At 35.4% G+C, this 57,671-nt stretch carries 41 protein-coding genes and 1 tRNA gene (1 of these 42 only partly in view); 27 read left to right on the top strand and 15 right to left on the bottom strand.

Annotation, left to right across the window (positions count from 1 at the left end; genetic code table 11):
* A protein-coding gene (locus JM81_RS13115; protein WP_144804072.1) for an Ig-like domain-containing protein crosses the window boundary here: on the bottom strand, nucleotides 1-1,124 show its 5' portion. It extends 9,499 nt beyond the left edge of the window; the window shows 1,124 of its 10,623 coding nt (coding positions 1-1,124); it begins with the start codon at nucleotides 1,122-1,124; the stop codon falls past the left edge of the window.
* Nucleotides 1,125-1,185: 61 nt separating this feature from the next.
* The gene (locus JM81_RS13110; protein WP_144804070.1) at nucleotides 1,186-1,902 is read right to left on the bottom strand and encodes a hypothetical protein; all 717 of its coding nucleotides are present in this window, start codon (nucleotides 1,900-1,902) and stop codon (nucleotides 1,186-1,188) included.
* Nucleotides 1,903-2,701: 799 nt separating this feature from the next.
* Between JM81_RS13110 and JM81_RS13105 the strand changes: the two genes are divergently transcribed.
* The 9 genes from JM81_RS13105 to JM81_RS18450 all read left to right on the top strand — a co-directional run bounded on the left by JM81_RS13105 (nucleotide 2,702) and on the right by JM81_RS18450 (nucleotide 15,197).
* Complete coding sequence (locus JM81_RS13105; RefSeq protein WP_144804068.1) at nucleotides 2,702-5,548, top strand: carboxypeptidase-like regulatory domain-containing protein; 2,847 nt, start codon at nucleotides 2,702-2,704, stop codon at nucleotides 5,546-5,548.
* A 40-nt stretch (nucleotides 5,549-5,588) separates the two neighbouring features.
* Complete coding sequence (locus JM81_RS13100) at nucleotides 5,589-6,890, top strand: DUF4249 family protein (RefSeq protein WP_144804066.1); 1,302 nt, start codon at nucleotides 5,589-5,591, stop codon at nucleotides 6,888-6,890.
* 9 nt (nucleotides 6,891-6,899) lie between these two features.
* The gene (locus tag JM81_RS13095; protein WP_144804064.1) at nucleotides 6,900-8,681 is read left to right on the top strand and encodes a hypothetical protein; all 1,782 of its coding nucleotides are present in this window, start codon (nucleotides 6,900-6,902) and stop codon (nucleotides 8,679-8,681) included.
* 290 nt (nucleotides 8,682-8,971) lie between these two features.
* A complete protein-coding gene (locus JM81_RS13090) occupies nucleotides 8,972-10,198 on the top strand; it encodes a site-specific integrase (protein ID WP_144804062.1) in 1,227 nt (408 codons plus the stop codon).
* 24 nt (nucleotides 10,199-10,222) lie between these two features.
* Nucleotides 10,223-11,140, top strand: a complete 918-nt coding sequence (locus JM81_RS13085) for a hypothetical protein (RefSeq protein ID WP_144804060.1) — start codon at nucleotides 10,223-10,225, stop codon at nucleotides 11,138-11,140.
* 82 nt (nucleotides 11,141-11,222) lie between these two features.
* Nucleotides 11,223-11,573, top strand: a complete 351-nt coding sequence (locus JM81_RS13080) for a helix-turn-helix domain-containing protein (protein ID WP_144804058.1) — start codon at nucleotides 11,223-11,225, stop codon at nucleotides 11,571-11,573.
* Nucleotides 11,563-13,089 carry a phage/plasmid primase, P4 family gene (locus JM81_RS13075; protein WP_144804056.1) on the top strand — a complete coding sequence of 509 codons (1,527 nt, stop codon included), beginning with the start codon at nucleotides 11,563-11,565 and terminating at the stop codon, nucleotides 13,087-13,089. The genes JM81_RS13080 and JM81_RS13075 overlap by 11 nt, the downstream gene beginning before the upstream one ends.
* Nucleotides 13,090-13,201: 112 nt before the next feature.
* Nucleotides 13,202-14,530 carry a DUF6371 domain-containing protein gene (locus JM81_RS13070; protein WP_186435574.1) on the top strand — a complete coding sequence of 443 codons (1,329 nt, stop codon included), beginning with the start codon at nucleotides 13,202-13,204 and terminating at the stop codon, nucleotides 14,528-14,530.
* Between the two features lie 490 nt (nucleotides 14,531-15,020).
* A complete protein-coding gene (locus JM81_RS18450; protein ID WP_186435573.1) occupies nucleotides 15,021-15,197 on the top strand; it encodes a hypothetical protein in 177 nt (58 codons plus the stop codon).
* Between the two features lie 62 nt (nucleotides 15,198-15,259).
* Here JM81_RS18450 and JM81_RS13065 read toward each other — a convergent pair whose 3' ends face one another.
* The 6 genes from JM81_RS13065 to rseP form a co-directional block, all read right to left on the bottom strand.
* Nucleotides 15,260-16,948 (bottom strand): hypothetical protein, encoded by a 1,689-nt coding sequence (locus tag JM81_RS13065; RefSeq protein WP_144804054.1) that lies wholly within the window; start codon nucleotides 16,946-16,948, stop codon nucleotides 15,260-15,262.
* Nucleotides 16,949-18,649 (bottom strand): McrB family protein, encoded by a 1,701-nt coding sequence (locus tag JM81_RS13060; RefSeq protein ID WP_144804052.1) that lies wholly within the window; start codon nucleotides 18,647-18,649, stop codon nucleotides 16,949-16,951.
* On the bottom strand, nucleotides 18,637-19,914 hold the full coding sequence (locus tag JM81_RS13055) for a DNA adenine methylase (protein WP_144804050.1): 1,278 nt from the start codon (nucleotides 19,912-19,914) through the stop codon (nucleotides 18,637-18,639). The genes JM81_RS13060 and JM81_RS13055 overlap by 13 nt, the downstream gene beginning before the upstream one ends.
* Nucleotides 19,911-21,269 carry a DNA adenine methylase gene (locus JM81_RS13050; RefSeq protein WP_144804048.1) on the bottom strand — a complete coding sequence of 453 codons (1,359 nt, stop codon included), beginning with the start codon at nucleotides 21,267-21,269 and terminating at the stop codon, nucleotides 19,911-19,913. Before JM81_RS13050 ends, JM81_RS13055 begins: the two co-directional genes overlap by 4 nt.
* A gap of 626 nt (nucleotides 21,270-21,895) precedes the next feature.
* Nucleotides 21,896-21,969, bottom strand: a tRNA-Asn gene (locus tag JM81_RS13045).
* Nucleotides 21,970-22,050: 81 nt separating this feature from the next.
* Nucleotides 22,051-23,403: an RIP metalloprotease RseP gene (rseP, locus tag JM81_RS13040; protein ID WP_144805644.1), complete on the bottom strand. Its 1,353-nt coding sequence runs from the start codon at nucleotides 23,401-23,403 to the stop codon at nucleotides 22,051-22,053.
* Between the two features lie 163 nt (nucleotides 23,404-23,566).
* Here rseP and JM81_RS13035 point away from each other — a divergent pair, with 163 nt between their 5' ends.
* The 4 genes from JM81_RS13035 (at nucleotide 23,567) to JM81_RS13020 (ending at nucleotide 28,598) form a co-directional block, all read left to right on the top strand.
* Entirely contained in the window at nucleotides 23,567-24,241 is a 675-nt protein-coding gene (locus JM81_RS13035; RefSeq protein ID WP_144804046.1) for an SCO family protein, read from the top strand.
* A 108-nt stretch (nucleotides 24,242-24,349) separates the two neighbouring features.
* On the top strand, nucleotides 24,350-24,595 hold the full coding sequence (locus tag JM81_RS13030; protein WP_089258746.1) for a ferrous iron transport protein A: 246 nt from the start codon (nucleotides 24,350-24,352) through the stop codon (nucleotides 24,593-24,595).
* Nucleotides 24,592-26,790, top strand: coding sequence for a ferrous iron transport protein B (gene feoB, locus JM81_RS13025; protein WP_144804044.1), 2,199 nt, complete (start codon nucleotides 24,592-24,594; stop codon nucleotides 26,788-26,790). Before JM81_RS13030 ends, feoB begins: the two co-directional genes overlap by 4 nt.
* Nucleotides 26,791-27,068: 278 nt before the next feature.
* Nucleotides 27,069-28,598, top strand: a complete 1,530-nt coding sequence (locus JM81_RS13020; protein WP_144804042.1) for a carboxypeptidase-like regulatory domain-containing protein — start codon at nucleotides 27,069-27,071, stop codon at nucleotides 28,596-28,598.
* Here the strand turns inward: JM81_RS13020 and JM81_RS13015 are convergent, their stop codons facing one another.
* Nucleotides 28,599-28,985, bottom strand: a complete 387-nt coding sequence (locus JM81_RS13015; protein WP_144804040.1) for a DUF423 domain-containing protein — start codon at nucleotides 28,983-28,985, stop codon at nucleotides 28,599-28,601.
* A 79-nt stretch (nucleotides 28,986-29,064) separates the two neighbouring features.
* Here JM81_RS13015 and JM81_RS13010 point away from each other — a divergent pair, with 79 nt between their 5' ends.
* Nucleotides 29,065-29,487, top strand: a complete 423-nt coding sequence (locus JM81_RS13010; RefSeq protein WP_144804038.1) for a TonB-dependent receptor — start codon at nucleotides 29,065-29,067, stop codon at nucleotides 29,485-29,487.
* Between the two features lie 20 nt (nucleotides 29,488-29,507).
* Here JM81_RS13010 and JM81_RS13005 read toward each other — a convergent pair whose 3' ends face one another.
* From JM81_RS13005 to JM81_RS12990, 4 genes are all read right to left on the bottom strand, one after another.
* Entirely contained in the window at nucleotides 29,508-29,930 is a 423-nt protein-coding gene (locus tag JM81_RS13005) for a DUF2141 domain-containing protein (protein WP_089259732.1), read from the bottom strand.
* 65 nt (nucleotides 29,931-29,995) lie between these two features.
* On the bottom strand, nucleotides 29,996-30,427 hold the full coding sequence (locus tag JM81_RS13000) for a hypothetical protein (RefSeq protein ID WP_144804036.1): 432 nt from the start codon (nucleotides 30,425-30,427) through the stop codon (nucleotides 29,996-29,998).
* Between the two features lie 123 nt (nucleotides 30,428-30,550).
* Nucleotides 30,551-31,372, bottom strand: a complete 822-nt coding sequence (locus tag JM81_RS12995) for a ZIP family metal transporter (protein ID WP_144804034.1) — start codon at nucleotides 31,370-31,372, stop codon at nucleotides 30,551-30,553.
* A 13-nt stretch (nucleotides 31,373-31,385) separates the two neighbouring features.
* The gene (locus JM81_RS12990) at nucleotides 31,386-32,048 is read right to left on the bottom strand and encodes a metal-dependent transcriptional regulator (protein WP_144804032.1); all 663 of its coding nucleotides are present in this window, start codon (nucleotides 32,046-32,048) and stop codon (nucleotides 31,386-31,388) included.
* A 76-nt stretch (nucleotides 32,049-32,124) separates the two neighbouring features.
* Here JM81_RS12990 and JM81_RS12985 point away from each other — a divergent pair, with 76 nt between their 5' ends.
* Both JM81_RS12985 and JM81_RS12980 read left to right on the top strand, forming a co-directional pair.
* Complete coding sequence (locus tag JM81_RS12985; protein ID WP_144804030.1) at nucleotides 32,125-34,401, top strand: TonB-dependent receptor; 2,277 nt, start codon at nucleotides 32,125-32,127, stop codon at nucleotides 34,399-34,401.
* Nucleotides 34,402-34,471: 70 nt separating this feature from the next.
* Nucleotides 34,472-35,614 carry a lycopene cyclase family protein gene (locus JM81_RS12980; RefSeq protein WP_144804028.1) on the top strand — a complete coding sequence of 381 codons (1,143 nt, stop codon included), beginning with the start codon at nucleotides 34,472-34,474 and terminating at the stop codon, nucleotides 35,612-35,614.
* On the opposite strand, the gene JM81_RS12975 is transcribed toward JM81_RS12980, so the two are convergent.
* Complete coding sequence (locus JM81_RS12975) at nucleotides 35,611-36,585, bottom strand: polyprenyl synthetase family protein (RefSeq protein ID WP_144804026.1); 975 nt, start codon at nucleotides 36,583-36,585, stop codon at nucleotides 35,611-35,613. The two genes, JM81_RS12980 and JM81_RS12975, sit on opposite strands and share 4 nt — an antisense overlap.
* A 132-nt stretch (nucleotides 36,586-36,717) precedes the next feature.
* Nucleotides 36,718-37,734, bottom strand: coding sequence for a GntR family transcriptional regulator (locus tag JM81_RS12970; protein ID WP_144804024.1), 1,017 nt, complete (start codon nucleotides 37,732-37,734; stop codon nucleotides 36,718-36,720).
* Nucleotides 37,735-38,260: 526 nt separating this feature from the next.
* Here JM81_RS12970 and JM81_RS12965 point away from each other — a divergent pair.
* From JM81_RS12965 to JM81_RS12915, 11 genes are all read left to right on the top strand, one after another.
* Nucleotides 38,261-41,428 (top strand): SusC/RagA family TonB-linked outer membrane protein, encoded by a 3,168-nt coding sequence (locus JM81_RS12965; protein ID WP_261375046.1) that lies wholly within the window; start codon nucleotides 38,261-38,263, stop codon nucleotides 41,426-41,428.
* Between the two features lie 9 nt (nucleotides 41,429-41,437).
* Nucleotides 41,438-43,318 carry a RagB/SusD family nutrient uptake outer membrane protein gene (locus JM81_RS12960; protein ID WP_144804019.1) on the top strand — a complete coding sequence of 627 codons (1,881 nt, stop codon included), beginning with the start codon at nucleotides 41,438-41,440 and terminating at the stop codon, nucleotides 43,316-43,318.
* A 68-nt stretch (nucleotides 43,319-43,386) separates the two neighbouring features.
* Nucleotides 43,387-46,728 carry a VCBS repeat-containing protein gene (locus tag JM81_RS12955; RefSeq protein ID WP_144804017.1) on the top strand — a complete coding sequence of 1,114 codons (3,342 nt, stop codon included), beginning with the start codon at nucleotides 43,387-43,389 and terminating at the stop codon, nucleotides 46,726-46,728.
* Between the two features lie 108 nt (nucleotides 46,729-46,836).
* The gene (locus JM81_RS12950) at nucleotides 46,837-48,093 is read left to right on the top strand and encodes a phosphatase PAP2 family protein (protein ID WP_261375045.1); all 1,257 of its coding nucleotides are present in this window, start codon (nucleotides 46,837-46,839) and stop codon (nucleotides 48,091-48,093) included.
* A gap of 1 nt (nucleotide 48,094) precedes the next feature.
* Complete coding sequence (locus JM81_RS12945) at nucleotides 48,095-49,798, top strand: CRTAC1 family protein (RefSeq protein WP_261375044.1); 1,704 nt, start codon at nucleotides 48,095-48,097, stop codon at nucleotides 49,796-49,798.
* Nucleotides 49,799-49,899: 101 nt separating this feature from the next.
* The gene (locus JM81_RS12940; RefSeq protein WP_144804013.1) at nucleotides 49,900-50,454 is read left to right on the top strand and encodes an RNA polymerase sigma factor; all 555 of its coding nucleotides are present in this window, start codon (nucleotides 49,900-49,902) and stop codon (nucleotides 50,452-50,454) included.
* Nucleotides 50,444-50,872: a hypothetical protein gene (locus tag JM81_RS12935; protein WP_144804006.1), complete on the top strand. Its 429-nt coding sequence runs from the start codon at nucleotides 50,444-50,446 to the stop codon at nucleotides 50,870-50,872. Before JM81_RS12940 ends, JM81_RS12935 begins: the two co-directional genes overlap by 11 nt.
* Before the next feature lie 121 nt (nucleotides 50,873-50,993).
* On the top strand, nucleotides 50,994-51,599 hold the full coding sequence (locus JM81_RS12930; protein ID WP_144804004.1) for a TetR/AcrR family transcriptional regulator: 606 nt from the start codon (nucleotides 50,994-50,996) through the stop codon (nucleotides 51,597-51,599).
* Nucleotides 51,600-52,940: a TolC family protein gene (locus JM81_RS12925; protein WP_144804002.1), complete on the top strand. Its 1,341-nt coding sequence runs from the start codon at nucleotides 51,600-51,602 to the stop codon at nucleotides 52,938-52,940. It begins immediately after the preceding gene.
* Between the two features lie 23 nt (nucleotides 52,941-52,963).
* Nucleotides 52,964-54,130, top strand: a complete 1,167-nt coding sequence (locus tag JM81_RS12920; RefSeq protein ID WP_144804001.1) for an efflux RND transporter periplasmic adaptor subunit — start codon at nucleotides 52,964-52,966, stop codon at nucleotides 54,128-54,130.
* A gap of 5 nt (nucleotides 54,131-54,135) precedes the next feature.
* Nucleotides 54,136-57,633, top strand: coding sequence for an efflux RND transporter permease subunit (locus tag JM81_RS12915; protein ID WP_144803999.1), 3,498 nt, complete (start codon nucleotides 54,136-54,138; stop codon nucleotides 57,631-57,633).
* The last annotated feature ends 38 nt before the right edge of the window (nucleotides 57,634-57,671 follow it).

The following is a 57,671-nucleotide window of genomic DNA, read 5'->3' as shown; positions in this document are numbered from 1 at the left end:
ATAGTTGCACTAGATATCGTTCCATCATCAGAAGCTGCTGTAGGATTATTTGTAATAGAAACAATGGAACCCGTTCCAGGTTTAAAGGCCAACTCGTAATCTACACCTGCGGTATATTCATTTAAATCCAAGGTAGGTGATTCTCCTTCTGAAAGTGTCCATGGCGAAAATTCACTTACCCTTTCTACCTTTAAGGTATTAGCACTTGCATCTAGAACTGCAGCCCCTTTTTTCTGCCATCTATCAACGTTTGTATCATATCTGTAAGCAGATAAATTTGCTTCTCCATTTAATGGTACTTCGTCATCAGTATAAGTTAATGTAAGGTTAGCTTCTCCTGTTCCAGACTTATCTAATTGCCAAAATCTATTAACAGAAGTGCTATTTAAATCTCCTCCACCTTCATCTAACATCGTTACAACCGCCTCTGGTTGGGTAGGCAAGGGAAGCATATCTGAACCTACAGAATAGGTAGATACGGTAATAACTCCTAAATCTCCAGATGCTCTTTCTATACTTAAAGGGATTAACTCACCCGCAGTAGTCGCAAATGGAATGGTATATTTTTCTTGTGTAGAGGATAAAGGTGATGTTTGCCATACTACCTTACTATTATTTAAAACATCTTCAGCAACGATAAACCCTTGCTCTGTAATTAATGCGCCAATTAGATCATTGGTTATTTGTAATGTATTTGCATTTAAGTTAAGTCGAGTATTTTTAAGGTCTATAACACCTAAATTAGCACCAGAAACATTACCACCAACAATAGTGTTTACTTCTAATGTTGCTTCATTAACCTCTAAAATTAAGTTGTAAAACAACGTTGATGCTGACCCCCCTATTATTGCCGTTCCTGTTGCATTTATCTGTACAGTACCTTCTGAATTTGCTGTAAATACTTGGCCTGTTGTATTATTGTTATACCAGTTACCATCTACACTTATTAACGAACCATTCTCTACCTGACCTTCATTAGACATGCTAAAATCTCCATTCTCTACACGTACAGTGGCACCATCTGTAATGGATAAGGTTGCACCAGATATATTTAGACCACTCTGAGCCCAACTTGTAGTGGATAGAAGAAATAATAAAAAAGGTAGAAACTTGTATGTTTTCATAACCAAAGGAGTAATTAATAAGTATACTATGATAGATTAAAACTTAATTCTTCTAAGCGCTTTATTTAACCTCAACTTGTACAAGTCCAAGACCTACTTGAGTAACAATTCCTCCATTGGCTTGACCAACCAACCTTAGTTGTACATCATCTTGTGCACCTGCATCAATATCCACCCAAGGTGTGGTTAATAATCCATTAACAGTAATTGAAAGTCCTGGTCCAAAATTTGAAGCGTTTAATGGTGCCCATGTAGAACCATCTGTAGAATATTCTAAGCTTAACGTTAAGCCCGAACCAGCTCCTAAAGTTAGGCCTGTTACATTTGCTATAACTCTAATTTGTCTAGAATTGGTAAGGTCCATTCTAAATCGATGCACTGTAAGCCCTAACAGCTCTGATGCATTTAAAAAATCAACATTTAACCATAGGGCTGGTTCTAAACCAGACAAAATTGCCATTGTATTTGTAGCTGTACTATTATAAAGTTCAAAAGCACTACCCTGAACAAACATAACAGAGTTTTGCAAATCTGTATTATATATCATAAGTCCATCCGGTGGACTTGCTAATGCATCAATCTGTGCCGTGGTCATTCTTGGAATAAGTAAACCTCCAGTAGTAGATTGAATATCCAAAGCCGCAGCAGGGTCAGGAGTTAATGTATTAATTCCTACCGACTGCCCATAAATGGCATTATTCATTAATAAGATAAATAGAATAGATTTAGAAATTGTAAGAAAATAAGAATTGGTAAAAAGTAGTTTAAGCCTTTTCATAATGCAAGAGTTTGATTATAGTTTCACAAAGATGATTACGTATTACCTTTATTTATAAGTAAGAAAATTCAACTTTATGCTAAATTATATTTAAGTCCTTGCGCCATGACATTAATGTTGTCAAATGGTAAAATTAGGTAGTAAAAACCCTACACAATGTTGTTTGTTTTAGTGAAATTTTCTAATTACAATAAGAAAATTATTGTTTCAAGTTGAATCAATACTTTCATTACTTTATGACTACATCGTTTTCGTAAAATGTGATTATTACTTATTACAAAAAAATTTGTAATGATTTGAATTTTAGTTATATATACAACAAAGCAGAACAAATAAAAAAATTAGACAAACCTAATCTCATTTTATATTTTGATTAAATATTGAGGGTGAAAATTTTATGAAATAAATATTATTTACCAGTAAACAAATAATGATTTAATAAAAACAACACTAATATTTTTTATACCTAATTTTTTTTTCAAAACATCTCTAAAAAAAGTACCGAACTCAATTTTACAATCTTTTTCCTACTTTTATTTTATTTAAAATTCTTTTTTAAGAATATTAACTTATAAAAAGGAAGCACTTAAAAACTTCTCTTAAAACTTAAATTTGTGGTTTAGCACAAACCGAAAATATTAGTGTAGAAAAATTCAATAAGAAGATTTAATCTGGTAAAATAGGTAGGACAAAATTTATAATACTATAAAAATTAGCTATTTCTTTATGTATACCTGCAACACGTTTTTTTTATTGTAATCCATACGCTATCTTGTAGCTAGCCAACCAACTACATTTCATGACCACGAAACCACCAAACCGTTACAAATACTCATTGATATATATTCTAAAATTTCTTTGTAAAAGTCAGAATCATATAAAAGGTATATTGACCATTTTCCTCTTCTTATTTCTTTCACTTTCCACTAAAAGTCAAGAGACCAAATTGTCCAGAGCCTATGAACGTATTCCTTTAAATCAGATACTATTGGATATGGAAAGTGAAACCGATTATAGTTTCTATTTTTTGGAATCCTGGATTAATAACGATACAGTCACAGTTTCATTTACCGATCAAAAGTTGCCTGAAATATTAGATGTAGTTTTAAAGAATACTTCATTAAACTATTATATAATTGAAAAAGAAAAACGCATTATTCTTTTAGAAAACACCATTATTTATGATGAACTACCTGCAGGTTTTTTCGGAAACAAAACAAATACCGACCAAATTGGCACAAACGAACCAAAAGTTAAGGCTCCACCACCCCCTCCTTTCTATACCACTTCGCAAACCAAAAAAACCTATCCTGTTGCAAAAATTGGCAAAAGTGACCTAAACGACCTTCAAGAACGTTATGTATTAACCGGTAAGGCTATAAATGCCAAGAGCGGAGAACTTATACAGGATTTGACCATACGCGTTAAGGGCACCAATCTAGCTACGGTTACAGATGCTACCGGAACCTATACCTTATCATTACCTGTGGGATATCATATATTAAATATTAGGGCCATGGGTATAGCATCTACGGAAAGGGAGATCATCATGTACAATAATGGATCTTTAAATTTATTTCTTGAAGAGGGACTGCAACAATTGGATGAGGTTGTAGTAGAGGCCGATGCATTAAAAAATGTAGAAGAGGCCATTACAGGTAGCGAACAAATAGATTCCGAAACCTCCAAAAATATACCATTGGTACTTGGAGAACGTGATATTTTGCAAGTTGCGAAAGCTTTACCCGGAATTTCATCCGCAGGGGAAGGTGCCACTGGGCTAAACGTACGTGGCGGTAAAACGGACCAAAATCTTGTTCTGCTAGATGATGCCGTCATATACATCCCACAGCATTTCTTTGGCATATTCCAAGCTTTAAACCCATTTACGACCAAAGGTGTAGAAATTTACAAAGGAGCAATCCCGGTAGAATTTGGAGGAAGACTATCATCTGTATTTGATATACGCACTAAAAATGGAAATGTTGAAAAATTTTCAGGAGAAGGTTCCATTGGGCCCGTCACCGGAAATTTAGCATTGGAAATACCCTTAAAGAAAGACCGTTCATCTTTAATCGTAGGAGGTAGGGGCGCCTATGCAGATTGGATTTTAAAATCCTTGGACGAGGAATCTTTAAAGAATAGTAATGCATCTTTTTTTGACGGTATTGTAAAATACCATGATAAATTGGACGATAACAATGAAATAAAGGCCACCGCATATTATAGTCGTGATGCCTTCAGTATAACCTCAGACTCTCTTTATAATTATAGCAACCGACTATTTTCCGCCAGATGGGATCACAGAATTAATGACAAGACCACAAATGCCCTAATAATAGCCAATAGTAACTATGGATTTGGAATTGATTATGAAAGCTCCTCCAATACAGATTTTGATTTGGACTACAGTATAAATGAAACGGAAGTAAAATATAAAATACGCAAGACAGCAAATGATAAACATACATTAGATTACGGTATCTCCGCCAAATATTATGGTGTAAACCCGGGCAGTTTGGAACCTAAGGACAATTCCTCTGCAATATCCCCAATTTATATTGATGAGGAACAAGCTGTTGAGGGCGCCCTTTTTATTGGAGACGAACTTAAAGTTAACGATAAGTTGACCGTTAACATGGGAGTAAGACTTGCAGGCTTTGCCGCTCTAGGTTCTGCCACCCAACGTACATATGAAGAGAATTCGCCAAAAAACGAATCTACTGTTCAAGATACCCTTTCCTATGGAAGTGCAGAAGCCATTAAAACATATGGTGGACCAGAAGCTCGAATTTCTGCCCGATATCTATTGGCCCCGGATTTTTCGGTAAAGGCTAGTATCAATAATTCATATCAGTTTTTGCACACCCTATCCAACAATACCACTGTTTCGCCAATTGATACCTGGAAGTTATCAGATTTAAATATTTCACCACAAACTGGTTATCAAGCTTCATTAGGTTTTTATAAGAATTTAAAGGACAATATGTTTGAAATTAGTTTGGAAGGCTATTATAAGCGAATGCAGAACGTACTTGATTTTAAAACCGGCGCCAATCTTTTTTTGAACGAAAATGTAGAGACCCAAGTGTTACAAGGTGATGGAAAAGCATATGGTGTGGAACTTTTATTAAAAAAGAAATCCGGAAACTTAAACGGGTGGTTGGGCTATACGTATTCTAGATCGTTTTATAAATTTGATAGTGATTTTAGCGAAGAACGTATCAATAATGGCAACTACTTTCCATCAAATTTTGATAAGCCCCATGATGTAAGTTTAGTGACCAATTATAAGTTTTCAAGAAGGTATAGTGTATCTGCCAATTTCGTGTACCAAACCGGTAGGCCCATTACTTACCCTATAGGTACATTTAGATATAACAATTCTGATTATGTAGCCTTTAGCGATAGAAATGCTTTTAGAATTCCTGATTTCTACCGGTTGGACCTGGGGGTGAATATTGAGGGAAACCATAAAAAAAATAAGTTGGCGCATAGTTTTGTAACCATTTCGGTTTATAACGTTTTAGGGAGAAATAATCCCTACTCCGTATTTTTTGTTACAGATGATGGTGAAGTCAAAGCATTACAAAGTTCAATTTTTGCAATCCCCATACCATCTATCACCTATAATTTTAAATTTTAAAGATAGCGTTAATAAGTCCCTCTGATATAAACAATATTCAATGAAAAGAATAGCGATCATCATAACCCTTTTTACACTATTGGTTTCCTGCATTGACGAGGTAGACCTAGGAATTGGTTCCAATGACACTACCAATAAAATCCTAATCGTAGAGGCTACGTTGACAAACGAACTTAAAACACATCGTGTGGTCCTGAGCAGAATGGATACCTTAACGGACCTTGGCATAGATTCCATTTACAATCCATATGTTCCTATACGTGATATCAACAGGGATTTGGTCCCTTATGAACGCAATGCCACGGTATCCATAGTAGATGGATCTGGAACCCTATATAGCTTTAATGAAACTAGCCCGGGAATTTATGAAAGCAGTACTGAATTTGCTGCCGATCCTTCTAATACCTATGCTTTGAACATAGCAACGACAGATGGAGCAACCTATTCATCCAAAGCCATGAAAATTGAAGGAATTTCCACTATTGCAGATGTTTATGCCGCTAAAACCACCAATGCCTCGGGCATTGAAGGCATTGGCATTTTCCTGAACAATTCCAGGGTTGAGGGCAATGTAAAAAACTTACGCTACACCTATGAAGAAACCTATAAGATTATTGCTCCAAACTGGACCCAGAAAGATTTTAAATTAACCAATTACGATCCTTGTGCTTTACCTGTACCAACTTATGACCTAGAAATCGTGGACCGGGTAAACGAACAACAAACCTGTTACGGCTATGCATCGTCCAATACCATTATTCAGACTCAAAATACCAATACGAACAGTAGTGGTATAAATAATTTCATGGTTCACTTTGTAGCCAAGGACAATTACATATTAACCCATAGATATAGTATAGAGGTTACACAGTCCGTCGCAGGTTCAGAATCCTACGGTTTTTACGAACAACTAAATAATTTTAGTCAGTCCGGCAATATTTTTTCACAGGTACAACCGGGATTTTTAGAAGGAAATCTCTCCTCGGATGATGGCAGCCAAGGAACGGTTATTGGATTTTTTGATGTTGTTTCTGTTTCCAAAAAGAGATTGTTCCTTAATTATACGGATTTCTATGACGGACAACCTTTACCCCCTTATCCTTTTAACTGCGAAGTAAAAACTGCGCCGGAGTCTCACGAATCGTATTGTTATAGTGGTCCTTCTGGGCCCAATCCCTGCCCACAATCCATTATAGAACAGGTAAACCTTGATTTAATCAGTTATGTAGGCCCTAATTCTGATACGGAGCAATGTTTTGGACCTCATCTATTTGTACCAAAGATATGCGGAGATTGCACACTATTAGGGAGTAATATAGTACCCGATTTTTGGGAAGAATAAATTAATGATATGAAAACAAAAACTATAGCCATCTTATTTCTGTTGAGTGTTTTTTATGCTCAAGCCCAATATGTAATAAAGGATGGTGCCGATCTTTTAAAACTTAAAAAAGTACCCCAAGAAAAAGCCTATATTGATCACAATGGACCTATTCTTCTATCTGGTGAATATTTGTATTATAGTGTACACTTTTTCAATGCACAGACCAATAAACTTACAGATGTGAGTAAAATTGGTTACGTGGCATTGGTCAACGAATCCAAGCAATTCTTTTTTGAACACAAGATTAAACTGGCAAAAGGCCATGGTGCCGGAGACTTTTTTGTGACCACTGAAATTCCATCTGGTAAATACAAATTATTAGGGTATACACAATGGATGAAAAACGCTGGTCTATCCCAAGTCTTTAAAGATGATATTATTATTATAAACCCATATTTAGCAGACCAAACTGCCCTACTCCCCAAGTCCAATACGCATTTAGAAAATTATGTGGATGAAAAGGAAACAAAAAGGAGCATAGATTCTGCCACAATAGCCCTTTCTACCAATAAATCTACCTACCAAACAAGGGAAAAAGTAGGGTTGACCATTAAAAATTATAAAGGTCCATTAGGTTATGGAACCTATAGCATAAAAGTCAAGAAAATTGATGAACTTAACAGTACGCCCGCTTTAGAGGCTACCACGTATGCCACAAATTACTTTAATGCCAATAAACAGATTACACAAGCGGTAGGTGATAGTATTTTTTTACCGGAACAGCGTGGTGAACTTTTCTTTGGAAAAGTTGTGGATAAGGAGACCAAGGTACCTGTACCCAATATACCCGTGGTCATCTCAATACCTGGTAAGGAGTTTTTACTGAAGTTTTCGCAAACGGACGATAAGGGTAATTTCTATTCTTATTTCATTAAGGACCACAAGCATGCCATGGCTATAGTTCAAATAGAAAATCAAGATAAAAGTTATACCATTGAAAAATCCAGTACAAGAAAATTGGACCTTGCAGGTTTATCATTTTCAGATTTTGTACTCACCGAAAAAATGGCACAATCAATAAAGGACCGTAGCATTGCAAACCAAATAGAAAACCAGTTTTTTACCGCAAAACCAGACTCTATTCTGGCCAGCGATCCCATTGACCCATTTGACGGAGGAATACCAGAGGTAGTTCTTTTAGAAGAGTATACCCTTTTCCCTACTCTTGAGGAAACCCTAAAAGAAGTGGTCGAATACTCCGGTTATAGAAAGAACGACCAGGGTAAGGATTATATAAAGGTTTCCCAAGATTTTAAGGACTATAATGAGCAATACAACGATTTTCCCGCTATAGTTTTGGTAGATGGCGTATTTATTCCCCAACATAGTGAAATACGAAATATGGATGCCCGTACTATTGAAAAAATTAGTTTGATAAGAGATCAGTTTCGTTTGGGCCAAAAAGACTATCAAGGAATTGTATCTATTGAAACCTTTAAGGGAGATTACGTTGAAGGCTATAGCGCCCCCAATAGTACCGTAGTTCCTTTTGAAAGGCCAGTGTCCAAAAAAAATTATTTTGTACAAAAATACCTAGCGGAAGACACCTCTTATCAACGTATACCAGACTATAGAAACTTATTGTTTTGGCAACCTCAATTAAGGATTAACGAAAGTACGTATAATTTTGAATTCTACACTTCTGACCTTGATGGGGAATTTGAAATAACATTAAACGGTTTTACATCATACGGTAAGCCGCTAACCGTATCCAAAAAAATTACGGTAGTGGCACAACAACTAGATTAGTCCATAATGACCAGTTACCCTTATTACAGCACAGCCATAAAACAAAAAAGCCTTATCATTTCTGATAAGGCTTTTACTTTTTGCTCCCCCTCTTGGGCTCGAACCAAGGACCCTCTGATTAACAGTCATAATTTGTAACCAAACTAATCTTATAATAAATCAAAAAAAATTACACTAAAACCCCTTATAGACTATTGTTATCAGCAATTTGAAACAAACTTTCTTATGTTTTGGTTTGCTTTATTATATTATATTTGTGTTACAATTGTGTTACACCGAAAAATAATTCAATGAAACAAGCGGAAGCAAACATATACTTAGATCAGCTTAGACCCAGAAAAAATGGAGATTGTTCCATAAAGATTAAGGTAACCTTCAACAGGAAGCGAAAATATTATCCCACAGGTATTCATTTAACACCAGAAGAGTTTTTTAAGTTAATGAATGCCGAACGTAGAACTAAAGACCAGAAAAAACTGCTAATCAGGCTAAACCATCTACTAACAAAAGCTCAAAACGTAATTTCCGGTCTAACAGTATTTACATTTACAAGGTTTGAGGAAAAATATTTTGAACTACGCAATACTGAAAACAGTGTTTCATTTGCGTTTGAAAATTATATAAAAGAGTTGAAATCCGAAAATCGTATTGGAACGGCCGTTAGTTATAAAACTGCTATTAATAGCATTGAAGATTTTAAAAAAGGACTGACGTTTGCGGATATCACCCCTACCCTCCTAAAGCAATACGAAAGCTGGATGGTTAAAAACAATAAAAGTAGGACGACTGTAGGCATCTATCTTAGGAGCCTAAGAACAATATATAACCTTCAAAATATCGATAAAAGCCTATATCCATTTGGAGGTAAGCAAGGTAAATATTCCATACCAACAGGACAAAATGTTAAAAAGGCATTAACGGTTGAAGAAATAGCCAGTATTTATAATTACAGAACAACCCCAAACACAACCAAAGATATGGCAAAGGATTACTGGTTATTCCTTTACTTATCCAATGGTATGAATGTTAAAGATTTTTGCTTGTTAAAATGGAAAAATATTGACGGAGAGATGCTAACCTACCGCAGAGAAAAAACCATAAGAAACAAGAAAGAAAACAAAGTGATTTCAGTAGCATTAAAGCCAGAAACTTGGATTATAATTAAAAAATGGGGTGTGCCATCTGTTACTAAGGAGTCTTACATATTCCCACATATTAAAAATGGAATGACCATTGAAAAGCAGCGTGCAACATACCAGCAATTAACTAAAATTATAAATAAATACATGAAATTGATTTCGGCTGATTTAGGAATTAATAAAAATGTCACAACATATTTTGCCCGACATTCGTTTGCAACCGTTTTAAAGCGTTCAGGGGCTAATATTTCTATGATTAGCGATTTACTAGGGCATAGTTCTGTTGGTGTTACAGAAAGTTATTTGGACAGCTTTGAAAACGACCAAATACAAAAGCAAACAGATGTTCTAACGGATGGGTTTAAAAAGGCCAAATAAACTCAAAGAACAACTTGAAATTATATGGATACAAGAAATAAACTAAACCTTTTAGAACTAGAAAAAGAATTATGTAAACACCCTACAGTTACTCAAAAACTTGACTACCTAAAGAAGAAACAGGAGGGCAATCCAGATACTTTACACTCCCTTATATTAGAACTACCTTCAAAGCATTTTCCAGATAAAACAAACAACGTTGAGTTTACCTACTGGTTTCTAATATATAACGCTGAAGTATGTTTTAAGAATCACATTAGTAATCAGCAATTTAAAAACAAGCTTAAATCTGGATTAAAAGAGCAATATCTAAGGAAAGAACTAAAGGAAATTGAAGCAAGGGAAAAAGAAGCCATTAACAGCATAACAACAGAAACCTCAACAAACGCCAATCTTGATCATGAAACTATCTATAATTCAGACAAAGGATTTTTCGATTATATGGCATCGGGAAAAAATAAACTTTCAAAAGCCGAAGTAATTGAAACATTAAGAATACTTGACGGTAACTACTACAAAAAAAAACCTACTACACATTCATATAGAGTAATTAGAAGCACAGAGGTCCTTACATACTTTAGGCATATTTTACTTAAAAATCATCTACAATTTTTATTGTCGGAATTAAAAATAAAAGAAAGGTTAAGTCTAAAAGAAATTGCCATTATTCACGCTTACAAAGTAGGAAAATCATTAACACAAAAAGAAGCTAAGACTTTAGCAAAAGAATATGGCTGGGCGTCTGGACACAAATTATATCAATATGTAAATTATTTTATAAGTAGAACAAATAGAAAAGGTGACGAAGGGACCCTTGTCAAAAATAAAAACAAGCAAAAAATAATTGAGGGCATACTTCACTTCCTAAATAATGAAGAAAAAAATAGCGCCATGGATGACTTGGCAATCTTAGCAAACATTATAAAAACAAAATATAATTAAAATAAGTAACCGGTTATAACCGGTTATCACCCTCCACATACTACAATATTTGTACAAGAATAATAACTAAAATCTTGTACAAATGAAGAATCCTTTTGAATCTATTGAGAGTCGGTTAGCTCAAATTGAGAATCTAATTCTTGATATAAAACACCATCCTGAACAAAAAAAATCACTTCCTAATGAAGAACTACCAATTCTAATTAAGGAGGCCTCAACCCTACTGGGTTTAACAGTACCCACAATGTATGGTAAGGTAAACAAAAATGAAATCCCTTATTTAAAAAGGGGTAACCGTCTATACTTTTTCAAATCCCAATTAATAGAATACATAAAAGAAGGGCAAAACAAATCGGATTCTAGTATTAAGGAAGAAGCAGAAGCAGATAATTACCTGTATAACAACAAAAAAGGGCAGAACCATGGAAAGTAACCAAAGAACAGCCCCTATAAAATCGAAAACTGAAGATAGGGAAAAAACAGATAAAACAATACCGTTAAATCCCAAATTTGAGTCACTCAAAAACCCAAAAACTATAATAAAGCACTTTCAAACTTTAACCAGAACCACATCCATCCCACACGATAAGATTTTGATGCAGTTGATTGAAAAATTTGAGCCTTTAGATTTTGAAGGATTGGCAAACCCTGAAGGTATGGAAAACTTCAAGTTAAGTATCAAACATTATTTGATTTTAGCCGTACAGAACGTTATAAGTATGGCGGAAAACAATCGCTGGGGGCTCTGTAAGAACCATGATACTATTTACCTTTATAATGGCACCTTCTGGAATGAACTGGACAAAGAGGCATTTCAAAAATTTTTAGGCTTAGCAGCAGAAAAAATGAAAGTTCCCATATTTTCAGCCCGTTATTATCATTTTAGAGAACAGCTTTACAAACAATTCATGGGAACGGCCTATTTGGAACCAAAACCATCTTTATCTAATAGAGTTTTGATAAACTTAAAGAACGGCACTTTTGAGGTAAGCACGGATAATACCAGATTGAAACCATTTGACCCTTCAGACTTTCTTACTTACCAACTCCCTTTTGATTACGATCCTGAAGCTAAAGCACCATTATTTCAAGAATACTTAACACGTGTGCTACCTGATAAAGATCGTCAAATGGTATTGGCTGAATACTTGGGCTTTGTGTTTATTAAACATGGTAGCAACAGGCTTAAAGAGGAAAAAGCTTTGATACTTTATGGAACTGGTGCAAATGGTAAAAGTGTATTCTTTGAAATCGTTAGCGCATTATTTGGAGCGCAAAACACCAGCAACTTCTCATTACAGAGTCTGACAAATGACAACGGCTATTTTAGGGCAAAACTTGCAAACAAATTGGTGAACTATGCAAGTGAGATAAATGGCAAATTAGAAAGTGCCATATTCAAACAATTGGTATCAGGAGAACCTGTTGAAGCCCGTCTACCTTATGGCGAACCCTTTACATTAAAACAATATGCCAAATTAATCTTCAACTGTAATGAGCTACCAAGAGACGTTGAACATACAAATGCCTACTTCAGAAGATTTTTAATAATTCCATTTGATGTAACTATTCCGCCCCATGAGCAGGACAAACAATTACATTCGAAAATAATTGAAAATGAATTGTCGGGAGTTTTCAACTGGGTTTTAGAAGGTCTTGATAGGTTATTGAATCAAAAACGGTTTACTGATTGTGAAGCTGTTAAAATGGCCGTTAACCATTATAAAAGTCAATCGGACAGTGTGAAAATGTTCATTGATGAAAATAATTATCAAAACAGTCCAACAGAATATCGATTGATAAAGGAATTATACCAAGAGTACAGAGCCTTCTGCATAGAAGATGGTTTTAAACCTGTTAATAAATCAAACTTCATAAAAAGACTATCTGGGTTTGGTGTTTTTGTCAATAGGGTGACGGGAAACAAATTAGCCGCCTTCATTTATTGAAATAAAAAATTCCTCAAAAAATAAAGATGTTCTTAAAGAGTAACTAAAATAACTCCAGTAACTCGGCCAGTTATTTTAGTTACTAAAGTTAGTCTGAAATAAACCTTTTAATATGGAACAATATCGCTATACACTAGAAAAAGGAGCCAAAAAGAATCTTTGCCCACATTGTTACAAAAAAAAATTTGTTAGATACGTTGATACCTTAATAAGCGAATATTTACCAGAACAGTATGGGCGTTGCGATCGTGAGATTAAATGTGGTTATCACCTCAACCCTTACATTAACGACTATTCGAGTTCTGTTTGGAAAAAGGAACAAGATCATGGAAAAGTATGTAAATTTAATGAGCCAAAACAGATTAAAAAGGTTTCCAAAGAGGACAATTTGGCTCCTATACCATTTGAAGTTCTGGAAAGTTTACTAACGGGATACGAAAAAAACGTATTTATTCAAACCTTCCTAACCCGGCTAGAGTTCCCCTTTAAAATACAGGATATTGAAAAAGTGATTTCACAATATTATTTAGGGACCATTTTAGAAACAGGGGCATGTGCATTTCCCTTTATCGATTTAAACAACAATGTAAGAGCAATTCAAGAAAAGATTTTTGACCATGCTAACCACACAGACAAAAGTAAAAAATACCATACTGGTTGGGTCCATTCCAGACTAACTAATACCGAATTTAAAAATAAGCAGTTACCTGATTGGCTCAAAGCATACAACCAAAACGACTCAAAGGTTTCCTGTCTATTTGGGGAACACTTGCTCACCAAGTACCCATGTAATCCAATTGCGTTGGTAGAAGCCCCTAAAACGGCTATTTATGGCACATTGTATCTTGGCTTCCCAGAAGACCCCGCAAACTTAGTCTGGTTGGCAGTCTCAAACTTAAGCAGTCTAAACCTCAACAAGTGCAGAGCTTTAAAAGGCAGAAAAGTGTATTTGTTCCCTGACCTATCAAAAAATGGTAGGGCTATTAAACTCTGGAAAAATAGGGCAAAGGAGATACAAGAACAATTACAAGGTTCATATTTTGAGGTCTCAGATTTATTGGAACAATTTGCTTCTAAAAAGGATATAGTGGAAGGTAAAGATTTAGCCGATTTCCTAGAAAATCTCGACTGGGCAAACTTTCGAAAAATGAAAAATGAAAACCTAAATGTTCATCAAAAACCAAAATTTAAACAATTTGAGTTAGGTAATGAAGAGTTGAACATAGCTAAACCTGATTCAATCGAAATTGATTTTGTTTCAAAGCTGGACTATTTAAAATACGAATATTTAAACCGCATAGGAACCCATAGAGAAAATTACAGCCAAAAAGAATGGCTTGATTTAGATGACGGAATTTTCTGGTCCGACTTAATAAAACATTTAGATAAATGTAATTTAACTAGTCTCAAACTTGATATAGACAGAACATCTAATAATTAAAAATCTAGTGTATGTATATAGGTTCAAGACTATTAAATATGGCATTTAAAGTCTATCTAAACAACGGGGGGATTAGGTCATGAACTAACAAACTATTTTAACTATAACTATTAAAATGATCGTATTATAAATATCATAGTCAATTCTAACAACCCCCGATTTACTTGATATTTTTGGAAAATTTCTTTTAAACCCGCCGATTTAATATTTTTACGTTGATTGGGAAATCATAAAGAAAAAATATAAATTTTAAACCCACCGATTTATAGTTATGTACAATATCCCAAGATTTAATTCGAAGAACCAACCAATTTGTGAAATTTGTGAAGTTGCCTATGACAGGTTATTACTACACGTAAATAGGAGGCATAATCTTAATTCCAAGGAATATAAAGCTAAATTCAATTTTCATCCACGCAAAGGTATTCAAAGCAAAGCCCTATCCACAAAGATGAGGGCTAATGCTATAAAAAACTATAACAGCACTATTATGAAAAACCTAATTATTGGCGGCAAGCAGACTAGGTTTAAGGAAGGAAACAAATTTACAAATCGGGAATTGGTAAGTTTGACGGGTAAGGCTCGTATGGAGGCATATTGGGCTTCAAAAAGAGAAACAAAAGAAAATCTGACGTTAAACCTAATAAGGAAACTGAGATTACTATAACTGGCATTATCACAAATCAATTTACTATTTGAAAAGATAAGACCAATTATAAACTTAAATTTTTATATCAACTCAGTTAATTGTTCAAATTCCTTCATTATGGAAATATTTATTTCATCCTCTAAGTGCTTAGCTAGAATTAATTCATTTTCTATATTCAGATAACACTTTCCATTAAGTGCTTTAAAATTATCTGTTATAATGGATTTATAATGCTCTACTGTTTTTACTTTACATTTATAAAATTCAAATTCACAGTTTTTAGTATTATTAAAAAAGTCTATGAAATGCTTTCTAAAATCTTCCTTTACTTGTGTTCTAAATTTCTGAGTTTTTACTGTATTGAAATTCGTATATGCTTTTAATACAAATAAAAAGTTGATTTTATATTGATGAACAAACAAAGTATCCCTATCAAATAAACGCTCTTTATAATGATATGATTTTACTGGTAATTCTTTCTTTTTTTCTATTAAATGTTCATCAAAATTTTCCTTATTTTCGATGTAACCATATATAAAAAAGTTAGGTGTTATATTGTAACCTTCCGTAAGTTCATCTCTATATCTAATTCCTTTTCTATAAGGTTTGCCCTTGTCTTCATTTAATAAATCAATATTAAATTGAATTACATTTTTCGCATATGTAAATTGCTTGTATTTCGATAAATTACCAGCTTCTTTGTTAGATTTGTAATATTTTGAATCCCCAATATAAAAGATATTACTTGTGTCAATTAAAGATTGGTAGTTGTAAATATGGTCAATGATTTTACCATCATCATTTTTTTTCAAATCTTGAAGTGAAACATTATCTATTTCTGTATTATTTAATTCGTCTGAAAATAATTTATCAATCATATCTTCAAATACTAAGTTATAATTATTTACAGATATAAAATCTTCTCTTTTTCTTTTCAAACTGCTTTTATCTGTTTGCGTAAAGTATATTTCACATAAAGAATACATTCTTTTTAATGAGTCATTAAAGTAACGATACTTTATCTTTCTTAGTTTTGAAAGTCCATTTGCCTGAAGACTTTTAAAGGATTTACCTTTTATAACTGAAAAGGATTTATCAATTTTTAAATTAAGTTTATGTTCTTGGTTGAAGTAATTTAAAATTGAAAAGAAATATATAAACAATTCTTCTTCTGTGTTTTTAATTTTCTTTTTGTTTCTAATTGAAACATAAATTGGCGAATTATTTGCATTCAAAATAGGTAAAGATTTTCTTATTGTCTTATCCCACTTTGGTTTTTTCGCTTGATTTGAATTATATTCAATATGCTTATATAAAATATGGTTTTTGTTTTTTTTGTAATAGTTCACAAAAGACAATAGTAAATCTAAATAAGAATATTCTTGGTTTCCTAGGTTGGTATTTAATTCGAATTTCTCTGATTTGTTTACGATTTGAGAATCCATAATCCTCTTTCTATATTCTAAAAGGCTATTATAGAAATATAATGATGATTGCCGAATCCAATTAAATTGCAAATCATGTTTAATATTTTTTAGAGTATTTAATTTTAATAATTCCTCTTTAGTTTTCCCAAAAATAGAATTTATGTCATCAATCATAAACACTTTTGGTAACATGTAAATTAATTCGTTTTTTTCAAATGAATGATAGTAACCTACAGAAATAATTTTACCTTCTAAACCGTTTTGAATATAAAATTTTGGGTCGTCAAAAATTTTTTGAAGAGTTAGAATCGGATAATATGCTCCTTCAATTAGAATTTTCATCTAATCTTCTTTTTCAGGTTCGATTAAACCAATCTTTTTAAGTATTTTCTCTACTTTTTCTTTTCCTTTTTCAGGAATAGGGAAGAAGTCTTCATAAAAAGTATTTTCCTCAAATATATGGTCATCTTCATCTTTAAAAACGTCATTCCATAAATAGAAAATAGCTTTATTTATAAACTCTTCTAATGAAATAGTATCATCTTTTGCTTTGATAAAATAGTTTCCAATACACTTATCCATACCTAGGTTTGGATTTTGCTTTATTATAGAATTTACTTTTTTAATAAAATCAATCCAATAAAAAGACTCTGTGTCTGACAGGGTTACTTTAAAATTAGACGAAGGGTTTTCTGGTAATTTGTTATAGTCGATAGGTATGTATTCCCAATCCCATCTTCTTTTAAATGCACTATCCATAGGAAATAAAGACTGGTCGGAAGTATTCATAGTAGCTAATAAACTTAGATTTGATGGTAATTGCATTTTGCCATTTGTAAATCCATCATAACCTTTTTTAGTTAACATTTTTTCTAAATGGTTAGCTAATTCGAATGAAGGTGTAATTTCATAACCCTCATCTAACAGTTGAAATATATCTCCAAAAATTTCAGCACAATTCCCTCTATTAATTTCTTCAATTACTAGGAAATAATCTTGAAATTCGTTTTGCCAAGCATCAATATAAATATTTGTAAAAATTTGTGGTACAAACTTGTATTTGATTTCATCTAAGCCAGAAACTGCATCTTTTTCAGTTATTGGCTTAAAACCTCCTATAAAAGAAGCGTAATCATATTCTGGATGAAAAGTTACCCTTTCCGTTCTAGATTCTTTACCTTTTAAAATTTCCTTTATTTTATGGGATTTACCTGTTCCAGGTGCACCGTAATATATTTTTTGAGATGCACTAATACTTACTTTGATATCTGCTAAAATATTATTTAAAACATCTAACTCAGGGCTAGCTATTCCAATTTCAGCTATAACAGCCTCTCTTTCTGATTTATTGCTATTAAATAATTCCATAGCAATACAAATATTTGAACGACCTTCTCTAGTTAGATAACCGCTAATTGTTGATTCATATTTATTTACAGCGGTATCTACAGACGCATCGCTATAATAGGTTTTAATTGATTCCCAATCTATAGTAGAAGTAAAATTCTTTTCAGTTAAGTTTAATGATTTGACAAATTTAACTGGATTAAAGCCTACAGCATCTTTGTCTAAATAAGAAAATAGATACAAATAAACTTTATTGTTAATTAGAAAATTGAAACTAAAGATTTTTCTCAATTCTAACCATCTAGAATAATAATCTTTATATACTGAATTTGATTTATTAAATGAAGCCGAGATAAGTAATAAACACCGATGGATTTCATAGTCGGCATTTCCTGCTGGGATTGAATATTTTTCCCATTTATCATATACTAATTTACCAAAATCTGTAAAACTTTCGTCAGACTTTAATAATTCAGCTGAGGTTAAATCTGAAATAGCTTGACTTTTTCTTCCTGATGGTGTAAAAACACCAGTATTAGAAAGAACTTCTAACCAGCTATGAGCATTATTAAATTTACGCAATGAAGAACCAAAGGGGTCTAATCTGAAATCGCCTTGAGGTAGTGTTGATGAACTACCAGTATTTATTAGCCATTCTTTAAAGGCTTCATTATTAATTAATTTTAACCAATCCATAAATTATTCTTTTTTACAATAAATAGAATTTCATTAACTTTTTTAGCATTATGTCCACCATAACTTTGGTAATTTGTTCTTTCAATATTTTTAACTTGCAACGAGCCTTCTTCAAATAAATCTGAATTAAAAAAACTATCTAAATCATTTAGTATTTCTTCTTTATCCCCATTAATACCTGATTTGTGGTTTCTACCATTATAATAACTCATAATGACCCAATCTGTTTTTGCGTTAGTGATTAACTCATTTAATGAAGAAATAAAAAGTGCATTTTTACAGAAAGTGGAAGAAAAATCCTTTTCCATATTTTGACCTCTAACATATTTCGTTTTGCTAAAGTATTTTTCTAAATCTTCTATTTTACAGTAGTCAGATATTAAGTTTAACATAAAATAATAAGAAGTGTATTGTCTAAAATTATATGGTGGGTCGATATATAAAACCTTATGTCGTGGAATTTCTTTTATATATTCAAGTGAATCTCTTTCCTTTCCAATTTGATGTCCATTTAAATTAGATAATATAAAATCAAACTTTGGCGGAAGTAATTTAATTGAATTTAATGCTCTGGAGTCATAGCTTTCTCTTATGAAATCGTGGTAAGTTCCTTGAATATTACTAATTTTTTCAACTGAAATCAATACAACACTTATTAATAGATAATAAAGATTGTCCTCAATTACTTTTTCTTGATGCCATTCCCTTATCTTATTTAAAATATTGTCTAGCTTAATACCATTTTCTGGTGAAAAATATCTTCTTTTTCCAGTTGAGCCTCTAGAACTTTTAAAACCACTTTCATTACCTTTTTCAGTATAATAATTAAAAAAATAACTCTTTCTATACTTTTTCGATATTAACGAACTATCTAGAGATTCTAAATATTGCAGAATGGTTAAGAAATCCAAAAAGCAGCCTTTAAGAGCTTTTTTCTTTAAAAATTTATACCCTTTTTCGTTTGAATCTAAAGTGGCTAATATTTTTTTAGTCTTTTTTATAAAATCCTCTGGATTTATCTTAAGTGATTTAAAATTTATTGAGGGTATTTCGTTATTTAATAAGTAACTTTTTCCAAAAACATAAGAAAAACTATTAATGTCATTAGAAATAACATTATATCCATTTAGTTTTAAATTAAGTGAAACTGACATTGTTCCAGAGAATATATCACAAACAGTGTCTCCTTTATCGCATAAATTGTCGACTTCACTAATTATCGAATCTATAATAGACGCTTTATTACCTAAATATCTTTGAATCATAGGTTTATAATATCTTTTGAAAAAACAATTAAAACCTCTATACTATCTGTTTTTTGATTGATTGAATCGTGATTATTAAGTTGTTTGTATTTTAAATCTAACTCAACTATTTGCATTTGATAATTTGGAATGATTTCATCTTTTAATTTTTCTAATTGATCAATTGTAATCATTCTTTTATTTCCATTATCTTCAGATAATGACTTTGAATAACTTAATAACAATGTCGACTCAGTGTTTTTTGTTAACTTAAATAAATCTGAAAACGCTTCTGGTGCTTTTACCATTGAACAAAACCGTGATTTGAATTTATCTGAAGGGTAAAGACCAGTAGTTACTTTATCTCTATGAATTTGTAATTCAGGAATTTTGTATTCTATTAAAATTTCAGGTATATGATAAAATCTTGAATATTGTTGAGCAGTATATGGCGGGTCAGCATAAATTAAGTCAATTTTTGGCAAAACATCTATATTCTCAATTACAGATTCCATTGTTTTACTAATTACTATGTTCTTCGTAAGCGAGGTATTATTTTTAATTAATGAAATGTTATTTATAATATTTTCTGACAATACTGAATCGATATCAATTAATCTGTTCTTATATAAACGCGATTCAAGTAAATCATTTTTTAAAATATTTTCAAATTTTATTGGTTGTGCAAAATGTTTACCGGCACTGTTTACAATTTGCGAAATAGTACTAATCAAAGATGTCAGTACTAAATTGTATTGCCAAGAATTTATATTATCATTATTTAGTAATTCTTCTAATCTTCTTCTGTGATTGTCTATTTGAATTGATTGTTTTATTCCAAAATAAGTTCCAGCATAAATAGTTGTAAATAAAGGTGCTATATTGAAAGCAGGCTCGTATAAATGAGTTATCATTTTTTCAAAAATATTATTTACCTCTTCCGATTTATTATTTTTTCGATTCCAAATTAGAGGAAAGTTTTTATAAAGATTTAAAAGGCTTTTAGTATCTCTTTTTTTTAAAAAAAAATCCTCTTTTTTAATCCAGTCTGCATAAATTCCAAAATACTTATTGTCAGAATTTTTAAATAGAATATCTAGAGGGAAATTTAAAAAGCTAGGTTCAAAATCTACTTTCAAGAAAGTTTTTGAAATAATTCCGCTAAATTTCTGTACATCATTTGAAATGACATTTTTTCCAATATTACTATACGCTTGTGATACAATTGAAGAACCACTAAATAAATCTAAAACATAACCCTCACCAATATAATTCTCACTTTCATTTAAAATTGAATCAATTACTCGATTCTTTGCGCCAAGATACTGTATAGGTTTGGCTAATTCATTTATTGGTTTAATATCTATTTGTTCCAAATTATTTTACTTTTTTTTAGTTAATCCATAAAATTTACGTTTAAAACCTAACCTATACATTAATAAAATACATTTTGATTTTAATATTTATAACAGGCAATTCTACTAGATTACTTAATAGTTTGGAAGGGCTAATTTACCTTCCTTTAACCTTTTCACATGGTTAATTACTGATTGTTTTTTGACAAAGGCAAATTAAGTATTTTAATACTTTTTAACTGATTAAATAATACTCGAATTTTGAATATTGCCAATAGTCAAACCACTTGCAATATTTAATATTGAATTGTTTGAAGATAAGCAGTAAAATGAATCTATACTTAAAATGGTGTCTAATTTTAAAAGTGCTTTCTCTACTTGTAGTCATTATCCTTATACAAATAAAAATAAAGGCATCTTAAAAGAAAAATGAAATTTTAAAACCCACCCGCTTATCAATAGACTAGAACCCTCTAAAGCTTTTGACTTTTTATAGATTTAAAATTGGTAAATCTTAATCTAAAATATAAAAATTAGAAGTATTAGCATTACAAATAACTACACGCTAAAATTACTTTGTGTTACAATTGTGTAACAATCAAAAACTAAAAAAGGGCTACATTTCTGTAACCCTTTCACTTTCAATGCTCCCCCTCTTGGGCTCGAACCAAGGACCCTCTGATTAACAGTCAGATGCTCTAACCAACTGAGCTAAGGAGGAAAATAACCCGTTTTAGTTTCCTAAAGCGGGTGCAAATATAGTAGTTTTTTGAAATTCGCCAAATAAATAATAATTGTTTTTTTATTTAAATAACCATTTATAAACATCGTTACCATTTGCGAACAGTAAAAGTACTACCAAAATAAAGAAACCCGTTATTTGGGCATACTCCAAAAACTTATCACTAGGCTTTCTACCTGTAACCATTTCATAAAGCAGGAACATCACATGACCACCATCCAGGGCAGGAATAGGAAGTATGTTCATAAACGCCAAGATAATGGATATAAAAGCCGTTGTTCCCCAAAAGGCGGGCCAGTTCCATGTATCTGGAAACATGCCTCCAATCGCCGCAAAACCACCTACTTCTTTATATGCACCAGTATCAGGATTGAAAATCTTTTTCATCCCCTTAATATAATCAGTCAAGGTTTTTACCCCTTTGTTCCATCCCGCAGGTATAGACTCCAAAAAAGAATAATTTAAGGTCTCCACTTTAAAATATCCCTTTTCACCATACTCTTGATAAGTATCAAATCCTAGACTAACGCCCAATTTTCCTTCATCGGAAACTTTTGCCCGTAAAGGAACCCTGGTTCCGTTTCTATTGACTACAACATCCAAGGTTTTACCTTTATTCGCTTCTAAGTATGGAGATACCTGGTCAAGATATTCAACCGGGTTGCCCTCAATTTCAACAAGTGCATCTCCCTTTTCAAAACCTGTTGTAACATTAGGAGATTTTTTAGGGATACTATTAATGATAAAGGGACTTCTTTGGCTTATAAAACGTGCATTCTCCTTATTGTCAGAAATTGTTTCAATAAAATCTACCGGAATTTCTTTTTCAATGATAGCACCATCACGTTCAATAGTAATCGTTTCACCATAAACCAATTCAGGAACAATACTGTTCAGGGCTTTAATTTTATTGCCGTCTACGGCAAGAATCTTATCCCCGGTCTGTACGCCCAAAGCATCTCCTAGAACAGGCTCTGTCACCCAAATACCATCTTTAAGACTATCGTTGGCAATATACTCCTCACCATAGGTAAAGACTAAACCAATAAAGATAAATACCGCCAAGATGAAATTTACGGTAACACCCCCCAACATGATGATTAAACGTTGCCAAGCCGGTTTGCTTCTAAACTCCCATTCTTTCGGCTCCTCTGCCATGGCTTCCTTATCCATACTTTCATCTATCATCCCGGATATTTTTACATATCCGCCTAAAGGCAACCAACCTATACCATATTCGGTCTCCCCTATTTTCTTTTTGAAAAGCGCAAATTTTACATCAAAGAACAAATAGAATTTCTCTACTCTGGTCTTAAAATATTTTGCTGGGATAAAATGGCCTAACTCATGTAGGACTATAAGCAATGAAAGGCTTAAAAAAAATTGTATTGTCTTAATTATAATGGGACTCATTCTTTCTTCGTGAAAATTAAAATCGGACAAAAGTACATTTTTACGGCCGCTTAAAAAAAGAAACCGTTCACACTCAGCATTTTTTATGAATATTTTGGCAGCCATTAGTCCTAGTTTTCTTGAAATCCTGCATAGGCTAACGTACCTTTACACAAAAAAGATAATGCGTTCTTTTTTCGGTAAATTCAAGCTTTTTGGTGCGGTACTCATAGGAGTCTCTGGAGTGATTATTTACCTATTTTATAATGCTTTGACACCTAAGGAGCTTTTACCGGTGTATACCCCTGCCATGGTCAATGCAGAATTAGTACCACAAGAAATACAACATGTACGTAAATACCATACAATTTCCAATTTTTCCTTGACCAACCAAAATGGTCAGAACATTACACAGGAAAATTATAAGGATAAAATCTATATAGCCGACTTCTTCTTTACCACCTGCCCCACAATTTGCCCTATTATGACCAAGAACATGGCTTTGATACAGCAACGATTAGGAAACGATAATGAGGTATTATTGCTATCACATACCGTTACGCCAGAAATAGATAGCGTAGCACAGCTTAAAAATTATGCAATAGAAAAAGGAGTTGACGATAGTAGATGGAATTTGGTTACCGGAGACAAAAAACAAATCTATGAACTTGCCCGTAAATCCTATTTGGCGGTAAAAACCGATGGGGACGGAGGCCCTTTTGATATGATCCATACCGAGAATTTCATTTTGGTGGATAAGGAAAAAAGAATTAGGGGCTTTTATGATGGTACAAATACTGAGGACATTGATCAACTTATGACAGACCTAGATATATTAAAGGCTTCTTACAATGACTAAAACAGGGAATTACTTTATAACATATGGGGGTATTTATAGGTTATAATAATTTATTAATTGGATTATTTCCGTTACTTTTGCCTTACTTATAATGAATCTAAATAAAGATTGGAAACTACCGTAGCACATTTAAGGAGAGGTCAGAAGGGAATCATTAAGGAATTTACCGAAGATTTGCTGCCTATAAAGTTATTGGAAATGGGTTGCCTGCCCGGAAATATGGTAGAATTGGTACAGGTAGCTCCGTTAAAAGACCCTATTTACATCAACGTTAACGGGTCTCATATTGCCATTAGAAGGGAAATGGCGCTTCATATAGCTTTGGAAATCATTGAAGACAATGTGGTTATATGAGCAAACAAATCAATGTAGCCCTAATAGGGAATCCCAACACAGGTAAAACATCCGTTTTTAACCAATTGACCGGACTAAACCAGAAAGTTGGTAATTATCCCGGTATTACGGTAGAAAAAAAAGAAGGTATTTGTAAGCTTCCCAGAGGGGTAAAGGCCCATATTTTGGACCTGCCCGGCACCTATAGCTTAAATACAACGTCATTGGATGAAAGCGTAGCCGTAGAATTGTTGTTGAATAAAAACGACAAGGACCATCCAGATGTAGCCGTAGTGGTAACAGATGTAGAAAACCTTAAAAGGAACCTACTCCTCTTTACACAAATAAAAGATTTAAAGATACCTGCCATTTTGGTCATCAATATGGCCGATCGTATGTCCAGAAAAGGTATTACCATTGATATTGAGCTTTTGGAAAAAAAGCTCAACTCCAAAATTGCTTTGGTCAGCACAAGAAAGGGTACGGGTATTGAAACCTTAAAAGTGTTGATTGCAGATTACAAGAACCTGCCAAAGGCACAAAATGTAGATGCATCTGTTATAGACCCAGAATATTTTGAGCGTTTAAGGGCAGCATTTCCTAAAGAAGATGTTTATAAATTATGGTTGGTCATTACCCAAGATGTCAACTTTATGCCTATTGAAAAAACATTGATCAAGGACACTTCTTCGTTTGCTACAAAATCTAAATCTGAACTAAAGCGACTTCAACAAAAAGAGACCATATTAAGATATCAGTTCATAAATGGTATTCTAAAGGAAACGTATAAGGTAGACGTTAATGCGGCAAAAGGTTTTAGGGCAACTTTAGACAAGATATTGACCCATAAAGTTTTTGGGTACCTGATTTTCTTTTTGATATTATTGACCATTTTTCAGGCCATCTATGGTTGGAGCGAATATCCCATGGATTTAATTGATGGCTTTTTTGCCTCTGCCACGGAATGGGTCAAGGAAACCCTACCACCTGGGGTGTTCACTAATTTAATAGCCGAGGGCATATTGGCAGGTATTGGTGGTATTGTCATCTTTATTCCACAGATAGCGTTTCTATTCTTGTTTATAGCTCTACTTGAAGAAACGGGCTACATGAGCAGGGTCGTCTTTTTAATGGACAGAATAATGAGGCCTTTTGGGTTAAGTGGCAAAAGTGTAGTCCCTTTAATATCCGGTACGGCATGTGCCATACCTGCAATTATGGCCACTAGGACCATTGAAAATTGGAAAGAACGGTTGATCACTATTTTAGTTACCCCGTTTACAACTTGCTCTGCAAGATTACCCGTGTATTTAATTATAATTGCCCTGGTCATACCGGAAGGCAGCTTGTTTGGCTTAAGCTACAAGGCCTTGACCTTAATGTTATTGTATTTGTTGGGATTTGGAGCTTCTATTTTAGCGGCCCTAGTGTTGAACAAGGTCATGAACATTAAAAGCAAGTCGTTTTTTGTGGTTGAAATGCCAAACTATAAATTACCGTTATTAAAAAATGTTGGTTATACAGTTTTGGAAAAAACCAAAAGTTTTGTTTTTGGGGCGGGTAAAATCATTTTGGCAATTTCCATTATTTTATGGTTTCTTGGTTCTAACGGATTTTCAGATGAATTTAAAAATGCAGAAAGCATTGTAACAACTCGTGTAAAGGAAGAGGGTTTTACTACATTTAGCGAAGACTACATCAAAAACAAACAGCAAACTCTTAGTACCAACACTGCCGATAATGAGATTCGTGCACAACTTGAACTTGAGGAACTGAAAGAGCGCGCCCTTAACCAAGAAATTGCCAGTTATAAACTGGAGCACTCCTATATGGGATATATGGGCAAGGCAATTGAACCTATCGTTAGACCTTTGGGCTATGATTGGAAAATAGGTATTGCGGTACTAACTTCCTTTGCGGCAAGAGAGGTCTTTGTGGGTACCTTGGCAACGATTTATAGTGTTGGCAATGATGAAGAGGAAACCATAAAATATAGAATGGCCGCAGAGGTGGACCCAAGAACGGGCAAACCATTGTTCAATTTGGCTTCGGGTATTTCCTTACTATTGTTCTACGCATTTGCCATGCAGTGTATGAGTACATTGGCAGTGGTGAAAAGAGAGACCAATTCATGGAAATGGCCTGCAGGACAATTGGTAATTATGAGTCTATTTGCTTATATTGTTGCATTCATCGCCTATCAATTATTAAAATAAAATGGATACGCTACAGCACATTTTGGTATATATAACATTGTCGATTTCAATTGCCTATCTCGTCAACAAATTTTTGATTCCTAAATCTTTATGGAATCCCAAAAAAAAGAATAACAAAGCGTGTGGTCAAAATGATTGTGGCTGTCATTAAATGCGCTTGATTTTTCCGCAATTTTAATTAAAAAGTTAAATAAGGCCTAAATAACTCCCAACAGTATGTAAAATAGTAACGTTTGTTGTCTTGGTTCGTTTAGATTGCGAGAGCATAACCCATAACCATGTGCAAAAAACTACTATTTATTCTTCCCGTGTATTTTTTATTGTGCAATAGCGATATAGTTAAAGCACAAAATTTAAGCGCCAATGTACTTGACAGCATAACCAAAGCCCCTATACCTTATGTAACGGTACTATTGAACAATAAAGGCGTAATTACCAATGAAGACGGTAATTTTAATTTCATGTTAGATGAAACCGTTCAAGAAACAGACTCTCTTTTTATCTCCTGTATAGGTTATAAATCCGTAGCCAAACCTTTGTCGCACTTTACCACCAATACCATTTTACTAAGTCCCAAAGCCATAGAACTAAGAGAGGTTATAGTATCTAACAAAAACTACACTGCAGATGAAATTATGGAGTTGGTCAATGACAACCTAAATAGCAACTATAATTTTGATTATACCAAAAAACGCCTTTTTTACAGGAATTCATCGTACAATCGTATGGTAAAGACAGATTTTAAGGTCAAAGAATCCACTATAAAAGCATTAAACCAAAATTTTATAGATAGTATAATTTATACGGTACCCAAATCCAACAGTTATTATACGGAAATCCTTGGTGATCTTTATGGCAGTTTAAAGGAAGATGAACAGAAACTTGAACTTATAAAAGCATCTGAACTTTATGATAAGAGCAAGGAAATGGATATGGAAAAACTTGAGGAGAAGTTTAACGACATAATTAAAAAAAATGTGAGGACAGATTCCTATTTTAAGATTAAATCTGGCCTTTTTGGCACAAAGCTAGATGCGGACGAACTTTTTGAGGCAGATATAGATTCTACGGATATTGCGGCCGTAAATCAAGAAATTGAACGCAAACAAGAAAATAGCAAGAAGCGCAAAATAAATTTTGCCAACTATAGGAAAGGAATCTTGGGCAAATTACTACAGAACTTGCCCATACACGAGGATACCGAGTTAAATTTTATCATCAAACCCAGAAAATATACGTACACTCTAAAAGAATTTACCTATTTGGGCAATGATGCTGTTTATGTTCTGGAGTTTCAACCGGATGGTTCCGCAGACTATAGGGGAACATTATATATCAATGCCGATGACTTTGCTTTGTTACGTGCCGATTTTGAGAACATAAAACCCGTTCATTCATTTAAGCTTTTAGGGGTTTCTACCAATACCTACCTTACCAAGGGAAAGGCTATTTTCCATAAACAAACATTGGGAAGATACGCACTGCAATATTTTGAGACAGAGACCGGCACACGAATTGGCGTTAAACGACCTCTTAAGATAATAGAAAAGAATAAAGTCGTTAAGGGAAGAAACAAACAAAATGAACTATCGGGAAAAATGGACCTTGTTTTTACCGATATTGAAAAAAATGAACTAGTGGTATTCGATACGAAACAAATAAACGAAACCCAGTTTAATGCATTTGAGGAAAACCATAATGTGCTACCTACCTATATGCCAAAATACGACCCCAATTTTTGGAAAGGCCATACCATTATGGAACCTAATATGGCCATTAAGGAATTTACTTCTTCTGAATTGGAATGATTAAATAAAATTTTTAATGAAGTAGTAACACAAAAAACTCCAACCTAGAACCAGAAATAATCCCCCAATAGGTGTTATAGGACCTAATAGCCTGATTTTTTTTCCTGCGGATGCGCTTATACAGAGGCCATATATACTGAATGAAAATAGGAAAGTGCCTATTATGAAAGAATAGACCATATTTTTTTCCAGGCTGGTATCCAAATTAAGATTAAAACTTAACATCAATAATACCAAAGCATGATACATTTGATATTTCACTCCGGTTTCAAAGCTGTTTAATTGTTCTTCGGTAAATTTTTTCTTTAATAAATGTGCGCCAAAGGCACCGAATATGATAGCTAAAACTCCAAAAATGGCGCCAGCCAATTGTGCTATTAAGACCATAATTTTTTTTTATAAAGATACCTTCAATTTTCTTGGAATTACATATCCGGTCCTTTGGTCAAAAAAATAATTTCGTAAAATGCGTATATTTATTCTTATGGACAAAAGAACATTATATTATTTACTTGTAGTGATGATGACCCTAAACTCCTGTGGTTCTTCTCAGAACACCATTACCAAGAAAGGCAATGTAGCAGAAGAATTAGATGAAAAGAACCGTACTAATTTCACCTTGTTGGAACGCATTTCCAAAATGCCGGGTATCGTTAGCAGAAATGGGGTGCCAGTTCTATCAAAAACCTCAAATTCCTTTAGCAACCAAGGCAGGCAAGAACCTCTATATATCTTGGATGGTTATGAAATAGGTACCTCCTTTGCATCTGTAAACGAGGCGGTAGATAGTTTTAACGTAAAAAAAATAAGAATCCTTACAAGTGCAGAGGCAGGTATGTACGGATCTAGAGCTTCTAATGGAGTTATAATTATTACTACCTATAAGTAAGGAAATAATAATGCATTATACTACTCTAAGGTAACAGTCAAGTCAAGATTGGAATCCAGTATAAAGGCACATTCCTTAAATTTAGGCGGTCCAAACATTTTTAGTCTTCCTTTGGTAAACGCCACTTGTTCTTTTGGTATACCCAGCATATTGGTATCCAGTTTTTTGTTAGAATTAGCATCATGAAAAATTGCTACGGCATATTCTCCGTCGGGCAGGTCGTTGATTTCAATTGTGGTCTTACCCTCTTCTGCTTTTTCCATACCGGATTTATACACCTTATCAAATTTTAAGAACGAGCTTTCATTGGTATATACTGCATAACATATGGTACCTTTCTTGGTAGGAACACCTTCTACGTTTAATTGAAGTTTATGTTGGGCGTAAACTAAAGGAGATAATGCTAAAAATATTAAAATCAAGATATATTTTCTAAGGTTCATAAGATACATTGAATAGTATAGATTGATTTCAATTTTAATGCCAAAACATAATCCTCATTTGTGCCTTACTCCACATTTAGAATTTTTGCACTTAAGTTATTCATTAATTGTATGGTTTCAACTGAATCCTTTAAGTTAAGGTATATATAAACAGAATCCCTATATACGAGTTTAATCTTCTGATGACCAATATTATCTACAAAAACATGCACTCTTTTATTGGTCAGGGAATCCTTAAACTCCCTAAAAATGCCTTTTTCCTTTTCCAACGCAGAAAAACCGTTTAGGCGTTGCATTGGGGGTATTCTATCCACCAATAGTACACTATCCAATTCTTGGTAGGGAACATGAACACGGTAAAATCCTGATCGCAAGTTTAACCCGTCATCATCGGTACCTATCCAATTCTTAAAATGCATGGCCAAAACCATTGCACAAATTATCAAGGTTAATACTAGAATGATGTTCCAAAACCAATTATTCCGTAACAATCGCATAAATAAATACTATAGATATCTTTTAGTCACTTAAGTTAAAAGTTGAAACGTAAAAAACGGCCATAAATTACCAAAGCGGTAAAACAATCCTTTACCATAAATCAATGATCTACAAAACGGCCTTTATCCCAACCCAACATCCAAGGTCATCATAATAATAAAGCCTGCTATGAATCCCATGGTAGCAATATCTGTATATTTATCTTGCTGTGTTTCCGGTATCACCTCTTCCACTACAACAAAAATCATTGCCCCGGCAGCAAATGAGAGCGCATAGGGCAATATGGGCTGAAAAGTCATTACCGCCCAAGCTCCAAGTACAGCTGCCACAGGCTCAACAATTGCCGATGCCTGGCCGTATAAAAAACTTTTGGTACGGCTAAGTCCCTGTCGTCTCAACGGCATGGCAACAGCAAAACCTTCAGGGAAATTCTGTAAGCCTATACCCAGCGCCAAGGCTACGGCCCCACCTATTGTAGCACCTTCAAAACCGGCGGCTACACCTCCAAAAAGTACCCCTACGGCCAAACCTTCGGGAATATTATGCAAGGTAATGGCCAAAGTCAATAAAGTAGTTCTATGCCATGGTGTCTTTACCCCTTCCGCTTCACTCTCTTTAAAGTTAATGTGTAAATGTGGCAATACCTTGTCTAATCCAAAAATAAAGGCGGAACCCAATAAAAAACCAACTGCGGCAGGTATGACCTTAACAAAACCATCCCCAGGGCTCATTTCTATACCCGGCGCCAATAGGCTCCAAAAACTGGCGGCCACCATTACACCACCGGTAAAACCCAACATACCATCTAACAAAGCACGGTTCATTCCTTTAAACAAAAAAACCAATGCTGCCCCAGCGGCGGTAAGTCCCCATGTAAATAACGTAGCATAGAATGCTGCTAAAACGGGGTCTATAGATTCAAAATAATCAATTATCTGTTCCATATATTTTTGGTCTTTATTCCGTATCTGAAATTTCTAAATATAAATTGGAGGCTATTTGTTCCGATATTCTAATAACGCCACTTCTGGTGGAAATAGATACCGAACCATCAAACTCCTCACGATCTAAAATTTTAAATGTATCGCCAAGTGCTATTCTATTCTTATCCAAAAATTTTAAAAAAGAGGCAGATGAATCATTCACTCCTACACAAACACCCTCGCTAAGTACCGGTAATTCACTGATCAGCTTTTTTATGGACTTTTTAAAGGTACCATCTTTTGTAGGTATGGGATCTCCATGGGGGTCTACTTTTGGGAAACCTAAATGTGCATCCAACTTATCGATTAGGGCATCGCTTTTTATATGTTCCAATTGTTCCGCAACCTCATGGACTTCATCCCATGAAAAATTAAGCTTATCTACCAAAAAGACTTCCCATAACCTATGTTTTCGTATAATGGACAGGGCCACCAACCTACCCTTCTCCGATAAGGATACGCCTTGGTACTTTTTATAGTTGACCAATGACTTTTCCGATAACTTCTTTACCATATCGGTTACAGATGAAGGTTTCGTATTCATTTGCTCCGCAATAGCGTTGGTTGCCACGGATTTATTATCAATCTGACTTAAATGATAAATAGCTTTGATATAATCTTCTTCTGATAAGGTCATCTCAAATTATTAAAATGTAAAAATACATTTTTATATGTAAAAACAATTTTTTAGGTTTGTCTAAATTTATTTTTAGATGATTAAAATAGTGTTTGGTTTACTCTTAGGACTTATCCTTACCATGGGGTATGCACAAAATGCTACCATAAAAGGCCAAATAGTAGCAGAGGGTAACACTGTGGCTTTTGCCAATATTTATTTTAAGAATACCCAAATAGGCACCACGTCAGATGAAAATGGAAGGTATATGATCAATGAAATACCTCCTGGTGAATATATGCTCATTGCCTCTAACATTGGCTTTTTTCCCTTTAAAAAAAAATTGTCCCTATCTAAAAACGAGGAACTCGTGATAAATATAGTGCTGGAACCCAATGTGGAGTCATTGGAGGAAATGGTGGTTACCGGAACCTTAAAACCGGTCAACAGATTGGAAAGTCCGGTGCCCGTTGAAGTATATAAACCAACATTCTTCAAGAAAAACCCCACTGCCAGTATATTTGAGGCATTACAGAACGTAAATGGTGTAAGACCGCAAATTAATTGTAATGTATGTAATACAGGGGATATCCATATAAACGGCCTTGAAGGTCCGTATACACTGGTCCTAATAGATGGAATGCCCATTGTCAGCGGTTTGGGAACGGTATATGGCTTATCCGGTATACCCAATTCCTTGATCGAGCAAGTTGAAATTATTAAAGGGCCTGCATCTACATTATATGGCAGTGAGGCAGTAGGTGGTCTAATTAATATAATTACCAAAGACAATTTATCCGCACCGCAATTGGTTGTGGATAGTTTTATAACGGATTGGGGAGAATTTAACCTAGATATAGGAACTAAATTTAATCTAGGTGAAAATGCCAATGTGCTTTTAGGGATCAACTATTTTAAATATGACAACCCAATTGACAATAACGAAGATAATTTTACGGACCTAACCCTACAGGACCGGATTTCCATTTTTCAAAAATGGAATTTTAAAAGAGACAATGCATGTGTTCTATCCATTGCCGGTAGGTATTTTTATGAGGACCGTTGGGGCGGAGAACTACAATGGACACCTAAATTTAGGGGAGGTGACGAAATTTATGGGGAAAGTATTTATACAAAAAGATGGGAGATTTTGGGCAAATACCAGCTTCCTGTAGAAGAGCAATTAATGCTATCATTTTCATACAATGACCATAGCCAAAATTCAGTTTATGGAAATGTACCCTACCTAGCGGACCAACGAATTGGTTTTACACAGCTTACATGGGACAAGACCTTTAACACCCATAATCTTCTTGCAGGAACTGCACTGAGATACAACTATTATGATGATAATACTACCGCTACGATGAATCTTAACGGTAACCTGCCCAACGAAGTCCTTATTCCAAGTATTTTTATTCAGGACGAAATTGCCTTTAATAAAAAACATGCGTTGCTTGGCGGTCTTAGATATGATTTTGATAAAAGACATGGTAGCATTTTTACCCCAAGAGGGGCTTACCGTTACAAATTTACCGACAATGACATCTTACGTATAAATGCAGGGACCGGCTTTAGGGTCGTTAATTTATTTACCGAAGAACATGCCGCTTTAACCGGTGCGCGCGATGTTATCATTGCCGAGGAACTTAAACCGGAACGTTCCTTTAATATCAACCTCAACTATCTTAAAAAGATATATAGTGACAATGGTACTTTCGCCGCATTGGATGCGTCTATCTTTTACACAAATTTTAAAAATGCCATTATACCCGATTATGACACCGATCCAAATCAAATTATATATGATAATTTAAGGGGCAAATCCGTTTCCAAGGGCCTGAGTACCAGTCTGAATATTTCTTTCCACAATGGTCCAAAAATAATGTTGGGAGCAACCTTCCAGGATGTTAGCACAACAGAGAACGGGGCTACTACAAGGCAAATTTTAACGGAAAGTTTTGCAGCAAACTGGGGAGTTAGCTACACCGTTAATTCTTGGGATATGACCATAGATTATACGGGAAATCTTTATGGGCCAATGCGCTTACCAACTTTCGGTGCAAATGATCCTAGAAGGGAATATTCTCCCACTTGGAGCATTCAAAACATTCAATTTTCGCATAAAGGCCTTACAAATATTGAGATATACGGTGGCGTAAAAAATATTTTAAACTGGACACCGAATAAAGGCAATCCGTTCATAATAGCGCGCGCAAACGATCCTTTTGATAAAGAAGTAACCTTTGATAACAATGGAAACGCGGTACCTACACAGAACAATCCCTATGGCCTAACTTTTGACCCGTCTTATGTTTATGCGCCAAACCAAGGTATAAGAACATTTTTTGGCTTGCGTTACACGATCAATTAGACTATAAAAGACGTTTGGTATTTTGTATTTTTGAGGTAATAACTAGTATCCGCTACCTACCACTAAATTCATGGATAAATACGATTATATTATTATAGGTGCCGGAGCCTCTGGACTTTTATTGGCCAACGCCATGGCCAATGACTCCTTTTTTAATTCCAAACGAATTTTACTTTTAGATAAAAATGCCAAAAAAACCAATGATCGCACATGGTGCTTTTGGGAAAAAGGTCCCGGTCAATTTGATACAATCGTAAAGAAAGAATGGAACACTGTCCATTTTGAAAGCAAAAAATTATCCCAGCGAACTTTAATAGCTCCCTACACCTATAAAATGATACAGGGAATTGATTTTTACACCCATTACTTAAACAAAATCAACAACAGTCCTGCTATTACATTTATTCAGGAAGAGGTAATAGACCTTGTAGAAAATTCAGAAATAGTAACTGTAAAAACAAGAAATAACAGCTACACCGGTTCCTATATCTTCAATAGTATTTTTAACTATAGTATGACCAAGAACCAAAAGCGGTATCCTGTTTTACAACAACATTTTAAAGGTTGGGTAATACAAACCCAAAAACCGGTTTTTGACCCCAAGGAAATTACTTATATGGATTTCTCTGTTCCTCAAAAAGGGAATACTAGATTTATGTATGTTTTACCCTATTCTACCCATACGGCACTAATTGAATACACACTGTTTTCAGAACATTTATTGGACAAACAGGAATACGAAGAAGAACTGAAAATTTATATAAAAAGCAGGTTTTTATGCGATTCCTTTGAAATCGTTGAAAAAGAATATGGCAGTATTCCCATGACCAGTTATGATTTTAGGGAAAACCATACCAATAGAATACGCTATATAGGAACCGCTGGCGGATGGGCAAAACCTAGTACGGGTTATACCTTAATGAGTACGGCCAAAAAAATACCTTTGGTAATAGAGTTTATTAAAAACGGAAAACCTTTGTCAAAACTTAATTTAAAGAATAAGTTTTGGTTTTACGATCTTTTATTTCTTGATGTGCTCTATGCTAACAATGCAAATGGCCATAAGGTATTTGAATCATTGTTCAGCAAATTGAAACCGCAGAAAGTTTTTAAATTTTTAGATGAAGAAACCAACTTAAAAGAAGATATCACTTTTATAAACGCATGTCCCAAACTACCTTTTATTAAGGCATTTTTTAACCGGCTATTTTAAACAGTTCTGTTCATTAGGTTTTCACCGAATGTTCTGAGTAATTTCTTTTTTGGTTCTTGAATATCTATCTTTTCAAGGACCTTAAACGCTTTTTCCGTATAATCCGCTATAGCGTTTTGTGTTGCTTCATCCGCTTTGGTCTTTTTAAATATTGATCGCACTGCATTTACCTTTGCTTCCGTTTCAACCGGTTGAATGGAATATAAATGCTCCAACTCCTTAGAAGTGGCCTCTGATCCTGAATTCATGGCCTTAAGATAGAGATACGTTTTTTTATTCTCTATAATGTCACCGCCCACTTGTTTGCCAAAGGTTTTAGGATCACCAAAAACATCTAGATAATCATCCTGCAATTGAAAAGCAATGCCCAAATTTAATCCAAAGTCATACATATGCTCTTGGTCAGTCGCGGAAGCTCCTGAAACTATTGCACCCATTTTAAGGGCTGCTGCGACCAAGACCGCAGTTTTATATTCGATCATTTTAAGGTATTCGGGTAACATGACATCATCGCGAGTTTCAAAATCAACATCATACTGTTGCCCTTCGCAAACTTCTAAAGCGGTTTTACTAAATAGTTTGGCCAATTCCCTAAACACAAGAGGCTCATAATTTTCAAAAAGTTGGTAGGCAATGATCAACATTGCGTCTCCGGAAAGAATACCGGTATTAATATCCCACTTTTCATGTACGGTAACTTTTCCCCTCCTTACCGGGGCATCATCCATAATATCATCATGAACCAAGGAAAAATTATGAAATACCTCAATAGCAAGTGCGGCATCCAATGCCTTTTTATACTGGGAATTGAATATTTCCGCGGTCATTAAAACAAGTACCGGCCTAAGTCTTTTACCGCCAAGGCCTAAAATATAGCTGATCGGTTCGTATAAATTCCTAGGCTCTTTGGTTAGTTTTTTAGAGTTTAGATATGCCACAAACTCCTCTCGGTATTCACTAATGGAATGCATGCGCTCAATTTTCTTCAAAAATAGAACAAAATGCCTAGTAATAAACCATTTCTATTGAATCACACCATAATTAAGACCATATCCTGCTAAGGTAAAACAAGATATAAAATTCATTTCTGGCACAAGTAGGTATTACAAGGAATTTCTCTTAATTAATGTAGATGGCATTATACATTGGGTTAGGTCATCATTTTTAATATGTCTGGCCGCTTTTTTGGCCATTTCCTTAAAATCGGTTGAGATTGTGGTAATGCCCCCAAATACAATCTCTTTGGCTACATTATCATTCTGTGAAAGTATACCGATATCCTCGCCTATTTTATACTTTTTTCTAACACAGTCCCTTAGAACATGCCATAATATAGTATCCCCTAAAATAAAATACAGATTGCCTTTTGTGGCGGTACCAAAAGAATAATTGGTCTTGACACTACCCTTGATACCGTAGTTTTCCAAAAATCTTTCAAAAGCGTTGCGAATAGATATTGGGCTATAATCGCTCTCTTCATTAAAATACAAAATGACCTTATTATACTTTTTTATCTCAGGAAGCAATTGAACCAAAGAACTGTAAATAACCTGTTCAAATTCCTGTGAGATATATGAAAAAGGGGTGCCCAAATCCAAATATCTATCTACTAACAATAATTTTTTTGGCTCTATAGTTTGTAATAGCGGAACTACTTTTGGGTCTTGTATTGGAGCAATAACATACATTCCGTATTTACCGTTAATATTGGTAAGAATGGTTTCAAAAATGGTGAGATTATTATGATGAAAAAAAACATCAATTTGAAAACGCTTGCCCATTTCCTTTCTAAAGGTCTTATAGAATTCCTCTTGATAACTTTGAAAAGCAAACAATAACAAAGCCATACGTTTGGTAATGTTTGTTTCTTGGCTGATTACAAAATATCCTTTTAATTGCCTAGACTCGATCAACCCTCTATCTTTCAGCTCTTCATAGGCTTTGAAGATGGTTTTCCTTGCATAACCAATTTCATCGACCATATTGTTAATGGATGGTAACTGGTCACCAATGGCCAATTTTCCTTCCTCAATTGATTCTATAACACCTTGTACTAATTGCTCGTGCTTAGAGAGGTTTTTGTTCTGTGTTAATTTTAAAATTTTTCCAACAACGGGCATAAAGAAGAATACAATTATAACAGTCCAATATACAATTTAATACATTATATCAAAATTGACCTTTATCAATACATACATAATCTGTGCAGTTACAATATGATATTCCGGTCATGAAAAACAACGGCAAGAATCTAAAAAACAACTAAATATCCTTAATAATCCCCATAATTCATTATCAAGAACCACATTGACTTTAACGCCTTAAAGCTAGAAAAATAAAGGATTCTATAAGCATCTGGTAAATATGATATTAATAATAAAACACAATTATATTAGCATATTGAAAATTTATATAATATTAATTTAGATAATTAACATTTTATTATATATTTGTTTACAGTAGCATAGTGTATCATAGTCTTTGTATAAATCAGTGTAACCTTCAAATTGACGGCCGGTACCTTTACTATTTAAATTAACTAACAACTCATTAGAACCTAATTTTATGAATTATCAATTTAAATTCCCTAAGCTTTTCATGATTAGAAATCGTGGAATCTTAACGATGGTTTTATTTTTTTGCGGTATGCTCCTAACGAGTGTATATGCCCAAGAAATAACGGTATCAGGTACGGTTACGTCTGCCTCTGACAACATGCCGCTGCCTGGTGTATCTGTTATAGATGCCAATAATCCAACCAAAGGCGTGCAAGCAGATTTTGATGGAAATTTCACAATTACATTAGACGACAATAATACAAGTCTACGGTTTAGCTACATTGGTTTTAAGCCTGCAGTGGTACCCGTAAACAATCAAACTACCATAAACGTAACACTTGAGGAAGATGTTGCAAACTTGGAAGAAGTTGTTGTTGTTGGGTATGGTACCCAAAAGAAGGCTACGGTGACCGGTGCGGTAACGGCAGTTCAAGGACCTGTTTTAGAAAGTTCTCCTGCAATTAGTGTATCTAACTCCTTAGCTGGAAGGTTACCTGGTGTAGTCATTGTTCAAACCAGTGGCGAACCAGGGAATGATGAATCTAATATTAGTATTCGTGGTACCAATACCCTTGGCAACAATCAGCCGCTAATCGTAATAGATGGTATTCCTGACAGGGATGGTGGTATTGCAAGAATCAATGCCGATGATATTGCGAACATTTCTGTTCTGAAAGATGCATCCGCAGCCATTTATGGTGCAAGAGCGGCAAACGGGGCGATTATCGTTACCACAAAAACAGGTAGTGTTGGTAAGATGAAAATCAATTACAAAGCAGATTTTGGACTTACAAGGCCCACCAGGGTACCGGAAATGGCCAGTGCCGTGGAATACCAGACCATTATGAATGAATTGGCCATTTACAACAGTAATATTCCTGCCAGTCAGTGGGGTGCCGCAAGTAGTGCTTTTCAATCTACCGGAAGCTATACAATACCGGGAGGTTCAGAAACCGTAAACGCAGCGTTTAGTCCAGAAACCATAAACAATCACAGAACAAATGCAGATCCTTGGTTATATCCGGATACGGATTGGTTTGGCGCTACTTTTCAAGATTGGGCAGAACAGCAAAGACATAATCTATCCATTAGTGGTGGTAGTGAAGATTTAAAATACTATGCCTCTTTGGGCTATTCCGATCAAGGTGCTATCTATAAGAATTCTGCCAACAGATATCAACAGTACAATTTCAGGTTGAATACGGACGCCAAGATCAACGATTACATCTCTACCAAATTAGGTATGGGGTATAGAAAAGAATATAGAACTTTCCCAACAGAAGGGGCCGGAGCTATATTTAGAATGTTGATGAGAGGAAGACCTAATGAACCGGCAGTATGGCCAAATGGACTACCAGGTCCTGATATTGAAAACGGACAGCAACCAGTGGTTGTAACCACTAATGAAACGGGTTACGACAAACAACCTACGGATTATTTACAGTTTACAGGTTCCGTAGACATTACCAACCCTTGGGTAGATGGTTTAAAGCTAACCTTAATGGCGGGTGTAGACCAAAGCCAGTTACGTAGAAAACTTTGGCAAACGCCTTGGACTTTATATTCATTGGACCGTGCCAATTATATTGCTACCGGCAATCCTGTTTTGAGCGGGGCCATTAGATCTAACTTCACGGATCCTAGATTGTTGCAATCATCCAACAATGTACTGAATACCAACCTAACCGGTTTATTGGCCTATGACAAAACATTTGGCGAAGACCATACAATTGGCTTATTGGCGGGTGTAACCCGTGAAAATTTTCAAGGGGAATTTTTCTCTGCATTTAGAAGAAACTTTTTGTCAACAGCCGTAGACCAATTAGGAGTTGGTGGTGAGATTGCACAAGAAACGGATGGTTACGCATATAACAGGACCAGATTGGGTTATTATGGCCGTGCTCAATACAATTATAAAGAAAAATATTTGGCAGAGTTTATCTGGAGATATGACGGTTCTTATATTTTCCCGGGAGATGATCGTTTTGGATTCTTCCCTGGTCTATTGGTAGGTTGGAACATTAATAATGAAGATTGGTTTAATGTAGATTCTATCAGCTACCTAAAACTTAGAGGATCTTACGGTGAAATGGGTAACGATCAAGTTTCCTTTGACAGTAATGGCGATGGTGAAATTACGGATGACGAATTACAGGAATATGCATATAAGTCAATTTATGAATTTGGGCAGTATCCAATAAATGGGCAAGTACAGACCATTCTTAACGAGCCTTTATTGGCCAACCCAAGTTTTACATGGGAAAGGGCCAAAAATTTCAACGTTGGTTTGGACGGTATTGTATTAGATGGGAAACTTAGTTTTACATTGGAATATTTCCTGAACAAAAGAGACCAGATATTAATTCAAAAAACAGGTTCCACTCCGGGGTCTTCAGGTATCTCTGATCTATTGCCTCCTGTAAATGCAGGTAAGGTAAATAACGAAGGTTTTGAATTTGCTTTGAATTATTATGGTGGTAGTGTAGAAGGATTTAAATGGGATGTTGGTGTAAATGGTGGTTATGCACAAAACTCGGTAGAATTTTTAGATGAGATTCCTGGCGCACCAAGTTATCAATTACAGGAAGGTAAGCCAATAGGATCATATTTGGTGTACGAATATGACGGAGTCTTTAGGGACGAGGCAGCCATTAGCGCCAATACGTTAGATTATAGCGCCGTAAAACCGGTGCTAGAGCCCGGGGACATGAAATTTAAGGATATAAACGGAGATGGTGCCATCAATGACTTAGACCAAGTGAGATTGTCCAATAGTATTAATCCTAACTTTAACTTTGGTGTAACCTTCAATGCTTCTTACAAAAACTTTGATTTATCCGTATTATTACAAGGTGCCACCGGTGCAAAATTGTTTATACAGACAGAATCAGGGGATATCGGAAATTTCCTAAAATATAGTTTTGATAACAGATGGAGTCCAGATAATCCAAGTAGTGTAGACCCAAGGTTGGCAAGCCGTGGTGACACATATTACACAGGAGGTGATTATGGCAACAATACATATAACTTATTCAGCAAAGATTATATTAGACTTAAGAACGTGCAATTGGCCTATAACTTTCCTAGTTCAATGATAGAACAGTTTGGACTTTCAAATTTTAGAGTGTATATGAGTGGTCTTAACTTGGCCACATGGGCAGCACAAGACATTTATGATCCAGAATCAACGAGTAATAGTGGGCAGTTTTATCCGCAGCAGTCAATTATTAACACAGGTTTTAGTTTAACATTTTAAAAAAAAATTATGAAGAAAAGGAAATTAGTACTCTTAGGTTTATTGACCATTGCGTTGATACCTATATCGTGTAACGAAGACTTTTTGGAAACACAACCTTTAGATTCAATTTCAGCAGATGCCACTTGGGCAGATGGTGCACTTGCTCAAGCTTTTGTTTTCAATGTCTACGCATCCCTTGGCTATGGAGGGTTTGAAGAAGAAGGTTTGGCCTCATTGACAGATGAAGCCATGTTTACGCATTCCGGTAGAGGAATTAATGTAATTACAGAAGGGGCATTATCACCTTCCGGTACCGGTAACGTTAATATTATTCCACAGTGGGACGAATTATATTCAGCCATAAGAAAAGCTAATATTGCTATTCAAGAATTGCCAAATGCTACATTTGACGATCAGGTTTTAAAGGACCGTTTACTTGGCGAAGCACATTTTTTAAGAGCTTATTACTACCATCAATTAATGAGATACTACGGTGGCGCTCCCTTAATTGATAGGCCATATGGTCTAGATGAGGATTACTCCATCGCCAGAAGTACATATGCGGAAAATGTCGATTTTGTAGTCGCAGATTTGGATAATGCCATTTCATTATTGGACGGTAAGGAAACTACCCCTGGAAGGGCATCTCAATTAAGTGCAATGGGTCTAAAATCAAGGATATTGCTATATGCAGCAAGTGACCTAAGAGATGCAACGACTGCTGCACAAAAATCGGCTACAATAGGAAGCTATGCAAATCAAGACTTAATTGCCTATACTTCTGGAGATAGGGAATCAAGATGGATTTTAGCTAAAAATGCGGCAAAGGCAGTTTTGGACAGTGAGGCCAGCGGATATAAATTGGACTTAACTGAACCTGCTTCTGCGGAAGAAGCAACAGAAACCTACATCTCCATTGCTATGGGAGGCGGAAGTGCTGTTGGTGATGCCGCTGCTAGATCTGAACTTTTATTTGAAAGAACGCATTCACCTTTATTTACCCAAGAAAGTAACTGGCCTTTGGGAGGTATTCACCAAGGGATCAACAACGGTCCAAACGGGTACCACAACTGGGCAGGTAATACACCTATTCAACAATTGGTGGATGATTATCAAATGATGGACGGTTCTGAATTTGACTGGAGCAATCCTGATCATGCCGCCGCACCTTATGAAAACAGGGACCCTAGGTTGGCAGCTACCATTCTATATGATGGCGCCCCATGGAAACCAAGACCTGATGATGTAGCTTCCATTGACCCTTATGATGAAATACAGACCGGTACCTATGATGACGGTAGTGGAGGAATTATCCCTGGTGTGGATATGCGCGATTCTCCAATTGAAAACTGGAACGGAAGTAGAACTGGATATTATGTAAGAAAGTTTATTGATCCGGACCCGTCCTTGGTAGATAATCAGTCCAGTGCACAAGTAGTTCCTTGGCCATTTATTAGATATACTGAAATTGTATTGAACTATGTTGAAGCCTCTATTGCAACCGGTGATGAAGGTGAGGCAAGAAATTGGCTCAACAAAATAAGGTTTAGGGCAGGTATGCCGGCAATTACAGCATCTGGTGACGCTTTATTGGAGGCATATATAAACGAAAGAAGAATAGAATTGGCCTATGAAGAGCATAGATATCATGATGCCAGAAGGTGGATGATAGCCGATCAGACTTTAGGCAGGGGAATCAAGGTTATGAAAGTTTCCGCCAAATTAAAGCCGGGTGCTACGCCAAGAAGCCCTTACCAATACGATCCAGAGGTGTATGACTATACCTATAATGTAGTTGACAACACCGATAATGAAACCAGAATTTGGGATGATAAGATGTATTTCATGCCTTTAAGTAGAGATGAAATTAATCGTAATGAATTATTGATCCAGAACCCTGGCTATTAAGTTAATTTAATTTTGAGTTATTCGAAAAATCTATCCCTTTGTGGGATAGATTTTTTACATTTAAGCAAATGACAAAAAAACAATTTACACTTCTTTCTATTTGTATTGTTCTATTGATTGGTTGTAATGAAAGGCCGGAAAAGAACCCTGTTGATGTTGCGGATACCCCTATAAAAAAATCTCGCCTTTTTACATTATTGACCCCTGAACAAACGAATATAACATTTGAAAACACCCTGAACGAAGGTTTAAACGCCAATGTACTGGTTTATGAATATTTGTATAATGGTGGCGGTGTGGCGGCAGGAGATTTTAATGGGGATGGTTTAGAGGACCTGTATTTTTCTTCCAACATGGGTAGCAATAAACTATACCTTAACCAAGGTAATCTAAATTTTAAGGATGTAACATCAATAGCCAAAATTAACGGTAGACCCGGGCCATGGAAAACAGGGGTTTCTTCAGTTGATGTAAACGGTGATGGAAAATTGGATATATACCTTTGTTATTCAGGTGCGTTGCCAGATGCAAAAAGACAAAATCAACTTTTTATCAATCAGGGCAATGATGAGAACAACGTTCCTATATTTAAGGACGAAGCTGCTCAATATGGATTGGCAAGTGCTGCATTTAGCAATCAGGGATATTTTTTTGACTATGACAAGGATGGGGATTTAGATATGTTGTTATTAAACCATAATCCAAAATCCTTACCCGTTCTCAATGAGGTAAGTACAAGACAGTTCCTTAAAAAAGATGATCCTCTACAAGGCACCCGACTTTTTGAGCAAAAAAATGGAACCTATATAGATGTAACCGTTGAAGCCGGTATCAGTGGTTCCGCATTATCATATGGACTAGGTATTGGTATAGGTGACATTAATAATGACGGGTGGCAGGACTTCTATATATCAAATGATTATACTGTTCCAGATTATTTATATATCAACAATAAAAACGGCACATTTACAGATCAATTAGGGAAACAAATGGGACATACCAGCCATTTCTCCATGGGTAATAATGTCATTGATATTAATAATGACGGTTGGCAAGATGTGTTCACCTTGGACATGTTGCCAGAGGATAACAAAAGACAGAAATTGTTATTGTCCCCGGACAATTATGAAAAATTCGACCTGAATATTAGAAGTGGCTTTCATCATCAGTACATGCGCAACATGCTTCAATTAAACAATGGCAACAGTACCTTTAGCGAAGTGGGTCAATTATCCGGTATTTCAAATACGGATTGGAGTTGGGCCCCCCTTTTTGCCGACTTCAATAATGATGGCTTAAAAGATCTATATATCACCAATGGATATTATAGGGACTATACCAATTTGGACTTCATAAATTACATGGAGGATTTTGTACAGACTAAAGGACGTTTACAACGCCAGGATGTTTTGGAACTTATCAAAGAAATGCCTTCTTCTAATTTAACCAATTACTATTACACAAATGTAAACGGTACGGAATTCACCAATCATACCCAAGAACTTGGAATAGATCATCCTGCCAATAGCAATGGTGCCGTTTATAGTGATTTGGACAATGATGGGGATCTGGATTTAGTAGTTAACAATATCAATAAGCCCGCTTTTATTTATAGGAACGATAGTGATGTTACAACCAATAGATATTTAAAGATTAAATTAAAAGGAGCCAACAAAAATACCATTGGTATTGGTGCTAAAGTAAGTGTATATGCCAAAAACCAATTACAGGTTTTAGAGCAAATGCCAACGCAAGGCTACCTATCTACAGTTTCGTCTATCCTACATTTTGGCATGGGAGATATTCAGGTAATAGATTCGGTTCAAATAGAGTGGAATTCCGGCAAAAAAGAAATACTTACTGCTGTACATACAAACCAAACGCTAGTTATTGAAGAAGTCAATGCCTCTAAAAAAGTCTCAAAAACAGAGAAGCTTAAACCATTGTTCACCAAAGTGCAATCTCCCGTAAACTATGAACATGCATCAATGGGCTTTAATGATTTTAAAAGGCAATCCTTGTTATTGAAACAATTTTCGCATAAAAGTCCGGTAATCGTCAAAGCCGACATCGATAATAATGGATTGGAAGATATACTAATAGGCGGTGGTATAGGACAAGGCACCTCTCTTTATTTACAGACCAAAGCAAACAAATTTTCGCAACGTCCTATAAATGATTTTTTAGAGGATGCCGACTATTTTGATACCGATATTGCCGTGTTTGACGCTAATGCAGATGGAAATTTGGATGTATATATTGCAAGTGGTGGATATCATGACCTAAAACCAAATGATGTTCGTTTACAGGATAGACTGTACTTAGGGGACGGAAAGGGTAATTTTTCCAGGATGAAAACCGCGTTACCGACCATGCTGACCAATACGGGCAGTATATCTTTTTCAGATATCAATAAGGATTCCTACATAGATCTGTTCATTGGTGGTGACTATATTCCTGGGAGGTATCCAGAATGTTCTAGAAGTTATGTGCTGATAAACAACGGCAAGGGTGAGTTCATTGACCAAACACAACAGGTACAGCCCTCATTACAGATGCCCGGAGCAATAACCGATGCTAAATGGGCAGATATTGATGGTGATTCTATAGATGACCTTGTTACTGTAGGAGATTGGGCACCGGTACGTATATATGTGAACAAAAATGGAAAGTTGGTAGATGAGACCGGTACTTATTTTAACAATGAAATAAATGGCCTTTGGACGACATTAGAACTTGCGGATATTAACAAGGATGGCAATATTGATATACTTGCCGGAAACATAGGCGTAAATACCCAATTTAAGTTGAGTTCCGCCACCCCAGCTACACTTTACTATACGGATTTTGATCAAAACGGCTCTATAGACCCCATTTTGAATTTTTATGTTGGTAATACCAGTTATCCCTATATAACAAGGGATGAGCTCTTAGGTCAGTTGGCAGGTTTTAGACAACGCTTTACAAGTTATGAGACCTATGCCAATGCAAAACTTACTGATATTTTTAGTGCATCGGAATTAGAAAAAGCTCAAAAATTGACTCTTGACCATCAAGAAACGACCTTGTTTTTAAATTTGGGCAAGAAAAACTTAAAACAGGTCATCTTACCACAACAGGCACAATATGCTCCAACATCACAACTAATTGCCAAGGATTTTAATAAGGATGGCCATTTAGATATATTGGTTTTAGGTAATGATGATTTTTATAAATTACGAATTGGAAAGTTCGATGCCAATTATGGAACGCTACTGTATGGTGATGGCAATGGTAAATTTAAATACGTACCCCAATCAGAATCTGGTCTTAAAATATTGGGCAGTGAACCTAAAGCAATTCTTCTTAATGGCCACTTAATGATTACGACGTATGGTAAGGAATTACAGACCTATACATTTTCAGAATAAAATTTCAATCTTATGGTGACATTTTATATCAAAAAAATAAAATTTAGAGTAACATTTCTCTGCATAATTATGTTTTTTAGTGCGTGCAAAAAAAGCGAAGAACGCCCAATGACAGAAAAAGAAATTGCGTTGGAATGGGCAAATATGACATTATTTATTACAAGGTATACCCCCTCTAACTCCCCCACTTTTGCTTCACGTGCATTTGGATATGTTGGTCTTACCATGTATGAATCCATAGTACCGGGCTTTGGGCAATATAATAGCCTAAGCGGACAATTAAGCGGTTTTGATTCCATTCCCCAAATAGATATCGAAAAAGAATATCATTGGCCATTATCGTTAAATGCGGGACAGTCAGAAATTTTAAAAAATATATATGTTCAAACTTCTGAAGAGAACATTCAAAAAATAGATTCGCTGGAAAAAGTGGTTTATGACCAATATAAAAACCAAATAGACCCAGAGACCAGGCAACGATCCGTAGCATATGGCAAGGCAGTGGCCCAATCAATTTTTGAATGGTCCAAAAACGACGGTGGCCACAGGGGGTATCTAGCTAACTTTGATAAAACTTTGGTACATCCTGATCGTCCCGGGGCCTGGAAACCACCGTTGTTCGCACAATCCTTCAGCCACCATCCTTTACATCCGCACTGGGGCAAGAACAGAACCTTTGCAGTATCTAACAAAATGGTAGAGGACCCAACAATAATACCCTATGATACTACGGTGGGGTCTCCATATTACAAACAATTTGAGGCTGTATATCTCAAAGATCTACAGTTGACCAAAAAAGAAAAAGAAGCCGCAATTTGGTGGGGAGACGATCCAGATGTAAGTTTCACCCCACCGGGCCATTCCTATTATTTTGCCGTTTTGGCTGTAGAAGGTCATAATAGTACAATGATAGAAAGTGCAAAAGTATTTGCCCAAATGGGTATGGCCGTGGCAGATGCATTTATTAACTGTTGGAAATGGAAATATCAGTTTTTTACCGAAAGGCCAAATACCTTTATACCAAAATATATTGACGAAGAATGGGAGTCTTTCTGGCCAGACCCACCCTTTCCTTCATTCCCTTCTGGCCATGCTATTCAAGCGGCAGCGGCGGCAACGGTACTGGAATCTAATTTTGGGCCCAAATTCACCTTTACGGACAGGGCACATGAAGGACGTGAAAGGGATGAATTAAAGGATACCGATTTTGTAAGTAGAACTTTTGACACATTTTGGGATGCAGCACTAGAAACGGCAGACTCTAGATTTTACGGTGGTATACACACAAAACAAGATAATGATGTAGGCTTGGAAAAAGGTGTCGTTATAGCCAAAAACATCACGGCATTAGAATGGAAAAAATAAAATGAAAAATATATCACTCTTCCAAAACTCGGCTATATTCCTGTTGTTTCTCCTTGTTAAAATGAACGGTTTGGCCCAACAAGAATTTACGGATGTTACGGTATCTGCAGGTATAGACCACCAATATGAAGTATATGAAGGTACATTTGGTGGCGGAGCAACCGTTTTTGATTTTGATAATGATGGCTTCGAAGATTTATATATAACCGGGGGTATGGTATCGGATAGATTATATCATAATAATGGCGACGGTACATTTACAGATGTATTTACAGGTTCCGGTCTAGAACTCACCAACCAATTTGTTACACAAGGTGTAGTTAGTGCAGATGTTGATCGTGATGGGTTTAGAGATATCTTCATTACTACCATTACTACTACAGACGGCAAAAACATTATTCCGAGGGCAAAAAATCTATTATTTCTAAATAATGGTAACGGAACGTTCAGGGATGTTACCACAGATTTTGGCCTAGAGGATTTCAACTCCTTTAGCACAGGCCCAAGTTTTGGAGACATAGATGCAGATGGGTACCCAGATTTGTTCGTAGGCAACTATTTTCAAGAATTTACCGGAAAACTGGGCATTATAAAAGACGCTACTATAGTTAGCGCCAACCAAACCGCCAAAAGCTATTTATTAAAAAATATCAAAGGCAAGGAATATAAAAATATATATGAAAAATATGGTCTGGGGCATAAAGGATTTGGTTTTGGTGGGGTTTTCACGGATTTTGATAATGACCAAGACCAGGATTTGTTGGTCAATCAAGATTTTGGATATAAAGCGGTACCAAATTTTTTGTACAAAAACGAGTATCCGGATAATCTGTTTGAAGATGCCAGTAAGGAAACCGGAATGGACCTAAAAATTAATGCAATGGGTTCCGCTGTTGGGGATTTCAACAATGATGGTTGGATGGACTATTACATTACCAATATTAAATTCAATTGGTTAATGGAAAACCAAGGCCGCGACCGGCCGTTTATAGATAGGGCAAAAGAATTGGGCACGTACAACCTTGCAATAAGTTGGGGAGCTAATTTTGCGGATTTTGACCATGATGGGGATGTAGACCTTTTTGTATCCAATGGCGATTTAAATCCAAACTGTACCCCAATGGGTAATTTCTATTTTGAAAACAAGGACAGCTCCTTTACGGAAAATGGCAGGGAATATGGTATAAACGATTATGGCATAGGTAGAGGTTCCATAATTTTTGATATGGATAATGATGGCGATATGGATTTATTGGTGGTAAATCAAAAACCAATTTTAAACTATCCTATTCCGTCAAAAACAAAATTATTTAGGAATGATATTAAAAAAGGCAATTGGTTAAAAGTAGCCTTAAAAGGGATTGCATCTGAAACCAATGGCATAGGGTCTCGCGTAACCGTTATTACTAATGGCAAGAAACAAATTAGGGAGATTGATGGTGGCGGATCTAGCCATTTATCACAAAATACGGTCATTGCCCATTTTGGAATAGGCCTACAAACACAAATTGATAGTGTAATTGTTAACTGGACCGGTGGAAACTCCCAAGTGGTAACACATATAGCGGCCAACCAATTATTGGAAATAGTAGAAACCCCTGCTCCAAAGGAAAAAAGAATTTCCAAATGGTATATAAGTGCCGCTTTGGCAATAGTCCTTTTGATATTTTTTATACTTTACAAAAGGAGGTTTACTAATAAATGAAAACCCCTAAAACTTTAAGCATTTAAAAATAATCCCCTAAAAATGCAATAGCCTCCAAAAAATTCGTCTTTATATATGAAGACCACTTGTAAAACCATTGGATGGCATCCAACCAAGAAAATAATAACGACCTGAACAGTTTCTTTGAAGAAGAATATGGCTCCCTTAAACGCTATATTCAGTCTAAAATTAAACAAACCTCAGAGAGTGATGCAGAGGACATCATTCAGGAAGTAGCGTTGCGTATTTTTTCAAGACCCTTAGATGCACTACCCATAAACAATATTGGTGGATTTGTATACGGTGCCATTAGAAACAAAATTACCGACATACTCCGTAGCAAAAAAAGACGTGTTGACCACCAAGAAGAGATAGAACAACTTTGGACAGATTTTACGAACAAATTCTATGATGGATCATCATCTACGTACCCTGAACAAATTAGGGAAAAGCTCAAGATTGCAATTACCAATCTAAAACCAATGTACCGTGATATAATTATTGCTGTTGATTTTGAAGGCTATACCTATAGGGAGATTTCAAGGGAAACGGGCATTTCACCTGGTACATTAATGTCGCGAAGGCACCGGGCTTTATCAATTTTATTAAAAGACATGGAAATTCAAGAACTTAAAAAACTTACTTATGAAAACTAAAACAAATAAAAACATGGAAAAGACCGTAAAATTTTATGTTTATAAGACCTTTAAAATTTTCTTTTACATTTTATTGGGTATAGGCATTGCCTTTTTGGTAGGTTATATTTTTATGCGCCTATGGAATTGGCTCATGCCTTATTTATTTGGCTTACCTGAAGTAGATTATTGGATGGCTTTGGGCATACTGTTGTTATCCAAAATAATTTTTGGATTTGGTGGCGGCAATGGATCTGGTAATTCCAAAAAGAAAAAAAAGAAAGATGGATTCAAGAAAGATTCCTGTTCCAATATAAAATGGGATTTTTCCCAATGGAAACATTATGATGACTTTTGGGAAGAAGAAGGAGAACAATCCTATAAAAATTATATTGAGAAAAAACGTGCAGAAGCGGCGCATAACCCTACAAAACCTTAAGGACATAAATTTTATCTACTTATTCAAAATTGTAATTAGATGAAAATCAATCTTAAATAAATGCAAAACTTTGGAAACTTTTATTGTTTTTAAAGTTTCCTATTGTACATTTGCAGCCCTTATGAAAAATAAAATTAGAGATACTGCAACACAACTTTTCTTAGAACGTGGTTTTAAGAGCATTACAATGGATGACATTGCCAATGAAATTGGCATGTCCAAAAAGACCATTTATAACGAGTATACCAATAAGACAGAATTGGTGCAGGATTGCATGCTTAACAAATTCAATGAATTAAGTGCTGGAATAGACATCATTATTGCCATGGACAAAAATGCCATTGAAGAACTATATGAGATTAAGAAGTTTGTAATGGCTCATTTAAATGATGAAAAGGCATCGCCACAGTTTCAACTAATGAAATATTACCCTAAAATTTATAAGAATTTAAGGCTCATGCAATTTGACAAAATGCAGGCTTGCGTTCTATCCAATGTGGAAAGAGGGTTAGAACAAGAGCTTTATAGGCCAAATTTAAATGCAGAGTTTGTTTCTAGGATATATTATTCTGGTATGAACAGTATTAAAGATCAAAATCTGTTCCCCTTACAACAATTTCCTATTGGGCAATTAATGGATTCATTTTTAGAGTATCATTTACGTGGTATTGTAACACCTAAGGGTAAAAAGATATTAAACAACATCATCAATTCAAATCAAGAATAAATGCGAAACCAACTAATGATTATTATTGCAGTCCTCTACTTAAATTTTGGATATGCACAGGAACAAACATATAGTTACACACTAGAGGAAGCTGTGCAGTTTGCCTTGGAGAACAATTACGCGGCAATTAATGCGGAAAGGGATATTATAGATGCCCAGAAACAAAAATGGGAAACTATCGCAAGCGGTTTACCTCAAATTAACGGCGCCGTAAGTTATCAAAACCAATTAAAGCAACCTGTTTCCCTATTGCCTGCAGAATTGGCGGGGGGTGAGGCAGGTACGTTTATTCCGGTTATATTTTCACAGCCCCAATCCGCCACCGCCACCGCAACATTGACCCAACAAATTTTTGATGGTTCTTATATTGTTGGCGTACAGGCCACGAAAGCGTTTTTGAGCTATAGTGCCAATAATAAGGAGAAGACCGCTCTGGATGTTAGGAAGCAAGTAGTAGAGGCTTATGGAAATGTACTTTTGGCAGAGGAAAGTGTGGATATTTTGGAAAAGAACAAAGCTACGCTTGAAAAAAACCTATACGAGACTTCCAAACTATATGAAAATGGCCTTGGGGATGAAGAAAGTGTAGATCAACTTCAGATTACCCTTTCGTCTATTGAAAACCAACTGCAAAACGCTTTACGGCTTAAGGAAATTACCTTACAGATGTTGAATTTGAGCATGGGCCTAGATTTGGATATACCAACAAATCTTAAAGAAAACCTAGAGGACCTTACCGTTTCTAAAATAGATTTGGGCATAGTGGGCTCAGATTTTAACATCAATGATAATGTAGACTTTAAATTAGCGGAAAATGTAAACCAGCAACGCTATTATGAATGGAAATTGGCCAGAAGCAGGGCGTTGCCTACGTTGAACGCATTTGTAAATTATGGTTCATCTGCATATTCTGATAATTTTGATTTTTTAAGCAGCGATCAGCAATGGTTTGATTCTTCTATATTGGGCTTTGACCTAAGCATTCCTATTTTCAGTTCGTTTAAACGTAGTGCATCTACCCAAAGAGCAAAAATAGCCTTGGAAAAAGCAAAGACCCAGTTGACCGAGGCAGAACAACAGATCCGCTTACAACTGGAAAATGCCAAAAACAGTTATACGCTGGCCATTTCCAACTATGAAACGGCCAAGCAGAATTTAGAACTATCTGAACGTATAGAACAAAAAAACCAGATAAAATATAAAGAGGGACTTGCTACCAGCTTTGAACTTAGACAAGCGCAAACACAATTATATACTACGCAGCAAGAATATTTACAGTCCATGGTAGAAGTGATCAACAAAAAGACCGAATTAGAAATTATACTAAATAAAAAAGCCTAATAATCAATCAATAAATAGATATCATGAAAAAAATTATAGCATTGTTCATAACATCGGTTGGTCTTGTTTCCTGTGGTGGTGGAGACCAAACGGTAGATGAAATCATAGCCCAAGGAGACCTTGAGACCATACGCGCAAAAAAAACCGAAATCACATCACAACAAAAATTAATTGAATCTCAAATCAAGACTTTGGATTCCGTTATCGGCATATTGGGCAATGAAGAAAAATTACCTTTGGTAAACACATTAACGGCCAAGAACGAGGTATTTAACCACTATTTGGAACTACAAGGAGATGTAAGTACCAAGCAGAATGTACTTATCTATCCTGAAATGTCCGGAACGTTACAAAAAGTTTATGTACAAGAAGGGGACCGTGTATCTAAAGGGCAGCTATTGGCTACCATAGATGATGGGGGCATGTCCAATCAACTGAACCAATTAAAGGCACAAGCAGAATTGGCAAAAACTACTTTTGAACGTCAAGAGCGTTTATGGGAACAAAATATAGGGTCAGAAATACAGTATTTACAGGCCAAGACCAATTATGAAGCTGCTGAAAATATGGTTTCACAAACACAAAGTCAATTGGGCAAGTCAAGTATAAGGGCTCCTTTTTCAGGAATTATTGATAATGTGATCAAGGACCAGGGAACGGTAGTTTCACCGGGCCCTGGATCTGAAGTATTCCGCCTTGTTAATTTATCGGATATGTATATTGAAGTTGAGGTACCTGAAACGTATTTAGGTGCGGTTTCCAAAGGAAAGGAAGCGTTGGTATATTTTCCGGTATTGGGCGACAGTGTCATCGCAAAGATTAGGGAGACCGGTAATTTTATCAATCCTGCAAACCGATCGTTCAAGGCAGAGATTCCAGTGGCCAATAAGGAAGGTAAAATAAAGCCAAATTTAACGGCAAAGGTTAGTTTAAACGATTATACCAGTGAAGATGCAATTCTAATACCTACCAGTATAATCTCTGAAAATGCAGAAGGTGAGCAATATGTTTTTGTTGCGGAAAAGCCTAATGAAAATGGGGAATCTATCGTTAAAAGAACAATCATTGAAACAGGAAAAACCCAAGGTGCAAATATTGAGGTTCTGTCAGGTTTGGACAATGGTGACGAAATTGTAAAGGAAGGTGCAAGAAGCGTAAAGGACGGACAAAAAGTTAAAATTCAAAAATAAGGTCAATGAGCAAAGTACAAAAAAACGCTGATAAAGAATTCAGCCTATCGTCTTGGGCCATTGATAACCCATCGGTCATTTATGTAATGATCGGTATATTTCTTTGGTTAGGGTTTAGTGCCTATATGGATATGCCTAGGGAAGATTTTCCGGAAATTGTAGAAACTAAAATTTACATAAGTACACCTTACCCCGGGAATACCGCAGAGGATATTGAAAAATTGATAACAGACCCGTTGGAAGACCGGTTAAAAAATATCAGTAATGTCGTAGAGATTGTCTCAACCTCACAAGAGGATTATGCAATTTTAACCGTGGAGTTTGATGAAGAAATTACGGTAGAACAGGCCAAACAGAAAGTTAAGGATGAAGTAGATAGTGAAAAGGCCAGTGAGGATTGGCCTACGTTCAATGGGGCAAAAGTAGAGCCAAATGTATTTGACCTTAACTTTTCTGAAGAAGTCCCTATTATGAACATCAATTTTACCGGGGATTATCCAGTTGAAAAACTAAAGGAGTTTGCCGAGTATCTGCAGGATGAGATAGAAGATCTTCCAGAAATAAAACAAGCGGATATTAGAGGTGCCCAGGACCTAGAGGTAGAGGTAGCCGTTGACATCTATAAAATGATGGCGGCCAAAATAAGTTTTCAGGATGTCATCAATGCCATTAGCAATGGTAATATGACCTTGTCCGCAGGAAATTTAAAAACATCAGGACAACGCCGTACCATAAGAATATTAGGGGAAATAGAAGACCCCAAGGAGTTGGATAATTTTGTGGTAAAATCTGAAAATGGTGCTGTTTATCTAAAGGACATTGCACAAGTAAATTTCAAGGCCAAGGACAAGACTACCTATGCTCGTGAATACGGCAGTGATGTCGTCATGCTAGATGTAAAGAAGCGGGCCGGTAGAAATGCTATTTCTGCGGCGGACAAGATCAAGGAATTGGTAAAAAAGGAAAAAGAGAATTATTTCCCGCCAGATTTGAACATCTCTATTGCCAATGATTCGTCTACACGAACATTAAACCAAGTAGATGATCTTGTAAACAATATCATATTTGGGATAATTCTGGTAGTTACCGTGTTAATGTTCTTTTTAGGGTTTAGAAATGCATTGTTCGTAGGTTTTGCTATTCCTATGTCCATGTTCATGTCATTCGTAATTCTTTCTTGGTTAGGATATACGTTAAATACAATGATTCTATTTGGAATGATCATGGGACTTGGAATGTTGGTAGATAATGGTATTGTGGTTGTTGAGAACGTGTATCGTTTAATGGACGAGGGCATGTCACGTGTAGAGGCCGCAAAAAAAGGAATTGGCGAAATTGCCTTTCCTATTATAATTTCTACCGCTACTACAGTAGCAGCGTTTGTTCCATTGGGCTTATGGCCGGGGATATTTGGTCAATTTATGATTTATTTCCCCATTACGCTTTCCGTAGTACTAGGTTCATCCTTGTTTGTTGCCATTTTCATGAACTCCATGCTCGTTTCGCAGTTTATGAGTACAGATGAAAAGGAACTGACTTTAAAACAACTTATTCGGATAAGTGTTATACTAGGTGTGCTAGGTACCCTCATCTTACTATTTGGTGGGGCCATGCGAGGCTTGGGAAGCGTTTTGATTTTGACCGGAATTATGTTCTGGGCCTATAAATATGTTATTAAAGGTAGCGCTCAGAATTTTCAGAAAAAGACCATGGCACGTTTTGAAAACTGGTACGAACGCCGCTTAATGCATGCCTTACGTGGTGGTAACGTGTATTGGTATTTTGGACTTACCTTTATTGCTTTGATTGCCGTTTTCATGTTGTTTGGTATGTCCGTAGGAAGCGGGCGGACCAAAATTGAATTCTTTCCGGATAACAAACCCAATGAAATTTATGTCTATGTAGAATATCCAGAAGGTACATCCATAGAAAAGACCAATGAAATCACCAAAGAAGTAGAAAATCAAGTCTATGCCATAATGGATGACCCTAAATACAAGAAGAACGGGGAGAATTTCATGATGGCCTCTGCGGTATCGGTCGTTGGTGAAGGTGCCGGTAACCCGTTAACCGATGGTGGTTCTTCGGCGGAAATGCCCCATAAAGGAAAAGTTACGGTTAACTTTAGTGAATACAAATACAGAGAGGGCCTGAACACTGAAGATATAAGAGCTCGTGTTCAAAATGCATTACAGGGTATATACCCCGGGGTCGCCATATCCGTAGAGAAAGATGCCAATGGTCCGCCAGCAGGTTTTCCGATCAATATTGAGTTAGAGGGTAAGGATTATGATGAATTGATCAATACGGCGGAAGACATTAAGAATTACATCAATACCAAAAATATTGCGGGTATTGAAGAACTAAAGATTGATGTCAATAAGGGAAAACCCTCCATGCAGGTTATCGTTGACCGCGAAAAAGCAGGTGAGTTGGGCGTTGCAGTAGGTCAGGTAGGTAGTCAGTTAAGGCGATCTATATTTGGTGAAAAGGCCGGTGTTTATAAGGAAGATGGTGAGGATTATGATATAAACGTTAGGTTTAATGAAGATTTGCGGTATAATAAAAGTGCTCTTTTCAATCAAAATATCATTTTTAGAGATCCTGCAAACGGACAAATCAAGGAAATTCCAATTTCTGCGGTAGCATCTGAAAAAAATACATCGGGCTTTAGTGCTATAAAGCACAGGGATGGTAAAAGAGTTGTAACTATATATTCTGGATTAAAACCAGGCTTTACAGATGCCGGTGCAATTGTTACTGAAATACAGCGGGAAATGGAAAGTTTTGATGGTACTCCGCCAACCGTTAAAATAGATTACACCGGTCAACTAGAAGAACAAGCGAAACAACAAGCCTTCTTAGTAGGTGCCTTTTTCTCTGGTTTAGGATTGATTATGTTGATATTGATATTCCAATTTGGTGGTATTTCCAAACCATTGATCATTATGATTGCCATTTTTCTAAGTTTTATTGGTGTATTTGGCGGATTAATGTTGACAGGATGGTCATTTGTGATCATGATGACCATGATGGGAATTATTTCACTTGCCGGAATTGTGGTAAACAATGGGGTGGTATTGTTAGACTATACCCAAATATTGGTAGACCGTAAAAAAGTACGATTGGGAATGGATGACAGTGACCTATTGTCCATGGATGATGCCACCGATGCCATGATCGTAGGTGGTAAGGCAAGGTTAAGACCGGTTATCTTAACGGCAATAACAACCGTTTTAGGGTTAATTCCACTGGCAATTGGCCTTAACATTGATTTCTTCGCATTATTCTCTGAGTTTAATCCACATATTTACATTGGTGGGGACAATGTTATATTTTGGGGGCCTTTGGCATGGACGGTAATTTTTGGATTGCTCGTAGCCACGTTCTTAACACTTATTATAGTTCCTGTTTTGTTTAATATCGTTTACCGGATCAAGATAAAATTGAGAGGTTTAGGAACTAAGCAAGAACGTCAAGAAAATTTAGGTAACGCCGTTTAATCAAACTTCCAATTAACAAAAAAGGCCCGTATCAATGA

The organism is Maribacter sp. MAR_2009_72 (genome assembly GCF_007827235.1).
Lineage (GTDB): Bacteria > Bacteroidota > Bacteroidia > Flavobacteriales > Flavobacteriaceae > Maribacter > Maribacter sedimenticola.
This window is presented reverse-complemented; position numbering and strand designations above follow the sequence as displayed.

What these genes read in the sequence shown, in the direction of transcription:
- JM81_RS13110 (WP_144804070.1), bottom strand. Translation starts at nt 1,902, where the DNA reads ATGAAAAGGCTTAAACTACTTTTTACCAATTCTTATTTTCTTACAATT.
- JM81_RS13105 (WP_144804068.1), top strand. Translation starts at nt 2,702, where the DNA reads ATGACCACGAAACCACCAAACCGTTACAAATACTCATTGATATATATT.
- JM81_RS13100 (WP_144804066.1), top strand. Translation starts at nt 5,589, where the DNA reads ATGAAAAGAATAGCGATCATCATAACCCTTTTTACACTATTGGTTTCC.
- JM81_RS13095 (WP_144804064.1), top strand. Translation starts at nt 6,900, where the DNA reads ATGAAAACAAAAACTATAGCCATCTTATTTCTGTTGAGTGTTTTTTAT.
- JM81_RS13090 (WP_144804062.1), top strand. Translation starts at nt 8,972, where the DNA reads ATGAAACAAGCGGAAGCAAACATATACTTAGATCAGCTTAGACCCAGA.
- JM81_RS13085 (WP_144804060.1), top strand. Translation starts at nt 10,223, where the DNA reads ATGGATACAAGAAATAAACTAAACCTTTTAGAACTAGAAAAAGAATTA.
- JM81_RS13080 (WP_144804058.1), top strand. Translation starts at nt 11,223, where the DNA reads ATGAAGAATCCTTTTGAATCTATTGAGAGTCGGTTAGCTCAAATTGAG.
- JM81_RS13075 (WP_144804056.1), top strand. Translation starts at nt 11,563, where the DNA reads ATGGAAAGTAACCAAAGAACAGCCCCTATAAAATCGAAAACTGAAGAT.
- JM81_RS13070 (WP_186435574.1), top strand. Translation starts at nt 13,202, where the DNA reads ATGGAACAATATCGCTATACACTAGAAAAAGGAGCCAAAAAGAATCTT.
- JM81_RS18450 (WP_186435573.1), top strand. Translation starts at nt 15,021, where the DNA reads ATGAAAAACCTAATTATTGGCGGCAAGCAGACTAGGTTTAAGGAAGGA.
- JM81_RS13065 (WP_144804054.1), bottom strand. Translation starts at nt 16,948, where the DNA reads ATGAAAATTCTAATTGAAGGAGCATATTATCCGATTCTAACTCTTCAA.
- JM81_RS13060 (WP_144804052.1), bottom strand. Translation starts at nt 18,649, where the DNA reads ATGGATTGGTTAAAATTAATTAATAATGAAGCCTTTAAAGAATGGCTA.
- JM81_RS13055 (WP_144804050.1), bottom strand. Translation starts at nt 19,914, where the DNA reads ATGATTCAAAGATATTTAGGTAATAAAGCGTCTATTATAGATTCGATA.
- rseP (WP_144805644.1), bottom strand. Translation starts at nt 23,403, where the DNA reads ATGAGTCCCATTATAATTAAGACAATACAATTTTTTTTAAGCCTTTCA.
- JM81_RS13035 (WP_144804046.1), top strand. Translation starts at nt 23,567, where the DNA reads ATGCGTTCTTTTTTCGGTAAATTCAAGCTTTTTGGTGCGGTACTCATA.
- feoB (WP_144804044.1), top strand. Translation starts at nt 24,592, where the DNA reads ATGAGCAAACAAATCAATGTAGCCCTAATAGGGAATCCCAACACAGGT.
- JM81_RS13020 (WP_144804042.1), top strand. Translation starts at nt 27,069, where the DNA reads ATGTGCAAAAAACTACTATTTATTCTTCCCGTGTATTTTTTATTGTGC.
- JM81_RS13015 (WP_144804040.1), bottom strand. Translation starts at nt 28,985, where the DNA reads ATGGTCTTAATAGCACAATTGGCTGGCGCCATTTTTGGAGTTTTAGCT.
- JM81_RS13010 (WP_144804038.1), top strand. Translation starts at nt 29,065, where the DNA reads ATGCGTATATTTATTCTTATGGACAAAAGAACATTATATTATTTACTT.
- JM81_RS13005 (WP_089259732.1), bottom strand. Translation starts at nt 29,930, where the DNA reads ATGAACCTTAGAAAATATATCTTGATTTTAATATTTTTAGCATTATCT.
- JM81_RS13000 (WP_144804036.1), bottom strand. Translation starts at nt 30,427, where the DNA reads ATGCGATTGTTACGGAATAATTGGTTTTGGAACATCATTCTAGTATTA.
- JM81_RS12995 (WP_144804034.1), bottom strand. Translation starts at nt 31,372, where the DNA reads ATGGAACAGATAATTGATTATTTTGAATCTATAGACCCCGTTTTAGCA.
- JM81_RS12990 (WP_144804032.1), bottom strand. Translation starts at nt 32,048, where the DNA reads ATGACCTTATCAGAAGAAGATTATATCAAAGCTATTTATCATTTAAGT.
- JM81_RS12985 (WP_144804030.1), top strand. Translation starts at nt 32,125, where the DNA reads ATGATTAAAATAGTGTTTGGTTTACTCTTAGGACTTATCCTTACCATG.
- JM81_RS12980 (WP_144804028.1), top strand. Translation starts at nt 34,472, where the DNA reads ATGGATAAATACGATTATATTATTATAGGTGCCGGAGCCTCTGGACTT.
- JM81_RS12975 (WP_144804026.1), bottom strand. Translation starts at nt 36,585, where the DNA reads ATGCATTCCATTAGTGAATACCGAGAGGAGTTTGTGGCATATCTAAAC.
- JM81_RS12970 (WP_144804024.1), bottom strand. Translation starts at nt 37,734, where the DNA reads ATGCCCGTTGTTGGAAAAATTTTAAAATTAACACAGAACAAAAACCTC.
- JM81_RS12965 (WP_261375046.1), top strand. Translation starts at nt 38,261, where the DNA reads ATGCTCCTAACGAGTGTATATGCCCAAGAAATAACGGTATCAGGTACG.
- JM81_RS12960 (WP_144804019.1), top strand. Translation starts at nt 41,438, where the DNA reads ATGAAGAAAAGGAAATTAGTACTCTTAGGTTTATTGACCATTGCGTTG.
- JM81_RS12955 (WP_144804017.1), top strand. Translation starts at nt 43,387, where the DNA reads ATGACAAAAAAACAATTTACACTTCTTTCTATTTGTATTGTTCTATTG.
- JM81_RS12950 (WP_261375045.1), top strand. Translation starts at nt 46,837, where the DNA reads ATGACAGAAAAAGAAATTGCGTTGGAATGGGCAAATATGACATTATTT.
- JM81_RS12945 (WP_261375044.1), top strand. Translation starts at nt 48,095, where the DNA reads ATGAAAAATATATCACTCTTCCAAAACTCGGCTATATTCCTGTTGTTT.
- JM81_RS12940 (WP_144804013.1), top strand. Translation starts at nt 49,900, where the DNA reads ATGGCATCCAACCAAGAAAATAATAACGACCTGAACAGTTTCTTTGAA.
- JM81_RS12935 (WP_144804006.1), top strand. Translation starts at nt 50,444, where the DNA reads ATGAAAACTAAAACAAATAAAAACATGGAAAAGACCGTAAAATTTTAT.
- JM81_RS12930 (WP_144804004.1), top strand. Translation starts at nt 50,994, where the DNA reads ATGAAAAATAAAATTAGAGATACTGCAACACAACTTTTCTTAGAACGT.
- JM81_RS12925 (WP_144804002.1), top strand. Translation starts at nt 51,600, where the DNA reads ATGCGAAACCAACTAATGATTATTATTGCAGTCCTCTACTTAAATTTT.
- JM81_RS12920 (WP_144804001.1), top strand. Translation starts at nt 52,964, where the DNA reads ATGAAAAAAATTATAGCATTGTTCATAACATCGGTTGGTCTTGTTTCC.
- JM81_RS12915 (WP_144803999.1), top strand. Translation starts at nt 54,136, where the DNA reads ATGAGCAAAGTACAAAAAAACGCTGATAAAGAATTCAGCCTATCGTCT.